Source organism: Streptomyces sp. NPDC006544 (assembly GCF_040611715.1).
GTDB lineage: Bacteria > Actinomycetota > Actinomycetes > Streptomycetales > Streptomycetaceae > Streptomyces.
This window is the reverse complement of the sequence record NZ_JBEXOV010000033.1, coordinates 1-57671: the sequence shown is the minus strand read 5'-3', so window position 1 is coordinate 57671 and position 57671 is coordinate 1. Positions and strand designations below refer to the sequence as shown.

The following is a 57671-nucleotide window of genomic DNA, read 5'->3' as shown; positions in this document are numbered from 1 at the left end:
CGATCGCGCCGAAGACATCGGGCGGCAGCGACGGGTCCATCATCAGCTGGGAGACGTTCTCGGACAGCACGCAGGGCAGACCTTCGTCGTACGGATCAGTCAACGGGCAATCCTGCCGCCCGGCGCCGCGCAAGAAGGTCGTCCAGCGAGACGGTGGGCACCGTGCCGGCCAGCACCGCGTCGGCCCGCGCGTCGGCTTCCGGATCGGTGTCGAGCATCGCCTCGCCCCACCAGCGCAGAAGCACACCCTTGGCCTGCTCCGGAGCGGCAGCTAGGAGTTCGCGGTAGAACTCCATCCGCTGCGCGCCGGACAGAGCGGCCGCGATCCCGTCCGCATTGCGCGGCACACGCTCGGGCTTGTGCTCGTGTATCGGTTGCGCGGTCATCGCCCGCCCCTTTCCGTCTGCCCCGAGTCTGCCTTGTCGGCATGGCTGCGGTCGACCGTCTGCCTGGGAATGTCTGTCTGACGCTCGGTCGCGAAGTACGTGCTGGCTGCGGCGTCGGTGTGCGCGTTGGTGTCCGCGAGCACTCCGGCGAGCCGGTAAATGGCTCCCTTGTCCGGGTCACCCGAGTAAGTCACCTTCAAGACTTCGTCGACGTGACGGAGTGCGTGATAGACGCTGAAGTACCCGGGGCTGCGGGTGCAGCCCTTGAAGGTGCCGCGGTCGAGCTGTCCGAGCGCGCGGCGGACCAGTTCGAGTTTCGCCACGTCCACGGTCGGACGCTCGGCGGCGCGCTGTGCCTTGATGACGGTGTCCAGAGTGCGGCGCATCACGGGGTAGACGGGGTTCCAGTGGTCGGCGATGCGCTGGGCCAGGTCCTCGCCGATGAATCGCGTACGCACGCTGTCGGTGGTGATCACGACGATCTCCTTCTTCGCAGGTGTGGGATCTGCTGGATGGTCCCGGCCATGGCCACAGCCACGGCCGGGACCGAACTCCTCAGCTGGCGTCGGCAGCCCAGCTGTCGATGCGCATGTAGTGCTTCCTCACGGACATGGGCAAAACCCGGCCGGACATTCCCTGCCTGTTCTTGGCGATGATGAGGTCCACCTCGCCCGGCTTCACCGGCTGGTCGTTCTCGTCACGCTCTTCGTGGAGCAGGAGCACGACGTTGGAGTCCTGCTCGATCGCGCTGCTCTCCTTGAAGTCCGAGAGCAGCGGGCGGCGGCCGACGGCGCCGCGGTTGAACTGGGACAGGGCCACGACCGGCGTATCGAACTCCATCGCGATCACCTTCAGGCCCCGGGACAGCGCGGCGACTTCCTGCGCCCGCACAGAGCTGGGGGTGTCCGGTGTGAGGAGCTGGAGGTAGTCCACGAGGATGAGAGCCGGTCCGTTGCCCTGTGCCCACATGGTGCGGATACGGGCCCGCAGTCGGGAAAGGGTCAGGCCCGCCGTGTCGTCCAGAACGAAGTTCTTCGCGTTCTCCATGCGGTCGGAGACATTGGCCAGCTTCAGCCAGTCGCCTTCTTCGAGCTGGCGCTTGTTCAGCCGGTCCATCGGGATCAGGGCCTCGGAGGAAGTGAGCCGGGCCAGGATCTCGTTGCCGCCCATCTCCATGCTCGCCACCAGGACAGGCTTGCCGAGGCGCAGGGCCACGTGAGCACCCCAGTTGAGCATCAGGAGCGTCTTGCCGCCGCCGGTGGTGGCGCCGACAGTGATGAGCATCGGGCCGGAGACCGTGACGAATTCGTCCAGGTCGGGCCACGGGGTCGAGAGGGCCTTCGGGTCGGCTCCGGCTTCGAGCTGATCGATGAAGCTCTCCCAGCGGTCCGAGACGGAGAGCTTCGCGGCCTCAGGCGCGCCGCTGATCAGGCTCTGGAGCGAGGCCGTGGTCGCTGCGACGGCCTCCCCCGTGGTTACGGTCTCGGAGTAACCCATCTGCATGAGGCGCATGCCCTCGGAGACCAGTCGCCTACTCTCGAACTTCTCCTTGACGATCTCGGCGTAGTGCCACCCGTTGGCGGCCGTGGGCACCGACTGAACGAGGATGTGGAGGTACGGAGCCCCGCCGATCTTGGTGATCTCTCCCCGGCTTGCGAGCTCTCGGCCGAGGACGATCGGGTCGATCGTGATGCCCTTGCCGTAAAGGTCGTAGATGGCTCGGAAGACAGTTTCGTGGGTAGGGCGGAAGAACTCGTGGCCTTTGAGGATCGCGATGACCTCGACGATGGCGTCCTTCGAGACGATCATGGCGCCCAGCACGCACTGCTCGGCCTCCACATCGTGCGGAAGTTCCCGTTCGAGCGGGCTGGCGCTCCGGAAGGTGTCGGGTACGGACGCCTTGTCGTCAGCGGCAACGGCGGGTGAGATCATGGGCTTGCTCTCTTCCTATCTGGGTTGAGCAACGACGCGGCGGCCGGGTTCTTAGCGGGAATCGGCCGCCGCTCGCGTTTGTCGGTGGTCAGCTGGCGACGGAGACCTTGGTGCAGGGACACCGCTCGCCCACGTTGTCGGTCCAGCCAGACCCGTAGCAGGTCTTGCAGTCCGTGGCGGGAAGACCAGCAGGTCCCTCGTGCCTCTGACCCGGTACTCCACGCACGCGCTTCTTCGTCCGGTATCGAGGCAGATCCTTGATCCGCGTCGAGAGCACCGACGGATAGCTGCGGATCGACGGACCGCTCTCATCCGTCAGCAACTCGATGAGCTCCTCGTCAAGCGTCCATCCCTGAGCCTCGATCGCCTCAGCAAGCAGCGGCGCGAGCTTACGAGCGGTAGGACGGCCCGCGCTCCAGGGACGCGGAAGGTCCTGCAAGAACTCATACGCGTCCGCGATTACCTCAGCCGACGACTTCCCGTCGACGGAGTCGACACCCGCCTCCGCCTCCTGCGCCGCAGGCGCCTGCTGGGGTACCTGGGACACGAGGGGGTAGGGGGAGGGGGTTACCACCCCCTCCGGGGGGTGTGGGGGGTGGCCTACCCATCCGTTGGAATCCGCAGTGTCGCTCTGACCTGCACATCCGTTGGAATCCGACGGAGCGGAATCCAACGGATGTCCGTTCGATCCGTTGGATTCCGCAGTGTCGCTCTGACCTGCACATCCGTTGGAAAGCCACGGAGGAGTAATCGAACGAACCGAGGCATCCGTTGGAAATCCACTAGTCGGCCTGACCTGCGGAGATGCGCCACCGATGGTGCGGGCGTGATCAGGGTTGTTGGCGGGATTCCGGTAGACCATGAACGCCCAGCGCGGACGCTTGCTCTTCGGGTCGTAGCCCACTTGGTCGTGACGGACGTGGCCGGCCTTCTTCAGCCGTCCCATGACGCCGCGCAGGCGACTGTCACCCATCTTCCAACCAGTCGCCTGGAACTCCTTAGACAGGGCTTCCATGCTCGACGGCTGGTTCGGGTCACGGAGCAGCAGGCGGATCAGGACGCCGTAGTCCTCCGGCTGTAGACCAGGAGCGTGTGCGAGACGGTGGGAGACGACGACTTCCTCGGGTGGTTCCCAGGCGGTCTGGACCGTCGTCGCGGCGAATTCCCCGGACGTCATCCCCTTCATTGAGCCCCTGCCAAGGTGGCGGTGGGGTGGTTCATGCGGTGCAACGTAGGTTCCTTGTCCGCTGTGTGGCGATGACCACCCGCGCGGACTGTCGATTGCTCTACTGCACCCTTGACGGATCTTTGTAGAGTAGACAGCGGCGCGTGGGGCTGCTCGGCTGGAACCGGGCGGCGTGCCTCACAGCTCTTGGTAGGGCCCCACTCGGTGTCTGGCGAGACCGTAGCGAGTGGGAGGCGGTGGCCCGGGGCGTTCATGTCCCGGGCTGCTGGCTTTTAAGCGACGAGAACGCCGTTTCGTGCGGGGAGACCCTTGGTGGAGCGGATCGTCTCTACACGCTCCCGATTCAGCCTGGCCAGCGCCTCAGTCGGGCCAGTGAGCAAGCTGGATGGGGCGATTCGCCAGTGGTCGGCGAGGCGGCCGAGGTCAGCGACTGTCCAGGCGCTTGTGCCCTTCTGCCGCCTGCTGACCGTGTCGGTCGTCAGGCCTACCGCGGCTCCAAGCTCTGTCCAGGTCTCTCCGGTGACGTTGAGGATTGCGGCGACGCTTCCACGGACCAGCCCCTCGACCTGGTGTGCGGAGTTCTTTCGCACTGCCCCTCCTTCCGTTCGAACTGCGGTCCAACACGACGTTTCGTCGTGTTGGACTGAAATCTAGCGGATCATGGAGTGGTTAGCGCAACACCCTGATCGGCGTGTCGTGTTGTCACCAGTGCCGAAGGCGGGCAGCTTCACCCGTTTGGCTGCTCCAAGTGGCGAACGTCGAAGCCGTGCTCGGCGTGACGGGACGGCCGCTGAGCAGCCCAACCGGAAACGACCTGCGCGTCGGTGTTCGTGCGGACGTGGGTGAACCCATGGGCCATGTAGTACGCCTGCAACCTGGAGTTTGTCGTCCAAGCGTCGAGGCGCAGCCATCGAAAGCCCCGGCGGGCGGCTTCGTCTCCGGCCCAGTCGAGGAGCTGCGTTCCCAGGCCTGTCCCGGCGTACGCGCGGTCGACCGCAAGCTTGTGGACGTACATGGCGTTTTCTGCTGCCTCGGTGGGTGTCCACACGCTCAGATCGGCGTCCCGGTCCAAGGTGATGGTTGCCGCGGCGTCCTTCTCCAGGTGCTCCTTGGCGAGGTACACCTCACCGCGTCGAACGCTGGCCAGGATGTGGGAGGCCGGGAAGGGCTTGGCCCACTGGTCGGTGCCGAGTTCGGACAGCCAGGCCGAGGCGTCCGTACGGAACTTCAGGAGTCGGGGCAGGTCCGCCTCTTCGGCGCGCACGAGGATCACGGGGCACCCCAGGGGATACGAGGCAGAGCCTGGTTCTCGGTCTCGCGGTGGGTCTCGAACACAATGACGTGCCGGTCACCGGGGACGATGTTGACTGTGCACTGGATCGGGTTCCGGTCACTGTCAAACGAGGTGGAGATGTGTTCGGCGACCGGAACGCCGGCGCCGAGGTTGAGCCTGTGCACCTCAGCCGGCGTGGGCATGCGGAGATACAGCTCGTGGAAGCCGTAGACCAGGTCGCTTCCGATCAACTCGCTGAGAACGGTGTCCGTGCCGCGCTGGACATCGCCAGGGTGCATCCACTCGCTGCCTTGGACAAGGTCAAGCGCGACGTGGGAATCGTTGATGTTGTAGGCCACGCCGTCGAGTCGACGGACTCGCCGTCGGGCGGCAGCGAGCTGGCCGTCCTTCAGCTTGAGGCGGTCACGGATCAGACCGGTCGGCTCGATGATCGAGACCTCAATGTCCTGACTGGGGATCCGGCCGTCTTCCTCGGCCACCAGGTTGGTGAAGATGTCGACCTGAGGCGGCTTCTTGCGAAACTCGGCCTGCGGTCGATAGACCAACCGTTTGTGCTCGATGACGAAGTAGCCCTTCGGTCGGCGGGCCTCGATCAAGCCCTCGTGCACGAGCATCGCGAGGCCCTGCCGGACAGTGGCGCGCGACTTCACGCCGTACCGCTCTAGAAGGTCTGCCTCGGTAGGGATCTGAGCACCGGGCGGGAACGTGCCGTCGGTGATCCCTCTGCGGAGATCGTCCGCGATCCGCTGGTACACGGGTGAGCTTGTCATGGGCCTATGTGTACCCCCCGCGGGGGGCATTGTCTAGTCAATGTAAATCGTTCTGCATGGCGCCTCGTTGATGTCGTGTGGGGTCTGACCAGGGGCGATGCCGATCTTGAGGTGCTGCGCATCGAGAGACACCAACCGCAGCCCTGCTGGCCAGGCTTGACGTGACGTCACCTGGGTGTCATCTTCATCACGGCGAAGCCATTGTCTAGTCAATGCATAGCGACTGGATGAAGTGCATCGTTCTGACCCGTATTACCGCAGCAGATCGCCACTTCGGTGGCCGGAGTCCGAGGCACTTCTAACTCCTCCGCCAGGTCTGCCGCGTGCAACGTCGCAGCGCTGATGCGCTGTCCGTGTTGCAGGTGCGCCGGTTCGCCGCGCGGCCTGGAGGGCGGAGAGGGCACCCGCGACGCACCCGTCACCTGTACTTGAGGAGCTTTCAATGTCTGAACGGACCCCCGAACTCGTTGCTCAGAAGCGGCTGCGCCGGACCCGAACCCGCGCCGTCAGCTCGCTCTCCGTCCTGTTGGTTTCCACGCTCCGGCCGCACCAGTACGACTTGCGGCCATCCTGCATCTCGCTGATCTGCCCGAACTGCGGCACTTGGGTTCCTATCAACAAGCCCAGCACGCTGCGTCCGAAGCTTGCTCCGCACCACATGGACAAGGCCGGTACCCAGAACCCGAACCGCTGCCTCGGAAGCCACCGTCTGGTCGTCCTCGACGTCGACCCCGAGCGCTGGTGGAAGCACCTTACTGAAGGTGTTGCTGAGACCGACGGCCGTCGGTCGAATCGCGTCACGAAGAAGCCGGAGGTCGTTGTCGCTCCGGCTGTCACCCAGATCGCCGCCCAGAAGAGGCGCTTGACGCACTAACGAGATGCACGAGCGCCCACAGCCCCGGCTGCCCCTTCTACGGGCGGCGGCCGGGGCCGTGGCTGCTCGTACAGCGGCCCATTCCCGGTAGGGAGTGAACGACGGCAGCCCCAAGGACTAGGGATCCCCGAGGCTGCCACAGCAGGTCACCTTCCTGAGAGGACGACCCACATGCAGATCATGGCATGCGCCACGACCCCGCCCGCGCCCCAGGCCGGGATCTACGACGACATGGAGCGCGACGACAACCGGCGTGGCTTCGAGCGGGATGAGACCGACGCCAACAAGGCGCTCGGTCAGCTCCTGCACCGCATGGCCGGTGAGCACGACCTGCGGATTCCGGCACACCGACGGGTCCGACGGACCCTCGCCGACATGGCCCCGGGCTACAAGCGCCAGCCGATCCTGCGCTTCCACCAGGCCCCCGGTACGGAGGCGGCCCGATGACCGCCCTGGAACAGGCCAAGGCCACAGTCAAGGACGCGGCCGACGCTGCCGACCGCGCGGTCGCAGCGCGCCGTACGGCCGAGGCGAAGCTCCGCCGTCACGGCAAGGCGAAGGCGGTCGGCTCCCGTGGCTGACGACCTCTATCAGCGGTACATGGAGGCCGCCGCCGTGTACCGCCACCACGCGAGCGGTTGCGACTCCTGCTCGCAGTCCGACCGGTGCTTTCACGGGGAGCGCCTGCACAAGGCGTTCGCGAAGCGCCAGGACGACTACAGCACGCGGCTCTCCGCGAAGCGGCGCTGACCGGGCCGCTACCAGTCCAGCACCCTCCAGCCCGTCGGGCTGGAGGGTGCTGCGGCTGTGGCCCCCCGGCCCAGGCATCCCGGCAAACCCGTGCCGGCCGCCTGCGAACGCAGCACCTGGAGAACTTGATGACCACGACGACTACGTACCTCGCCTCCGCCGCTTCCGCGACTCGCACCGCAGCCCTGCTCATCACCAATGGCGCCCACGAGGACATCCACTACCGAGCGTCCCGTCTGGCGGGCCTGCGCCGCCAGGTTGCCGAACTGGCGCCCCGCCCCGACGGCACGGAAGAGGTCCACCGCGACCTGGACGACGTGAACGACCTGCTCGACAAGGCGGCCGACCTTCTGGGCGGGGACGTCTCCCGCAAGGAGCTGGCTGAGATCACCCAGTTCCTGGACGCCGCCACCGAGCTGCTGTCCTGTGCCCGGATGCTCGTCAGCGCCGCGCTGAACGAGCGCTTCGACCGTCAGGCGGCCGAACGCGGCACGCCCGTCGCGCGCCCCGTCCGTACCCCGGAGGAGATGGCCGCCGAGGAGGGCGAGGAGATCAGGCAGTTGGTGCGCATCGCCATCGGCGAACTCCTCAAGGCGCTGCCCGGCCTTCGCCGCTTCAAGCGGGACCGCGCCGACAGCTGACGGCCGAAGGCACGGGTTGTGAGAAGGCCTCCGGACCCCGGCATTCGACCTGCCGGGGCCCGGAGACCGTCACGACTCTACCGACCGACACCAGCGTCGAGGCCGACGCGACGCCGTCACCGAGGCTCGCCGCGCCGAGCAGCCTGCGCTGGCCGCCATCCGACCTGACAGGAGAAGACCCCCGTGAGCCCGCTTGAGTACTCGATCGGACTGTTCCTCGTCAGCATCTCCTTCGTGCTGATGATCGCGACCCTGATCCTCCTGGCCGCGTACCGGCCCCGCCGGATTCGCCTGCCTCGCCACGACCGTCACGCCCGCTGACCCAGACAGACCTACCGCGGCCCGGTACCCGCCTTCGGACGGGTACCGGCCCCTTCCGCTGCCCAAGGAGAACCACGTGCTTCGCATCCTTCGTAGCCGCACGCTGCGCGCCCTCCGCGCCGAACTCGCCCAGACCCGCACCGAACTCGACCAAGCGCGTACCGACGTGCTCCGCGCCGGTATCGACGCCGCCATCGTCACGGACTCCGCGATCCGGGCGGAGACCACCGTGGAGGAGCTCCGCGAGGCCCTCGCCCGTGCCACGGCCGACATCGCCCGCGCCGAAGGCGAGCTGCTCGGCCTGCGCTCCCATGCCCTCCTCGACACCGAGGACCGGGCCGTTCTGCGGACACTGCTGCGCACCGCACGAAAGCAGGCCGCCGCCCTGGACCGGGTCTACGCCCTGTTTCACCACGGCCGCCTGCACAGCGTCCACGCGACGAGCGCCGACGCCGAGGCTGCGGCGGAGTCCGAAGGGGCACCCCGAGACGGTTGGACGTCGCTCGCGCCCGGCTCGGCCTTCCCGCCGGCCGCCGAGGTCACGTGGCGCATCCAGCCGCTGTCCTTCGGCGTGAACAAGTCCGCCCGCCGCGCTGCCGACACCCCGACCGCGGCCTGACCTCCCCTGAAGGAGCACAGAATGGAAGACATCGCAGAGAAGTCCCTGACCCGCGCTCAGGGGATCATCCTGGGCGCCGCCGCGCTGCCGATGCTGGTCGTAGGCGGCGTCGGGGGGTGGGGCACGTTCACCAACATCCGAACCCAGTTCCCCAAGGACGCGACCGCCCTTGGCGTGGTCGCGGCGGGCGAGGGTGCCACCCTCGTCCTCGCGCTCGTCATGGTCGGTTTGACCTTGCTGGGGCAGTCCTCCCCCGCCGCCGTCCGTCTCGGGCTGTGGCTGCTGCCCGCCGTCGCGTCGGGCACTGGAGCGGTCGTCGCGGAGGGCACGAAGCAGGCCGTCGTGTACGCCATCACCCCGATGGCGATGTGCGCCTCGGCCGAGGGCATCGGCCTGCTGTCCCGCCGGATCGTGGTCTACCGGACCGGCGTCGACAAAGAGGCGCAGCGCCGCAACGCCGCCGTCATGCAGCGCATGGCGGTCCTGCGGGCCCTGGCCGCCAACCACCCCTGGAGGATCTCGCGCAAGTGGGCGGAACTCGCCTCGTGGCGACTCGCCCGCAAGGTCGGCGTCGGCGACGACGAGCTCGGCGTCGGCCTGGTGACGGTGCAGCGGGAACGGCTGACGCAGGGAGCCGACACCGCGCTCGCCGCCATGCTCGCACCGGCCCCCGTCACACCCGCGCTGCCCGGATCCGTCACGCTCGCCCTCGAACCGGGGGCAGGGCATGACGGTTCCGTCACGCCCGCTATGCCGGACACGGGAACCCGTCACGGTGGCGGTGCGGCCGTGACGAAGACTGTCACGCAGGTCAGCGCCGGTACGGGCGGGATTCCGTCACAGGGCACCAACACCGTGACGGACTCGACCCACGACGGCGTCACGGTCACCGGCACGGAGCCCGTGACGGAATCCGTCACGGGGACGGAGCCGTCACGGACAGCCGAGACGACCATGACGCTCCACGAGCTCGCGACCGTCGCGGGCGTGCCCACCCCCCAGCTCGGCGAGCGCCTCACCAACGCGCAACTCGTCGTGGTCCTGCGACACCTGCGCTACCGCGAGGATCCCCCGCTCTCCTACCGCCAGGCCGTGACGACCTTCCGCGAGGAGGGTTTCGTCGGCGGCGAGGAGCGAATCCGGACCACCTGGGCCCAGCTGTTGTCCGACGAGGAGACCAGCAACACCGAGGCCGACGAGACGGCCGAAGAGCCGGGCACCACGGCGGCCGACGAGGACGAGGAAGAGGCCGGCCCCCGGACCTGACCTCCCTTCAGCAGCCCGCGCAGAGCTGATCTGCGCACCCTCCAGCACCACCAGTGGACCTCAGTCCGGCACCGGCCCGGTGCCGGACTGAGACCCGCTGCGACTGCTGGAACCCGCAGTCGAGGACGGCAGCAGACCCGGTCGAGCAGACCCGGTGAGCGCAGCGGTGAGCGGCCCAAGCCGCAGACCCGCCCGCAGACCCGGCGAGCCACCACCGGCTAGCCCGTCACCGGCCCCCTTCGGCGGCCGAGCCCCCTCCCCTGACCGCTCAAGGAGCGATCGCATGTCCTTGATCCGCCCTGTACCCCAGGGCATTTCCCGCGCCGACCCCGACCGCGCCACCTGGTCTGCGGGCACCCGCACGGCTCCGCCTGTATCCCCGCCGGCACCCCCCGCGGTCATCCCCCCGGCCCTGGTGATGTGGGCGCCCGACCCTCCGACCTGGGGCCAGCGCCTTATCCCCAAAGGGCTCCGGTCCGCGATGGCCGACCTGGGGCTCTGGCAAGAGCCGCGCCCCTTGAAGCCCTCGTTCCACCTGGTCCAGGTCATCGAGGTCCTCGCCCGCTACGGCTGGTGCCAGTCCTTCGATTTCTCCCCTACCGGCCGCATGTGCGTCAGGGGTGCCCAGACTTTTCTGGAATCCACTGGACATGTCACCGCAACCGACCGTGGTAAGGCCGTGCATTACCTACAGAACCAACTGGCCCGCCAGGGTGTGAGTGTGCGGTTCTGGGAATGGAACGACCTTCCCTATAACACTTTCCGCAGCGTAGAGGCGGCGATCTCTGCGGCCTCTGATCTGGCGCGAAAGAATGGAGAATGAAATGACACCGGAAGAAGAGAGGCTTTTCGAGGGTATTCGATCCGGAATGGCCACGGGAATGACCTTCGGAAATAGCGAGCCGGAGCCTTCTCCATACGCCGACGAAGGACCGTACGGAACGGTCGCAACGTACAAGAAGGCCGGTCTGACGCGTCGTGGAAAGGTTGCCATCGCGATGGCGGGGATGGCGCTCGTCGGCAGTGGAACTATCTGGTTCCAGGTCCATTCGGCAGCCGTCGCGAAGGAAGAGAAAGAGGCCGCGGCCCTCCAACTCCAAATGAAGAGGCTGGAACTGGAGGAGATCAAGATGCGGAACGACAAGCTGGCCGCCGACATGAAGGCCGCCTCCGCTTCCGCCGACAAGCTCCAGGCGGCCGTCGACCAGTGCGTGAAGGACTCCTCCGACCTGATCGGCAAGGGGTACGGAGCGCCGTCCAAGAGTGCCGTTGTGGCGGACTGCAGGCAGCAGTACGAAGCCCCCGCCGGATCCGACATGGCCGTCGCCGGCTCCACTCAGGACGTCAGAAACGCCGGGGGCGCCGAAGGGGGCGGGGTCAACTCACCCACCCTGCTGGGTCTCGTCGCCGGCGGCGGCCTGGTCATCGCGCTGTTCGCACGCAAGGGCAAGAAGGCCGACGTGTAGTCACGCACGGTGATTAATTACTCCCTCCCTCCTGGCGGAGAGCGCCGCAATCAGACCCCCATGGTCCGGCTGATCGGCTGCTCTCCGCTGGGGAGGTAAGGAGTAAGGAACCACCGGCGACACGGAGAGTGAGGAAGTCATGGCGACCGATACGGCGCCCCCGGTCCCCGTGGGACCCCCCGATCCGCCTGCTGCGCCAGCCGCAAGCACCGCGCCGGCCCCCGCCGCGGACACCGGCATCATGGCTGCCCTGATGGCCGCGGTGGAGCCCGCCCGACCGGTCACCGCGACCGGCGCCGGGGCCCGGCCAGACGGGGACGATCCGACCGCGAAGGCGGACCCCGACGGAGTGGTGGACCGCTCTTCCCCGGGCGTCACCAGTGAGTCGTTCAAGGCCCCGCAGGACCTGACCGGGGCCGGATCCGACGCTGCGGGAGCCCAGCACAAGGAGGGCGTTTTCAAAACTCTGATCCGGGCGGGCGCGACCCGCTGGGCGAAGGGCGGCGGGACCGCGAACAAGCGACTGGACCTGGAGAAAGCCAGGGCCAGTGCGCACCAGGTGAAAGAGGCCCGCACCACCACGGTTATGAAGTCGCCCGGACTTCCCACCCGAAACGGCTCCGGAGGGGCCGGTGGAGGGGGTCGCAATTCCGGCGGAAGCAGTGGCGGCAATTCGGGCCGCAATTCCGCCGGGAACGGCTCCACGGGTAACGGACGCGGCGGAAGCGGCGGCGCCACTGGAGGCGGCGGGCGCGGCTCGTCCGGCTCGAATGGGAGCGGTGGATCCGGCGGCGGGCGCGGTACCAGCGGAAACGGTGGCGGAGGTTCATCGACGGACACCAACCCCAAGGTGCCGAAGGACTCCGGGGGCAAAGGGAAGGACGGCTCCTCGGGAAACTCGGGATCCGGCGGAAAGGCTGGCAAGGACGGAAAGGCCGGTGCTTCCGGAAACGGCGGCGGATCGATGTCGGGCGGCTCGTCTAGCGGTAATTCCGGCAGCGCGAAGGACAGGGCCGACAAGGGCAAGGGCGAGAAGGTCGACCTGAAGAAGGGCGGCAGCCAGGGCTCGGGCGGCTCCTCCGGGAGCAGCGGCGGCTCCGGCTCGCCGGGCTCTTCCGGGCGCGGCGGAGGATCTGGTTCGAGTGGCGGCTCCGGCAAGAACGGTGGCTCCGGCAAGAGTGGGGCCGGCCGCAGCTCGAACGGGACCGACTCCCGGACCCCGCTCCAGCGTTCGCGGGAGGTCGGTCACGGCGACGGCTCCGCGGTCCGCAACGCGGTCGACCACGTGAAGTCGTACGCGCAGGGCACGAAGGACGGCTACCAGGACAAGAAGGAGGAGAACGCCAAGGAGCACACCCGGCTGGACAAGGCGCGCACCAACCACAAGGCGAAGACGCAGGACCCGAAGCAGGACGACCCGAAGCAGCAGGGGACGGCGGTGACCGGGCCCGGCGGCCAGACGCTCGTCATCGCCCCGCCGGAGAAAGGAGACGACGGAGTGAGTACGGACGTGAAGCCCCTCCTGGTCAAGGAGATCGACGCCAACACTCTGACCCTCGGCACGGACGGTGCCCGGGGTTCGATCAGCCGCAAGGAGCTGCGCAACTTCAAGCAGTACGAGCGGAAGCTGGAGGCCAAGGAGAACCACCTGATCAAGGTGGCCGACGCGTGCAAGTCGCTGAAGGCCGCGGCGGAGGACGAGGCGAAGGACTGCCAGGACCTGGCCGAGCAGGCCAAGGCCGTCGAAGGCGGGGAGAAGCTGGCCGCGAAGCTGACGAAGCTGGCCGACGCGGCGAAGGCCCAGGCGACGGAGGCCGCCGAGCTCCACAAGCGCGCGAAGCGGGCGGCGGAGATGTGCAAGGTCGTCCTGACCAACATCGGGACCCGGTACGCGCCGCTGTACAAGGCGGTCGTCGACAGCGACGAGACGAAGCCCGCGGAGTTGCGCTTCTACAACGACAAGGGCTCCTACGCGCCCGCCGCGTAGCACCAGGAGGGAAAGAAGATCATGGCGGAGCTGACGTACAAGGCCCTCGTCCGAAGGACCCAGGCCAAGGAGAAGGCCTTGGCCCGCAATGCGGAGGGCGTCAAGAAGGCCGCGGACACCATCAAGGAACTGGCCGACGATACCGCCACCGACGCGGACGCGCTGGGCGCGAAGACCGTGGACCGCGACTCCCTGGCGGAGTGCCAGGAGCTCGCGAAGATCATCCGGGGCGTGTCGGAGGGCGCGCTCACCTACGCGTCGAAGACGTCCGATACGGCGAAGGCCGCGAAGGCGGCAGGCGACCAGGCCCGCACCACCCACGCCGGGTTCCAGGAGGCTTTCGACCGCTCCGACGTGACCGACCTGGAGAAGGTCAGCCGCGACTGGTTCGAGCAGGAATAGCACCATCCACCACTGGCGCGGCCGGCCCGGGGATCGCATCCCTTCGGGCCGGCCGCGCCCTTGCGGATCCGCCAGTACCCAGACAGGAGCAGCCCCCGATGTCCACCATCACCAAGACCATGCCGAACGCGGAGCCGGCGGAGCGCGCCGCCGCGGCGCTCCAGATCGCCCTCCCCGTCGGGGTGGGCATCCTGGCCCCCTACCTGGACCCGAACGCGGCGGCCTACGTGGGCGCCGGCTTCCTGGCCGGTGCCACGTTCGCCGGGGCCAACTACATGAACCGCCTGGGCCGCTGGGCGAACCAGCTCCCCGGTATCGACATCGCGCGGGCGCACCGAGACACCATGGGGATCGCCACGATCACCACCGGCATGGGCCTGGCCCTGGGCCAGCTGGGCGGAGCCGAGGCGTCCGAGGCGCTGATCGCCGGCGCCTTCGAGCCGACGACCGTGCCCGGGATCCTGTCACTGGGCTGGTGGGCTGCGGTCGGCTTCACCGGCTGGCGCCTGCGCCGAGTCTTCGGCAGGCAGAAGATCAAGGAGGGGCAGACGCAGCCGACCGGGCAGGCCGCCCCGGCCAATACCGGCGGCCCGGCCGCGGTGTCCCTAGCCGACAAGATGATCGAGGCCTGGGGGCGCGTGATCAGCGACCCGAAGACCGGACGCCACCGCAACCAGGTCCTCTCCGACGTCGTGATCTACGCCGACCGTTGGGAGGGACGGATCACCGCCGCCCTGGGCGACTCCGTGAACGTGTCGAAGGAAGCCGTGAGCAGCCTCTTCGGCCGCTCCGTCGACGACATCACCCTGAGGTACGGCGCGCACTCCGGGGAGGCGTTCATCACCGTCTGGTACACCCAGCGCGCGGAGCTGGACCCCTCCACGCTCCAGGGAGCCTGGAAGCGCGTCCGGGCGGGGGTCCTGCCGAAGACCCATCTGGAGGAGGTAGGCAAGGACGAGAACACCGGCGGCCAGGTGGCGCGCGTCGTGGCCGACGACGACCTGGACGCACTCCCCCGGGTCGTCAACCTCGGTGAGCTGGCCGGAGCGCTGCGCCGCTCCATCGACCTCGTCTCCTACGAGCCGGGACGGCGCGATCCCAGGCGCGCGATTATCCGCGTCATGGACCACAACCCGCTGGAGGCCGGCCACGACTTCCAGGGCCTGGACTCCCTGAAGGCCACCCCGGGCGGCTGGGTCAACATCGGGAAGATCGTCTCCGGTTTCCCCGCACGACTCCAGATTTTCGACCCGAAGCTGGGCGCCCTTCACGTCGTGATCGCCGGTACCACCGGCTCCGGCAAGGGCGGCACGGGCCAGATGATCAGCCTGGCGTACCACGCCAACAAGATGGCCCAGATCTACGGCGACCCCAAGGGCGCCAGCAACCCCGCGATCCCGAAGATGGCCGCCTACAGCGGCCTGACGAACTTCGGAGCCCTGGGCGCCATGCGACTGTCCTGGTGGGTCCTCCAGCACCGGATCGAAGAGGCCGCGGCCATGGATCTGAAGAACTTCGAGCAGTCCTCAATGCGGCCGTACTGCGCCACGATCCTGGACGAGGCCGCCCAGATGCTGGCCCCCGGCGCACCGAACCGCAAGGAAGCCATCAAGATCGTCAAGGATGGCGCCTCGCTGACCCGCTCCCTGGGCATGCCCTGGGTCCTGATCAACCAGACCGTCAACTTGGACCAGCTGGGCGGAGAGCAGGCGATCCGCGCCAACCTCCTGGCCGGCGGAACCTGGATCATCCTGCGCACCGACAGCGACCAGGTGAACTTGGGCGACCTGCCCCCCGGCTTCGAGGGCTTGGACCCGTCCCTGATCCCGCCGGTGTGGGTGGAGGAAGACGACGCGCTGGTGTACGACCCGACCATGGCGGAGTCGGACCCGCGCCGAACCTTCGGCCTGGGCTACGTCGCGGCGCCGGGCGGGCGCGCGGGCATGATGCGGATCGACACCCTCGAGGACGCCACCCCCCACATCCGGCCGGAGAACATCATGGCTCCGGTCGACGTGCCCTGGTGGGGCGATCAGTCGCACATGGAGATGCTGGCCCAGACTCCTATCCCCGGCTTCGAAGAGAAGGACGGCGAAGGCGGTACCGGCGAGGCGGGCACCTCTTTCGCAGGCGTCGACCTCCCGAAGGCCAAGGAGCTGACGTCGGAGGAGAAGGTCCTAGCCGCCCTCCGCGATGAGTCCGACCCCATGTACGTCGACATGCTCGACCAGGGCGACGAGATCGACCCCGACGACATCGACTACGTGGAGCGGGGCCAGCTGCAGGCAGCCTGCGGGGTCGCGGAGTCGACCTTCGCGAACGTGCTGAACAAGCTGGAAAAGGCAGGAAAGATCCACCGGGTCAAGGAAGGCAAGACCTCGAAGGTGGCCCTGGGCCCCCGGCTAGAAGCCGACGAAGAGGCCGCCTGACCGCTGTCCCACCACGGCGCGCTTCCCCCACGGGAGGCGCGCCGTCCCCATCCCCGCTGAACCCCACCCCATCCCCCGGCGCTGGCACGCTCCCGCATTCCCGCCGGCGGGGGCGCAGTGCTGACCACCGCCGACGGCAAGAGGAGGACGCGATGTACGAGCTCGACCAGCACACGCCCTACCGGAACGCGCGCAACCAGTCCACCCCGCTCCCGCTGATCCAGCGCGGGCTCGCCTTCCACGAGGCCGGCCACACCGTGCTCGGCCAACTGGCCGGCTTCACCTGCGAGCGCGTCCGGGTCCACACCGTCACCCGTGACGGCGTCACCGGCTGGACCGGCGCCACCACCTGGGCCCAGTCGTTCGGGACTTACCTGGACGTCGCCGTGGTGTGCGGAGCCGCCGGCCAGGCCGCCGACCTCCACCAGCTCGCCCAGGCCGGCCGCCTCACCCCGGAGACGGCCAGCCTCTGCACGGCTGACCACGACAAGGAGATGGCGCTGAGCATCCTCACGGCCGCGGGCGTCCCGGTCAGCGAGACCGGGCCCGCCCCGGACGGCGGCCTGGCCTGGGACCAAGTCATGGCCACCGCCCAGCAGCGGGTCGACCGCGAGTGGGACCGCATCACCGCCGTCGCCGAAGCGCTCCTCGCCGCCCCCGACTTCACCCTCACCGGCGTCCAGGCGGCGCAGATCGCCCGCATCACCGCCTGATCTGAGCACCGCTCCACCGACACGACTGGAGGAACAGCCCGTGCTCATTCCCCGCCCGCGCCGCCGCATCGGCCGGCCCCGCCCGCAGCGTCCCGGACCCCGCTACCCCTACCGCCCCGCCCGGCTGCCCGGCTCTTGGAGCCGGTGATGCCGCGCCGGAGGAAGAGGCGCCGCCGTGAGGTGACCCGGGTGCCGCGCGAGGAGGCGGCGCTGCCCGAGTTCGACCGCAACACGGTACCCGAAGGGCTCGTGACCCGGAGACGGTTACGGGAGATGCAGTTGAGCCCCGGCAGTAACCAGGGGCCGGTTGCGATTCTGCGGTGCAGGCTGTGCGCGACCCGCCCGCAGTGGTCCTGCCGTCACCCCACCCGCGGCTTCCTGCTCCGCGTCGACCTGGCGAAGCCCAAGCGCACCCCGTCGCTCGCGCAGGAATGGGCCCTGGACCGGGCGATGGCCTCCAGGTCCACCTGCCCGAGGTGTTCCCGCCGCTACTACTTCTGCCTGCCGCTGCGCACCCAGGGCTGCTGTGACCCCTGCGCCCGCGGCTACGAGCCCAGCCCCGACACCTACCTCGCGTCCACGGCCCCAGTGGCTCACCGGCTGGCTGCCTGATCAACGAACCTCATCGAGGAGCGTCACCGTGTCCCTGTTCACCCGCACCGCCCCCGCCCCCGCCCCCGCGCCTGCGCCCGAGACCTGGACGCCGGAGGGCACGCTCGTCTCCCAGCGCTACCGCGCGCTGGAGGGCGCAACCGTCCTCGTCTACACCGCCGATGCCGAGCGGAGCACCGCGCACTACGCCGCGGCCTGCCTGGGCTGCACCTTTCGCGCGGACCAGAAGACCGGCCACAACCCGATGTCGGAGGCGGAGGCCGCCACGGCCGCCAACGCGCACGCCACGGCCTGCCGGGCGATGCCGCGCGGCGTGCCCGCCCGGCCCGAAGACCCCGAGGCCGCCAACCTGATCCGTACCCGCCTGTGGCGCCATCGCTACGGCACGGCACCCCGGCAGGTGAACATCTCGGACTTCGCCGCGCTGCGCGTCGATGTCCAGCGCTCCACCGACTGGATCACGGCGTTGCTGGCGTCCCTCGCGAAGGACGAACCCGGCTTCCTCACCGCGGCGCCCACCAGCAGTGGCCAGGGCACCCGCTTCACCGTTCAGCCTTTCGGCCAGCCCTGAGCGTGCGCGTCCGAACCGCCGTGCTGATCGTGGCCGCCGTGCCCGTCACGGTCGCCGCGGCGGCCGCAGCCCACAAGGCCGGTCACTGGGACCTGTACGCCGCCCGGCACCGCATACACCTCACGCCCGTCGCCCGCCGCTCCTGCGCCGACTGCCGGGGCGAGGGCGGCTGGTGGGTGGGCGGCGCGAACCCCGAGATGGAGGTGTGCAGCTGCTGGTCTGGAGGGCGCGAGCTTCGCATCCGGCTCCTGCCCGCCTCCGCCTGGCCGGACGAACCACCGTTCTGAACGGCCTCCGCCCCGGCCACACAGGCCGGGGCGGAGGCGCACAACGCTCGGCCGCAACATCGGCAAGAGGCCGGCTGCCCCGCTCCCCTCCACCCGAATTTTCGAGATCAGGAGAACCCCAGCATGCTCCGTCTGTCCCTCACCACCGAACGCCTGGCCCTCTTCGGCACCCTGCTGGCGACCTTCGGCGAACTTCACCCCGCCTGTGATCACTGGGTTCAGGGCTCGAAAACGGCCTCCCGGAAGCGGCTGTACGGCAGGGACCTGGTCCACGCCGACGGCTCCCCCGCCACCGAGGACTCCACCCACCCGACCATGACCACCACCACCCTCGGCAGGCGCGCCGTCGCCTCCCACGTCGCCTCGTACACCGCCGTACAGCTCGGGGCGGCCATCGCGATCACCCGGATGTTCGGCTACCGCGTCACCCCGGCCGCGCTGCTCGCCGGAGCGGCCATCAATGCCGGAACGCACGCGGCCATCGACCGCGGGGCCTTACTGCTGTGGCTGGCGAAGAAGACCAAGAAGACCGGCTACATCGAGCACTGCCAGGCGGTCCGCCTCGACGACAACGGCACGGTCACCAAGGAGCTCACCGGACCGGGCAGCTCGTGGATGGAGTTGGACGCGGCACTCCACCGCGCCATCGGGATCGGCGCCGCCGCCGTCACCGTTTGGCTCACCACCCGCCCCGGATCCGCCCTTCACGGAGACAGCTGAGATGGCGCCCACCACGGCGGAGAGCCCGCCCCGGGGGCAGTGCACGCAGTGCTGGCACCACGCGTACGCCAGCCGCCAGGTGCACGCCGGGCTCGGGCCGCGTGAGGACTGCCCGCAGTGCGTGGACCACATGAACAACGGCCACCCCGACCACATGATCGTCCGCTGACGGCGCGAAGCCGCCGCTTTGCTCACCGACCACGCCGGGCAGCGCCCCAGCCCCGACTTGGGGAGCGGGAAGGTCGACGCCCCTGACAGAGCGCCGCATCTGTGCGTCACCAATAAGAAGGCCCGTACCCCACGATCGGTCGTGGGGTACCAGCCTTCTTGCGTTTCAGGCCTGCCTACGGCGCCGCTGGCCTAGGTAGCGGCTAGGGCGTCACCGGACTTGATCTCCACTGAGATGCCGACCGACGATGACAGGGATTCGATCAGTTCCGTGACCATCGCCCGAGTGGCGTCCGGACTGGTCTCCATCGCCGCTCTCAGCGCGCTCTCGTTGAGCTTCGAGGTGACCTTCTTTAGAGCCTTCAGTGCGTCCTGTGACGGGAGCGCCTTAGGGCTTTCAAGTTCGGACAGGTAGGCGGCCACGGAGGCTTCCGTCTTTACCTTGTCGCCGACGGCGCCCGCAGGCAGCGATGCGGCGGCTCCGGCGACGAGCTTCGCCGACACCTTCACGCCGACGGCCTTCGCGACCGTCAGGTAGAGCAGGGCGGCTGCGTCCGTCCCGTGTTCCTCGGCCAGCTCTACCAGCTCCTCGCACTGGGCCTGGTTGAGCTTGCGAGAAACAATAGTTTCCAAATCGTTCGATTTTTTGTCGAACACGGCCTCGGCGATCTTCCACGTCTTGATCAGCCGGTTCGCGTACTGCGGGGTGAAGTCCCACCGCGCTTCCACGTACTCCTCGAACGTCGCGAACGACGCCCGGAACAGCTTCGTGTCACGGACGACCTGCAACGCCTTACCCGCAGCCCAGAAGGCGAACTTGAGGTTCTCGATCGCCGCCTCGCAGCGGACCATCAGTTCCTGCTCGTCGCCGATCAGCGTCGGCGACGTCGCCAACTGCACGGCCGGCGGCCGGGCCCCAAACGAGCGAGCCAGCGCTACGGCCGTTCCAGGCGTGCGCGGCCCACCGACGCCACCCGGGGGGTTGACCTGCCTACCCATCAGCGACCACCTGCCACGAGTTCCATCCAGCCCCGGTTCACAGCTGCTGCTCCACGCACAGCGCCAGCTTCATGAAGTCCTCGCGGCCGTTGAGGGCCGTCCCAGACATCTTGTACTCGGTGACAACGAGGCCGTTCTCCGCAGCGTTCTCGTGCAGCGTGTACTTGCGGATGGGGTCCGCCATGCGCGGGTACCCGCGGTCGTCCAGGAACTTCTTCGCCTTGTCGAGCTGGAGAGTCCCCTTGGACGGGTCGTGCATGTTGATCACGGTCACGAACTTGATGCCCCGCGGCTTGAGGATGCGCTCGATCGTGTACTCGGCCGGGTCATGAGTCAGCCAGCTCGGGGTGATCGGTACCACGGCGAGGTCCAGGTCTTCGAGTACCTCACGCATGGAGTCCGCCGCACGGCCCTCGCCGAGAGGGTCGGCGCCCCACTCGGCGTCGGGGTCGACGTCCATGAAGCCCGGAGTGTCGTAGATGACCCGCTGGCGGCCCGGCTCGTTGACGTACTGCTGAATGACGCCGGTGCGGCTCTGAGTCGTCAGGTAGTCGAACGGGAGCGCATCCTCACGCACGCGTCCTGCCCACTTCTCCAGGGTCGCCTGAACGTCGATGCCGGCCGCGAGGACCGGTGAGACGTCGGGGAAGTCGGGGTGGGGGACTGATGAGCGTCCCATGACCGCCGCCAGGTTGATGGCGATCGTCGACTTTCCGCTGCCGCCCTTCTGCTGGACGACGGCGATCTTCTTCGACCTAGTTGCCTTTGCGGCAGTGTCGATCGCTGTTTGCAACGCCGATGTCATGGCGTGCGCCTTTCGTTTACCCGTTGGTTTCACCGCGGTACGCGGCTACTCGGATCGCTGCATAGCCTGCCAGATGCAGTCAGCTGTCCGGAAAGGGCCCGCCGGAACTGTCATACAAACGCCCGGCCGGAGTCCCACCCTGGTGCCCTCATGCGGCGGTTTCTCGGAAACGCTTCTGCTAGTGACGAGCACTCAGGAAAAGTCGAGGGGCGATGAATTCGGGTCGCGAGGCGGTGTCACCCCTGACGGTGATGACGCTCCGCTGGTCCGGCGAAAACGATCACCGACCCGTTACCTCCCCGTTGCTGCTTCCGATGGACATCAATCACGTCTCCTGCGGCGCTCGCGTCGCGCGGCGGCGTGAGTTGACCGGACAGCCGTCGGGGAGGATCTGTGAGTACCGAGGACGTGGAGCGGTCGCTCCGTACGGACGAAGAGGGGAAGCGAGATGGCGATGCAGTTGAGCAGGCACGGCCGGCTGGCGCGGGAGTACTGGGAGACGTACCGGCCGCAGGCTCTGGAGGGCCTGGGCAGTCCGGAGGAGCAGGAGGCGCACTTCGTGCGCCTGGATCTGCGGGTGGGGGAGAAGATCGGGGCAGTGGCGCAGGAGCTGATCATGGAGGTTCCGGTGGGGGAGCGGGCGGCGGTGCGGAACGCGGTGCGGTTGCAGGCGCAGGAGATCGTGTACGCCGAGGAGGTGTTCCTGCCCAAGGAGCCGGGGACCGAGCACCGCGAGATGTAGTTGGGCCGCCGAGGTTCCGTCCGGCTGGTCAGCAGGATTTGGCGCCGTCGCATCTTGGTGAGCGCGCGTACGCGAACATCGAGGCTCTGAAGCTGATTCAGCAGCTGGAGCGCGAGGGGCGTACGGCGACGGCCGAGGAACAAGTTGCCCTGGCCCGCTGGTCCGGCTGGGGGGCGCTGAAGCTGGTGTTCGCGGCGCGACCGCCGGAGCCGGGACCAGAGACGGCCCGGGAGACGCGTCGGGCATGGGCCCGGTGGCTCGCACTCGAACCGGTTCGCACCCAGGTCCGCGCTCTGCTGTCTGACACGGAGTGGGCTGATGCCCGCCGCAACTTGCTGAACGCCCACTACACCGACGCCGGCCTGGTCGAGGCGGTGTGGGATGGAGTCCGGCGGATGGGCTTCGACGGCGGGCACGTGCTGGAGCCGACGTCCGGCAGCGGTAATTACATCGGCCTGGCCCCCCAGGACACCGCCGTGCCCGTCCGGATGACGGGCGTCGAGGTCGAGGCCAACACCGCGGCGATGTCGCGGCACCTGTACCCGGACGCCGACATCATCACCGCCCCGTTCGAGGACGTGCACCTTCCCGACGGCGCCTTCGACGCCGTGGTCGGCAACATTCCCTTCGGCCGCTACAGCAGGTACGACAAGGTCCACAATGCCGATCTGGCATTGTCGATCCATGACCACTTCGTGCTGAAGTCGCTGGCGGCCACGCGGCCGGGTGGCATCGTCGCCCTGATCACCTCGCGATTCACCTTGGACGGGAAGGACACCAGCCCCCGGGAGCGGCTGTACGAACTCGGGGATCTGGTCGGCGCGGTCCGCCTCCCTCTGGGGGCTCACCGTGAGGCGGCCGGAACGGATGTGGTCACCGATGTCCTTTTCCTGCGGCGCCGCATGCCGGGGGAGGAGCGCGGCGCTGACGGATGGCTGGGGACGCGGGAGCTGGTCCTCGACGGCCACGAGGAGCCGGTACGCGTCAACCCGTACTTCCTGGACCACCCGGAGCATGTGGTGGGCGAGCTGCGGGCGCGGCTGGGCAAGTACGGTCCCGAGCCCACCGTCGTCGGCGAGCGCGACGCTGCCGCAGGCCTCGCCGCGGCTGCCGAGTCGATCGCGGCCCACGCCCGCACCGTGGGCCTGACCGCGACTCCCTCCACCGCCAGGCCGACAGCCGCCGGGGACGGGGCTGTGGTGTCGCTGAAGCAGGCGCTGACCGAGGGCTCGCTCGGGCTGGACGAGCTGGGCAACCCGACGATCGTGGAAGACGGCAGGATCGTCCCCCTCGACGTCCACCCCGAGCAGCAGGGCCGCCTGGTCCAGCTCATCAGCCTCAAGGCCCGCGCCCTGGCCCTCTACAAGGCGGAGAGCGCCACCACCGAGCCGGGGGAGACGGCGGAACTCGCCGAGCTTCGGACCGCACTGCGCGAGGCCTACCAGGCTTACCGGAGGAAGAGCCCGCCCCTGACGAAGCCGGGCCAGTTCCGGATCTTCACGCCGAAGGAGGCCAAGGAGCGCGCAGTCCTGCTGGGGCTGGCGAAGGTGCCGGACGAATGGAAGTCCCGCACCGCCTACGGGCTCATTGATGATGACCCCGACGCCGATGTGTTGTTCGGCCTGGAGGAGTGGGACGAGCGCACCGCCTCCGGCGTTGAGCAGGCGGTGCTGCACACCCGGGTCCTGGAGCCGAGGGCGCTGCCCACGACGGCGGCCACACCCGAGGACGCCTTCGCCCTGGCCCTGGAGTGGGACGGCGGCCGGCTCGACATGCTGCGGGTCGCGAGCCTGCTCGGTGTCAGCGAGGACGAGGCCGCCGTCCAGATCAGCCACCTCGCGTTCCGGGACCCGGCGCAGGCCGGTTTCTGGGAGCCTCGCCACCGCTACCTGTCCGGGAACGTCCGCGAGAAGCTGGAGCAGGCCCGCGAGGTGGCGACGGAGGATCCCTCCTACATCGGCAACGTCGCGGCGCTGGAGAAGGTCCAGCCCGAGGACCTCACCCCGGCTGAGATCAAGGCGAAGTGCGGCGCCCCGTGGATTCCGGTCCAGGACTACGAGGCCTTCCTACGTCATCTGGGCTTCGAGCACGCTGAGGTGCGGCATGCGGGCGGTACTACCTGGGAGGTCCGTGGGGCGCATATCGGCGACCTGGCTCGCTCGGAGTGGGGCACTACCGAGCGCAGCGCCCAGGACCTGATGCTGGCGATCCTGCGGCAGGCCGACTCGACCATCCAGGTCACCTACAAGGACCAGGACGGCAAGATCCAGGTCCACCAGGCCGCCACGGACGCCGCGCGGGAGAAGGCCCGGCTGATCGTCCAGGCTTTCGACGACTGGATCTGGGCGGACCCGGGGCGGGCCGAGCGCCTTGCGGGCATCTACAACACCACGTTCAACAGCCTGGTCCTCCCGGAGTACGACAAGGCGCCGCTGACGCTGCCGGGCATGAGCACGCTGTGGCAGCGGCGTCTGCGTGATCACCAGAACGCTGCGGTGCGCCGGATCGTGTCCGAGCCGACCGCCCTGTTGGCCCACGTGGTCGGCGCGGGCAAGACGGCCACGATGGTGGCCGGCGCGATGGAGCTGCGCCGCACAGGGCTGGCGAAGAAGCCGATGATCGTGGTCCCCAACCACATGCTCAAGCAGGTCACCCGGGAGTTCCGCGAGATCTACCCGGACCGCGAGCGGGTCAAGTTGCTGGCGATCAGCGCGAGCGACCTGAACAAGAAGCGGCGGGCGAAGTTCCTCGCACGGATCGCGGGCGGCGACTGGGACGCGGTGATCTTCACGCACGAGGCGTTCAATGTGGCCCCGCTGCGGCCGGAGACCATGCAGGCCTACCTCGACCGCGAGATGGCGAGCCTGCGCGCGCAGCTCGATGCCGCCCGTGAGGCGGGCATGCACGACAAGACGATCACGGACATCGAGACGAGCCTGGCCAACGCCGAGGCCCGCCTGCAGAAGCAGATTGACGAGTCGTCCGACGGGGCCGGGATGTGCCTGGAGGACACCGGCATCGACTACGTGATGGTCGACGAAGCGCACCAGTACAAAAATTTGCGGACGATCTCGGCCATCCCCGGGGCCGGTATCCAGGGTTCCGCCAAGGCGACCAAGCTCCACATGCTGTTGGACTACCTCCGCGAGCACAACGGCCACAACCGTGTCGCGACGCTCGCCACCGGCACCCCGATCGCGAACAGTGTGACCGAGGCCTACGTCCTGAAGCGCTACCTGGGCCCCGACCTCCTGGAGCGGATGGGCCTGGAGAACTTCGACAGCTGGGCCGCGACCTTCGGCGAGGTCGTCTCCTCCCTGGAACCCGACGCGAAGGGCGACGGCTACAAGTACAAGGCGCGTTTCGCCCGCTTCTTCAACGTGCCCGAGCTGATGACCGCGTACAGGGCCTTCGCCGACGTGCAGATGGCCGAGGACCTCAATCTCCCGGTTCCTCCGGTCCTGGCCGGCCCCGACGGCCAGCGCGGCGAGCCCATCCACTTCGCCGTCACGGGCTCACAGCGCCAGTTCATCAAGGAACTGCCCCGCCAGGAGTGGGTGAGGAAGCCCGGAGGCGTCCTCAAGGCCTTGGGGCTCGGGCTGCGGGCCAGCCTCGATATGCGCCTGGTGGGAGGTGAGGAAGGCGAGGGTAGCAAGCTGGAGTACGCCGCCGAGCAGATCATGCAGGTCTGGGAGCAGACCAAGGACGTCGTCTACCCCACCTCGAAGACCGACCCCACACCGCAGCCGGTACCCGGCGGACTCCAGCTCGTCTTCTGCGACGAGGGCACCCCCGGCTCCAGCGCTGAGCACCCCGTCGACCTGTATGACTCCCTGCGCGAGCACCTCATCACCGCGGGCATGCCCCGCGAGGAGATCCGCTTCATCCACGAGGCGTCCACGGACAAGAAGAAGGAGCGCCTCTTCGCGGACTGCCGGGCCGGCCGCGTCTCGGTGTTGGTCGGCAGCACCGAGAAGATGGGCACCGGCACCAACATCCAGGACCGGGCGACCGCGCTGCACCACCTGTCCTACCCGTGGCGGCCCGCCGACATGGCCCAGCGCGACGGTCGCATCGAGCGGCAGGGCAACCTTAACGACCCGACCGTCCCGGACACCCCCGACCACGTCCGCCTCTTCTACTACGTCACCAGCGGCTCTTTCGATGAGTTCCGTCTCAACGCCTTGGCCCGCAAGGCGCGCTTCATCTCCCAGATCCAGCGCCGCGACTTCAATCTGCGCGAGATCGAGGACATCGGCGAGGAGGCACTCAACCTCGGGATGCTCTCCGCACTCGCCTCCGGCGACCCTGCGATCCTCCAGCTCGCCGAAGCCACCGCCGAACGCGCCCGCATGCAGGGCCTCGCCCGCACCTGGGACCGCCAGCAAGACGGCCGCCTCCAGCTGGCCAAGGACCTGGACGATTACCTCCAGCGCGCAGCCCCCTGCCTGGAAGGGATGCGCGCGGCCATGCCCAACCGCCGCCCGACCGGCGGCGACGCCTTCGCCATCACCATCGACGGCCGCACCCTGCGCAGCCGGGACACAGCGGCCGCCACCCTCGGAGCCCGCATGGTCGGCCTCGCCCGCGACCCCAGCCTCAGCCCCGGCGAGCGCGTCCCCGTGGGCACCCTGGGCGGACAGGACTTCCACGGCGAAATCTCCTACGACGCCGGAGGCCGCCGCCAGCTCAAGCTCCGCTTCGCCTGGGGCCACGTCGTCCCGGTCGGCCACCGCGACGACCGCGCGCAGTGGCAGTGCTCGGCCGTCAACGAGTCCAACGGCCGCGGCGCGATCGTCTCCCTGGAGAACTTCCTCACCAAGCTCCCGGACGACGCGGAGAAACTCGAACGGGAGATCCGTAATCAGCAGGGGCACCGGGCGGACGCTGCGGCGAACTTCCGTTCGTACGAGGACAACCCCTACCGGATCGCGGCGCGCTCCAAGGAGATGGAGGAGAAGCTCCTCAGCAAGCTCGTCATCGTCAACGAGAAGAAGGCCAACCTGGAGGAGGAGTCCGGACCCACCCCCACAGGGGACGCCGCCGAGAAGCTCGCCGAGTACCGCGCGGAAGCCGACCGGCTGCGGGCTCTCATCGCCGACGAGCACGCCATCCAGCAACAGGCCACGGACTCGACCACCCTGGAACCGTCGACGGCCCCCGTACGGACCACCGCCGCCCCCGGTGAACTGCCGCTCGGCGACGCGACGGACAACTCGGTGACCGAGACCTCGACCGCCACCGCCGGACCTGCGGCGCAGGAACCCGCCGCCTCACGGGAGACAGCCGAGGAGCCGCAGCCCCCCGCGCCGGCCGCGAGCAGCTCGCCCGACGCACCGCGACCCGCTGCGCCGTCCCCAGCCGGCGACCTGCTCCCGGACGGGGAGGCCCTGGCCGAACAGGCCGGGCCGGGATCAGAGACTGCGGTGGATCCTTGGGAGAGTGCCGTACGTGAGCTGACGGCGGGCGGACTCCTGGACGAGCGCGTCCTTACCTGGGCGCGGGCCAACGACGTCAGCAACCTGGCGATTCCCCTGCTCAAGTGGGCGGGCAACCACCTCAGCGACCGGTGGGACGACCTGGACACGGACGACTGGCCCGAGTGGGTCACCCAGTACTTCCAGGTCTCCTCAGAGACCCGTCGGGCGGTCGTAGCGCGAGTCGCGGAGGCGGTCCACACTGCCGTCCACCAGCCCGAGGCCGAGCCGACACCTACACCCGCCGCCCCGGATGCCCCCGAGCAGGGCCGGGAAATGACCGTCGAGGAGATGGTCCGCCACGACGCCCAGGCGATGGCTGGCCTGCTGGGCGGCAACGCGCAGGTCGTCACCAGCGACGAATTCGCCCGACTGCTCGGCGGCCTCTCCTCTGCGGTCCCGGTCGGCGCCCAGCCGACGCTCGTCCCCGGCAGGGACCTGTGGCAGGACGCTGTCACCGCCTTCACCGACGCCGCGCTCGCCGACGAAGCCCTCGCCATCGAGGCACGCGCTAACGCCGCCCTGGAGACCTTCCAGCTGACATTTCGCGAATGGGCCGAGGACTGGATCACCGAACGCTGGCGCTGGGAGGACGACGACGTCCGCCCGGACTGGGTCGAGGCCTACCTCCACCCGGAGTCCCCGGAGTCCTGGGAGACCGGACGCCAACTCGCGGACCAGGTCGCCGCCGACATCTACACGCGCGCCCGCCAAAGGGCGGCACTCCCCAGCGAGGCGGCCGCCCGAAACCGGGGCATCCAGCGCCCCGAGCCCTCCATGGCCTCCTTCATGCAGGAGGTGCTCCAAGAAGCGGCCGACAGTGCTACTGCCTTGCTTGCCTCTGCGGGCTTGGCCGACAGCGTCGTCACCAGGTGGGCCCGCGACGCGGGACCCGACTTGTTCGCCGAGAAGTTCGCGGAATGGACCGAGGAATGGCTCCTGGACCTCGCAGGGCAGCCCGACGCGGACGATCTGCCGGTCCCGGTCCGGTTCCTCATGCACCGGGCAACCCGGGAACAGGGCGAGCGGATCGCCGCCGCGGCCGCCGCGTCCGTGCACGCGATCGCCCGCGAGGCCACCACCGATGACCCAGCTCCGGGCGCTGACGACGCTGCACCCGGAGCAGCCGTCGACACCGCGCTGGCTGACCCTGAGGTCGAGGCGGTCAGGCGCGTGTGGCTGCAGTCGAAAGACTGGTGGGTCAAGACCGCTGCTGAAGGGCGTAGCGGCCAGCGGCTGCACCTGGCATCGACGCCCGGCTACGTCCTGGTCGAGCGCACCTCGAAGATCGCCGAGGGCTGGGAGGTCGTCCCTGCCGGTGGCCAGCGTCTCAAGATCGGCCCCTACACCGGCATCGCGGAGTGGGGGCCCGCCGAGCGGGAGCACGCCGAGGCCTTCGCCGCGAAGCTCGACCAGGCACTGCGCGGCCCGGACGGCGCCCCCTTCTCCTGGCCCGTGCGGGGGAAGTGGCGCTCGGCCGAGGGCTACAAGCTGGACCGGACCATCGCTGAGGTGCGGGCCGCATGCGATCGCGAGCGCGGTATCGAAAGCAGTCCGGGCATCCACCAGGCCGCGGCCCTCGCAGACCGCGACGCCCAGGCCCAGGCCGCCGTCGAGGAGAAGAAGGCCGCCGCCGCGGCAAAACGAGCCGAGGCCAAGGCCGCGAGGGCCGCAGCCGGCCGACCCTCCAGCCCAGATCCCGGCCCGGCAACACCTGCTCCTAAGGCCAGCCCCGACAGTCCGGCCGACGCAGCACTACCGCAGGCCGAAGGAGCCGCATCGGAGGCACCGGCAGACGCCGCGAGCCAGGCTCCTGCGGCGTCGGCGCCGGAGGGACAGGCCCCCACCGCCGACGCAGACCCGACTCCGCCAGCAGAGCCTGCGTCCGAGCAGGCACCTTCCCCGGCCGGTGACCCTGAGGCACCCGAAGCCGCAGGACAGGCCGGGCAAGACGCCGAGGCCGAACTGGAAGAGGGACACCGCGTCATTACCCCGGACGGCCCGGGAACGGTCACCACCCTGTACGGCGACCTGGCCCTGGTCTCTGCGGACAACGCCGGAAGCCGGGTCTGGCACACCGCGCAGCTGCAACGCGAGGACCAGCCCGGCGTCCCCATCCTGCGCACCGCCGAGATCCAAAAGCGCCAGCAGAACGCCGCAGACATCGACAGGGCCGCGACGCCCAGCGGCATCCCCCTGCGCCATGAGCCCTACCGCCGGCTGCGCGACCTGGACATCGAGGGCGGCCACGGCACCATCGCCGAAGGCATGACCGTGGACTGGGACAACAACGTCCACGAAGCCGGGAAGGTCGTCGGCTGGGTCCGGGCACGAATGGGCGACAACGGAAAGCGGTACTGGTGGGCGCAAGATGCCCGCGGCGGACCCCCGGACGACATGCCCTTCCACGAGAGCCTGCCAGCTAAGGCCGGGGTGCCCGCCATCCGAGCAGCCGGCATGTTGGACACCGACAGGAAGCCCAGCTCCAAGAACGGGCACTCCCAGGTCATCACCCCGCCGTACGCGGTGCGCGAGATCAAGCTCACCACCGCACAGGTCGCGCTCCTGCGCACCTTGCCGATGGTCGGGACCTACCCCGACGGGTCCGACCTGCCCACGCCGCCCTGGGTCGGTGAACATCGGCGGTACGTCATGAGCGTGGCCCAGATGCAAGCCCTGCGCGTGGCTGCCGAAGCCGCCGCCGACACCTGCGACAGGACCACCACCATCGGACGCCGCTCCCGCAAGGTGCTCCTGACCGCAGCCGACAAGCTGCACTTCGAGGAGTACGAGACCGCCCGACGCGGAGCGTCGATCCCCCCGATCGGGGAGCCGGACCCATACGCCGGTCCCTACACCCCGCGCCCGCCACGCCCAGAGCCCGACGCCGCCGAACGCACTGCGTCCCCGGCAGAGGCGAAGGAAGCCGTGCTCGACAACGAGCAGGCGGACGCCAGCCCCGTACAACCGGCAGCCCCTGCCCCAGAGCAGGCAGCCGCACAGAGGCCGACCGCCCAGGCCGAGGAGACACCCGTGGAGGATCAGGACCAAGCCGAACTCCCCGGCATGGCCGACGCGCTCGACGCCCGCGGCGACAGCGTGCCTGTCGACGTACCGGCACCGAAGCGCCCGGAGCCCGCAGCAGCGGAAGATGCACCGTCGGCGGAACCCGTCGTACCTACGGCTGGAGCCGTCGGGTCCACGGCTGCTGATGCTCCTGACGATGCCGCACATGGGTTCGCGCCGCAGGACCGCGTCTTCCACGACGCCATGCGGTACGTGGTGGAAAGCGTCTCGCCGGACGGCACCGTCATCCGCACCATTGACGGCCAAGACCTCCCGGTCGCCGAGGTCGTGGCTGAGGCTGACATGCCTCCCGTCATCACCGAAGACCTGGCAGAAGGATGGTGGCGCTTCACCTACGAGGGCCGGTCCTACACCGCGACCACGTTGCCGCCCGACCTCGCACGGGCACATCCGACGGCCGTGCTCAATACGGTCATCGTCGACGAGGCAGGGGCCCTGGTCGGCCGAGCCTTCGGTCGGCCCCACGAGTCGGCGATCATCTGGGCCCACGCTCACCCCGGGGTCCCCCACCCGCATGTGGCCGAGTGGCTCGGCACCACGCCGACGCCGTGGCCGGACCACACGCCGGCAGAGATCGAGCACGTTACGGCAGGCCCGCCACCGGCCGAGCCCGACGGCGACGACGAGGAGACGGACCGTCCGGACACCCCCGCGGCGTCGGGAGAAGCCCCGATCTCCGAGGACCGCCCGATTGCCACGGACGCACCGGCGCCGGAGGCCCCGGCCCCCGACTCCGAGGAGTTGGTGCCGCAGGGCGCCAGCCCTGTTGAAGGGGAAACGGCAGCCGAGACCCGAGCGGAAGCCCCGCCCAGCCCCGACCCGGCGGTCGCGCCTGCCGATGATCTGGAGGAGCAGGACATGACGGTGACGCCTGACACCGAGCCGGTCGCCCCGGACGTGGAGGATCCTCCGGAGCCCGAGCGGTACACCGAGACCACCGCCCTCCCCATGGATCCGGAGTTCGCGCTGCGGCTGTACGGCTGGGACGGCCAGCCGCCGGAGTCCGGCGAGCTGGTGTACCGGGACACCGTCATCGCCGCCGTGCGGCCGAGTCAAGGCGGGGGATGGTTCGCCCGCCTATCCGCCGAAGGCCTGCCCGCCGACGTCACCTCCCTGGTCGCGACGCCCTTCCAGGCCGCGCACGAAGGAGCCGTCTACTTCTCGGCGCTCACCGCGGTTCCGTACGGGGAGCCGATCCCCGACGCGCAGAACGTGGGCCGGCTGTCACGAGCCGACGTCGTACGCACGGCCCTGCGCGATGCCGCCAGCATGAACCGCGACCTGATTACCGCAGCGGCGGCGCGGGCCTGGCCCACGACCTACGGCAGCAACCCGCACCTCCAGCACCTGGTCGAGCGACTCTTCGAGATGCAGAACGCCCTGATCAACACGGCGGGCGCACGCCAGATGGCAGCAGACCTGGAAGCGGTCGAGCAGGCTGCGACCGCGCTTCGCGGCACCCTGTCCGAGGATCCCGCTGCTCCGGAGCGCCAGCACGTGGGCTTCCGCCTTGCCCACCTCCTCTACGACACCACCCGACTGAAGGACCACATGCGCGCGGCCCTGGAGGCCACGCGCGCGGAACGCGAAGAGCGGACCGAGGCCGACCACCGCGACGCGGCTGACGAGCCGGCCGTCGCGTTCCCCGACCCGCCCGAACCGCAGCTGGAGCCGGACCTCCCGCCGGACCCGGAAATGGAGCTGGAAGCGGAGGTACCCAACTCCGCGCCGGAGCAGTACGTCCGCACGACGGCTCTGGACGAGGACGCGCGGTTCAGCCTGCGCATGTCGGGCGAGATCGGCCAGGAACCGGACTACGGCGAGGTGCTCGAAGGACGAGCCGAGTTCGCCGTCGTGCGCTACTCGGCAGCCGGAGGAGGCTGGTACGGGCAGATCACGGATCCCGCAACCGAATTCGACCTCACACCGCCGGTCGCCACACCCCAGGAGGCAGCGCACCACAGCGCGATCCTCTACTCGATCGGCTACGGCGCCGAATACGGAGAGGCGCCCGCCCCGGCCCAGGACACCGAGACAGCCACCCGCGCGGACGTCGTGCGCGTCGAGATGGCCGCAGTGGCGGCCCGGCACCGGGACGCGATCACCGAGGCGGCAGCGCGAGCCTGGCCGACCACGTACGAGGACGACCGCCACCTGCAGGCCGTCACCGGTGCGCTTGACGGCCTTGCTGCCGCGCCCCAGGAGGCGCTGTACGTGAACCAGATGGAAGAGCGGCTGAATGCCGTGGACGCGGCGGCCATGACCTGGGCCTCCTACTTGCCCGCCGTTCCCGGGCCCGAGCGACAGCACATGATCTTTCCGCTGTACCACCTCGCACGTGATGCCCGGCGCCTGGAAGCGCGCCTGCAGGCCACGGCCGCAGCAGTTCGAGAAGAGCGGGAGACGCTTCGGCAGACCGCCGTCCCGGTGGTCGAGGTCGCCGCCGTCCCGGACGTCGAGCCGGCCGTGGAACCGGTGGTCGAGGTCGCCGCTGTCCCGGACGTCGAGCCGACCGTGGAGCCGGAGGCCGAGCCCCCCACCGAGCCGGTGGTCGCGGTCGACCAAGCGCAACAGCCGCCGCTCACCACCGTCGCCACCGACCAGGAGCAGCGCGCCGATGCGGGCGAGCCGGTGCTTGCGACACCGGAACAGGACCTGGACGCCAGCGCAACATCTGGACCCACTCCACCGCGGCCGATCCCGGACGCCCCCGAAGCCGGACCGGCACTGGCACCAGACCTGGCGGTCCCCGCCGACGATCGTCCCGAAGCCGATGCGGACCCGGCACCGACTCCGCACCCCGAGGAGTTGGCGGAATCGGCCGCTTCATCGAACGCTCTGGAGGACATCGCCACCACTCCCGTGCCAGCAGGCGATGAGCAGGGCGCGGTGGTAACGGAGCAGCCCGAGGCCGACCCGCCGAGCGTCCCGGAGCCTGCGCCGGTGGAGCCCGCAGGGGAAGCCACCCCGCAGGCGGACCTGCCCCTGTGGACCGGGCCCGATCCCGACGACCTCACCTCCTACGAGTCCGATGTCGCCGACACGGATCTCCTCAGCGACATCAGCGCACTCCAGGACGCATGGGAGGCCGCGGTCCTGGCCAACGGAGGTGTCGCTCACGACCTCCGGGAAGCGCTCCACGACGAGCTGACCGCTCTGGAACAGGCGCTTGCCGGCCCCACGGCTATCCAGCCCGTGGCTCCTGCCGCTGAGGGGAACGCGGCAGGGAGCGGATCGCTTGACGATGCTCCTGGAGCGGCTCCTGGTCGGGACGCCGCCGCTGTTAATAGGGCCCTCGCCGCTGCGGACCAGCACCAGGCCGCACTGCACGCGACACCCGAGTGGCAGGACATCCAGACCGTGCGCGGTGCGGCCCGGAACCTGCGGCAGGCCATCGCGCGGCAGACCGGCGCCTGTTTCGAGAAGATCATGGGCGACGGCCGTGTGCAGGCCTGGTGGAAGAAGACCTCCATCCGGATCTGCGAGCGAATCGCCAACCTGGCGACGCGCGCGGCCGACCGTCTACGCGGTCACGAACCGGAGCCGGCCGCCTGCATGGACCGACTCCACGAGGCAGCCGACCGCTACGGGCGTCCTGCCGGTCCTCCGCGCGGCGACGAATCCGAGCTCCAGAAGCGCATGCGCAAGCTGGGCGACGGCCTGGCCGCCGCCGAGGTGAAGGTCAACGCTGCAAGGTCCCGCTCGACCACGGTCCGAAAGCCGCCGAAGCCCAGGGGTGCCCCGGCCGACCAGCCGGGACACCTGCGACGGACAGCGGCCGATCCCAAGCGCGGCCCCCGGCCGGGACGCTGAACGCGTGGGCCCGGCCGCGGTACCGCAGCCGGGCCCACGCGTTGGTGGGCGCGTGCTACTCCGGGAACGCTTCCCACTCCTCCAGGTCGGCCAGCACGTCGGCGCAGGCCTCCCGGATCACGGCGACGGGATCCTCCGTATCGCGGAAGTCGAACCATTCCCCTGACATCCGGCGGCCGCTGAACACCTTGTGGAGGCCCTCTTCCAAGGGGACGCCGCGGTTGCAGTCGCTGAGGGTCCCGTTCTCAGTCCAGCGGCGCGGGCCGTGGGGCCCGCCCGTGGTCCAGCGCACCACGAGCTTGGAGCTGGAAGCGGTCTGCAGGTTGTTGAGCCGGGCGGCGACATCTCCGGCCACGCCGATCTTGATGATCTTCGGCTCGTGCTCGGAGGAAATCGCGTACACCGCTCGGCGGTCGACCGGCCGGCGCCCGGTGCCGCGAGGGCGGGGCTCCTCCATCAACCAGAGCATCTCGTCATGCTCAGCGTTGAGCTGTTTCCTTATCTGGGTCACACAGCGGCTGAGCGTGGCACGGGCCTCGTCGGCGGTGCACGCGCCGGAGGAGACGGCGCGCAGGATCTCCATGACGGCTGGGACGTCGAGGCTCATGTGGTGGCCATGGGCGTCGCTGCGCGCATCGCTGCCCATGATCATCCCCGTCGTGAGCGAGATGTCGCGTATATGGGTGCTGCCCATGTTGACGTTGAGTTTGAAGGTCTGCGCCATCTCGGTCCCGTCTGCCTGAAGAGAGTCAACGCCGAGTGTCGCAAGCCGCGCTGACAGACCGTGCGCCGCGACGGTTCGGGTTCAGGCAGCGGGGGCTCCGCCCCCACACCCCCGGCCACCCTGCTGAGGGGGGGACTACAGCGCGCGCCGAGTGGGGGAGCAGGGGGTGGTGCGCGGGGTGGGTCCCTCGTTGGACGCCCCTCCGCACCATGCCCTACGACCGGGCGGGGCCGGCTCCGCAAGCTCCGCCACCCCCACCCGCCCGCAGGGCCCCCGAGAGCGCCGCCCAACGAGGGACCCACCCCGCTCGGCCCGGCACATCGGCGAGCCGCCGCCGGGTCTTACCGGCCTCTTCCGGATGCGTGAATCACCCGTTTGAGCTGCGAAAACACCGCCCCGATGTCCGCTATTGCTGTAAAGTTGTCCATGTCGCCAAGGGTGGTCGGTACCCACCCTGGCAGCCCGTCAGAAACCCATCACCACGGAATGAGAGCTGTCATGTCCCTGACTGCAACGGACATCTTCTGCGGCGCCGGAGGCTCTAGTACGGGTCTCGTGGCCGCTGGCTACGAGCTCAAGCTCGCCGCCAACCACTCCAAGGTCGCCATCGAGACCCACAGCGCCAACCACCGCGACGCGGACCACATCTGCGCCGACATCAACAACTACGACATGCGCCGCCTGCCCACCACGGACATCCTGTGGGCCTCCCCCATCTGTACGGAGATCAGCCCCGCCGGAGGCACCCGCCGCAGCGTGCAAGACGGGCAGATCGGCATCGGCGACGACGACTACGAGCCCGCCGATCCGCAGGCGTTCACGCGCACGCGCGCGACCGCCTACGACGTGATGCGGGCCGCCGAGGTCCACTACTACAAGGCGATCCTGTGTGAAAACGTGACCGAATTCGCCACCGACTGGCGGCTTTTCCGCTGGTGGGTCCAGGGCATCGAGCTCCTCGGCTACAACAGTCAGGTGGTCTCAGTCAGCTCCGCCCACGTCGGCGGACCCGACAACCTCCACGCCCCGCAGTGGCGCGACCGCATCTACATCGTGTTCACGCGGACCGGCATCCCCATGCCGGACCTGCGCCCCCGGCCGCTCGCCTGGTGCGCTGGATGCGGCGAGGACGTCGAAGGCGTCCAGGCCTGGCGCAAGGGCCGCACCATCGGGAAGTACGCCCGCCAGTACGACTACCAGTGCCCCAACACCCGGTGCCGCAACTCCCTGGTCGAGCCCTACACCCGACCGGCCGCCGCAGCGATCGACTGGACCAACCTCGGCACGAGGATCGGCGACCGGACCCGCCCCCTGGCAGCCAAGACCATGGAACGCATCGAGAAGGGCCTCCAGCAGTACCCGCAGCGCGCCAGCCTCCTCACCCTCAATCACTCCGGCCATGACGGCCGCGCGATGCTTCCCGAGCAGGGCCCCCTTCCGTCGCGGACCCGCAAGGTCGGCGAAGGCCTCCTCGTCCCCAGCCGCCACGGCATGCTCGTTCCTGCTGGCGGCAGCTGGAACGACACCCCCACCGGCCTCGCGGAGCCGATGAGGACCCGCACCACCCGCGACTCCGAGGCCTTGGTCACCATGCCGTACGTCGTCACCATGCGCCGCAACGGCCGCGTCGACACCGTGGAACGCCCGCTCGCCACGTTCGCCGCCCGGGGCCGACACCACGGACTCGTCATCCCCTACCGCAAGGGCACCGCCAAGCCCACCAGCGAGCCGATGCTCACCCTCGCCACCCGAGACTCCGCCGGAGTCCTCACCCCTGCCGACACGGCCATCGAGCAGGCCCTCAGCGTCGAGGACTGCAATTTTCGGATGCTTCAGCCGCGCGAGCAGTTGGCGGCCCAGCGGTTCCCCGGCGACTACATCATGCGCGGCAACAAGACGGAGCAGACCCAGCAGGCGGGCAACGCCGTGAGCTGCAACGTCGCCCAGTGGCTCGGCGCCCGAGTCGCCGCCGTCCTCTGACCTGTCACCTACCGCTGTAAATCAACTTCGTCGGGTGGGGCGGCCGGTCCGCCCCACCCACCCCCCACACCGCACGGAGGAACACCATGACAGACACCCAGGTCACCAGGACCTACGCCGACCCGGACACGGACGCGGACGCAGCCGTCACCGCAGCCCGGGACGCACTCCGGGACACCTACGCCCTCACCGGGCTGGCGACCGTCCACACCTACATGGATCTCTACGACCACGTAGACAACCCGACGGACATCGACCGAGGCGTGGCATTGGTGGCGGAGACCGCCTGGTCCCGAGGCCACGTGGAGCCCACACGGACACAGACCGCGTTCACCGGAGCCGTCCGCGAAGTCATGCACGCCGCGACCGCCGACCACCACGACGCCGTCGACATCCTCCACCGCGCCTTGATCTACGCACGCACCACGGAACGGCCCGCCCCCGTAGACGGGCTGGACGACAAGGCCTTCGCCGGTGCCATGGCCGACCTGCTCGCCGCTTCTGCGCACCACATCCCGGGCTGGTGCGCGCTGACCACCGCCTGCGCCGCGCTCGCCCAGTTCACCGCCGAGGCCGAGCCCCGGCCGCTCACCATCCCCCAGCAGCACGGCGACAGCCCCTCCTGATGGACCCTGCCCGGCCGGAGCCACGAACCCGGCCGGGCACCGCCATGACCCAAAACAAAGGGGCGATGCGACGGCCGCCCCGGGGGCCCGACCCTGGCCGCGCACGCCGGAACCCGGCTTGGGACGCCCAGCGACACCCGGTCCGCCGGCCATCCCCTGTGCGCACCCCGGTGGTCCACCGCACCGGACCGCACCCAACGGGGGAGCGCGACGGCAGACCGGGGGCCCGCCCCTGGCCGCGCACGCAGCAGCAGGGCCAGGCCGCCGGGCGACACCCGGTCCGCTGGCCACCGCCCGGTGCGCACCGCCGCGGCGCCTCTGTTCAAGCCCGTCGTGGCACCGACGCCCATACCCCGTACGGCAAGACGAGCCGTGCCCATCGGCCCCGAACCATCTGTATCCGCCCGGGTCCGGCGTACGGCACGCTGGACCCGCATACCGAAGGAGAGCCACGGATGATCCCCCAGGGACGCCGCACCATGACCGAGGACGACATCGCTACCGCGAGCGGCCTGCCCGTGTACACCTGGCGGCGACGCCACGGCGCCGACTTCCGCGCCCGCGTCCCCGTCCTCAACCCCGGTGAGAGGCTGCGCCTCTACGACGCCGCCCAGGCCACCGCCTACGTCAAGGGCGCACCCATCCCCCCGCGCCCAGCCAAGGACGCCGTCCACCCCGACGACCTCCTCAGCGACAAGGAGGCCGCGTCGGTCCTCGGCATCGACGCCACCACCGTCCGCGCATATGCCGCCACCGGCTACCTCCCCGCAGGCACCGAGCGCCACGGCCGAACGTGGTGGGTGCGCCGGAGCCTTGATGCCCGTCGCGACTCCGCAGACCAGCGTCACCACAACCCCGGCCGACAGCCCGGCGTTCTCCGCGACCGAGGCCAGCGCCACCGACACGATCCCCGCGTAACGGAGGCCGCCGCCCTTCTCCTCCTGGGACAGGTGACCACCGCCGAGATCGCCGAGCGCTACCAGGTCGGCCAACGGACGGCGCAGAGGCTGCTCGCCGCATCCCGAACCTGTCCCGAGGGTTAGAAGCCGCTGTGGGGACGCCGAACCAGCGGGGTCCCCATGGCCTGTGCACCCGAGGCCGGCTTCCAAGTGTGCTCAGGGGCCGCCGCGCGAGGCAGCAGCCGACGGGGGATCCTCACCGGAACGCGCAGTTTGGCGCTGTACAGATCCGGGTCGTGCTCGGCGAAGAAGTGAGGGCTGATCCGGCGGGGGAAGCGGAGCTCCAGTTCACCGGGAGCGCCGGACGGGCTGACCATCGTGACGACGCACATCTCCGCCGGGCAGCGGCACCAGCAGTCCACCACTTCCAGGGGCAAGCCCCAGCCCGGGCCGGCCAGCAACCGGACGAACGTGCCGTGACGCGCTGTTGTGGCTGTGGGCTCATGGATGTGGTCGATGATCCACTGTTCCCCGGAGCGGGCGGGATTCACCCACGACGTGGTGGACAGCGGGACGCCCGGAGTACGCCACAGCCCGACCCGCCGGAGCAGGCCGCTGGCCAGCCATGCCGTGGACGCGGTTCGGGTGGCCCGGGGCGTCAAGAGCGCCCCGTCGCCTTCGACGTAGTCCCGCTCGTGCTCTGTCCAGGAGGTCGGCGACGAGCGGTAGCACGACACCAGCTCGCACTCCCTCGCTTCCCGCTCCTCGGCGGCGAGCGCGGACTTCCAGGCCGCAGGGGTGATCCCGGTCAGCAGAATGCGGGCCGAGGTCCCCAGCCAGATCATGGTGATGCCCTTAGCTGACGGCGGCGAGAACCGCGCCCCGGGAATGCCGTGCAGCTCGCCGGCCGCGTCGGCCCGCGGTGGCAGCACACGGGCCAGCTCCCTGGCCATGCTGTCCCCTTCGAACCGTACGGTCAGGCCGTCCGCCGTGGGATGCACCCACTTGATCCCCCACGGATACACGGGGTCGCACGAAGGCCAGGCCAGACGTCGCAGAAGCCACCGTTCGAGGCGCTCTTGCTGAGGTCCCGGGGTGGGGATCAGGCCTTGACGCCGAGGCACAGCCCCGGCGACGCCGAGCGCACGCTGGTAGGGGAGTCCGGTGTAGAGGGACAGCAGCTCGGCGTCGCGCCGGAGTGCGGTGATACCCATGCCAACCTCAGCCGCAGGGCCGTCCCGACACCGGCGCGCGGCAGGGTCGCGGGCTGGATGATGCTGTCGGTGTGGACGGAGCCCGCTTCTGCCCCCGGCAAGGGCACTCGCAAGGTCGGGTGAGCGCCAGGGCACGGCCTCCTGAAGACCGGTGACCGCCATTCCACACAACACCCGACGCCCTGACAACGCGCCACGCCCGTTTTGCTGATCAGGCTGCGGCAGGAAGCTCGGTGCGCGTGCGGTGGATGAGTTCAGCTACCTCGGGCTGTGCCTTCCACGGTGCGAGGGCACGGGTCACGTCATGGAGATAGCTGTGGGCGCGCGAGGAGTGGACATTGCTGAGGATGCGCAGCGAGGTGTTCGCGGAGGTGAGGCCGCGTTCGAGTTCGCGGTTCTGGAGGTGGCTGGTGGCCAGGACGGCCATACGGATGCCGGTGGCGCGGGTGAAGCGGTCCGCCGGCATGGGCTCGGCCAGCTCGTTCCAGGCGAAGGCTCCCTTGGGGTCGTCGAGGTCGCGGTGTACCTCGGTGGCGTCGGCGGCTAGCCGTGCGTGGGTCATGTAGGCGAGCTGCTCCGGGTCGTGGCTGCCCGGCCGGATGGAGTCGAGCAGTTCCTCCGTGCGGCCGAGCGCGGCCTTGGCCGCCTTGGCGTTCCCGGTGCGTCCGTGGGCGCGGGCCTCGGCCAGCTTCGCGAAGGCCAGCACCCGCGGCGCGGCGTGGCCGAGGCCGCGCTCGTAGGCGCCTTCGGCCATGTCGGCGGCTTCTTCCGGATGGCCGCGCAGGAAGGCCTGGAGCGCCATGGTGGCCAGCACGTAGCAGCCGCTCTCCACATTCCCCGCGGCCCGTGCCAGGCGCAGGGCCTGGACGAAGTGGCGCTGGGCCACGTCGTGGTGGCCGGTGTCGACCGCTGACCAGCCCACGACCCGCGACAGCTCGGCGGTCGCCGCGAACAGCTCGCGCCCGATGGTCTCGGTGTAGGTGCCGGTCAGCAGCGGTGCGGCGCTCAGGCGCAGGCATTCGGTGACGGAGCTGGCCTTCCAGTTCCCGCCGCCGAACCGGGAGTCCCACAGGCGGGCTTCGTCGGCGGCCTTCCACAGTTCGTCGAGGTCGCTGCGGCCGACTTGCCGTCCGCCTTCGTGTGCGGTGGGGGCGTCGGTCGGTTTGGCCAGCCAGCGGGTGACGGGGGTGGCGAAGGCGGCGATGGCGAAGCCGTTGCTGATGAGCTGGCGGCGGGAGCGGTCCACGGTTCTCCAGTAGGTGGCGGCGACGCGGATCGCGTCGACGGGGTCGCGGGCGAAATCCAACCCCATGTCAGGGTTTCCGCCCGACCTGCTGTACATGCCGATCTCGGTCACGCTCACCGCTCTGCCGAGGCGTTCGCCCAGCGCAGCGGCCAGGAACTCCGGTGTCCGGCCGCGCGGGATCATTCCGAGATTCACCCATCTGGCGACACTGGTGTGCTCGTACCGGAGCGGAACCCCGGCCGCGGCCCCGAGCTTGTTGATCTGCGCGGCCAGGGACTTGTGGCTCGCGCCGGCCTGCTTGACGAGCCGGGCCAGATCCTCGTTGGGATCGCCCTGGCGGTCCTTCGTGGGCGCCACCGAGCCCCCTTATGCCAGCCGGTGTCCTGCGACGTGGATGCCGCGGGTGCGGGATCCGAGCCTAGGACGCGAGGACGACGCAGGGGAACCGCATGTGCGTTGTTCGCCCCCCTAGTTCGCCTCCCGCCCGCACCAGCTCCGGCGGTTCTCTGGATGCAGACGGCGCCCCACCGCAAAGCTCGCACTCCCGAACTCCAAGGGGGGGGGTCCGTCGTCGCTTCCCGGTCCACGACCAAGGTGGGTGTCAGATGTACGAAGTCCTCGTCACCGGCGGTGCCGGATTCATCGGTTCGCACTTCGTCCGGCGGATCCTGCGCCGGGACGACGTGTCTAGGGTGACCGTCCTGGACGCGCTCACCTACGCCGGCCACCCCGAGAACCTGGGGGAGGCCTTCCTCGACCCACGGCTCACGTTCGTCCACGGCAACATCCTCGACGGCCCCCTCGTGGACGAGCTCATGGCCCGGCACACCGCCGTCGTCCACTTCGCCGCCGAGTCCCACGTCGACCGCTCCCTCACCACGGCCGACAACTTCCTCACGACCAACGTCCTGGGCACCCAGACCCTCGCCGCCTCCGCCGGCCGCCACGGGATCGACAAGTTCGTACACGTCTCGACGGACGAGGTCTACGGATCGCTCGCCGAAGGCTCCGCGAGCGAGGAAGACCCCGTACAACCCGGCGTCCCTTACGCCGCGTCAAAGGCCGCCAGCGACCTCGTCGCGCTCAGCCACTTCCAGACCTACGGCCTGCCCGCCTGCGTGACCCGCAGCTCGAACAACTACGGGCCCCACCAATTCCCCGAGAAGGTCATCCCCCTCTTCACCACCCGCCTCCTCCAAGGGGAGAAGGTGACCCTGCACGGCCACGGACAGCACGTTCGGAACTGGCTGCACGTCGAAGACAACTGCGCCGGAATCGAACTCGTGCTGCGCGAAGGGAAGCCCGGCGAGATCTACAACCTGGGCGGCGGCACCGACCTCACCGTCCGCGACCTGACCGCCAAACTCCTGGCCCTGTGCGGCAAGGACGGGGACTCGGTCACCTACATTCCCGACCGGCAGGCCAACGACCTGCGGTACTCGATGCACTGGGACAAGATCGCCGCTCTCGGCTTCCGGCCGACCCGCGACCTCGACGAGGGCCTGGCCGAAACCGTCGACTGGTACCGGCGCAACCCCGACCGCTGGGCGCCGCTGACGCGCACCCCGCACACGGCCCGCGCCACGGACGCGATCACACCCGCCCGAGAGGAAGCCCATGCCCACTGACCAGCCCACCCCGCGCAGGATCCTGGTGACCGGTGTCGGCGCCAATCCAGGCTTCGGGCTGACCCGCAGGCTCCTCCGCCTCGGCCACACAGTCATCGCCGCCGACGCGAACCGACTCGCCCCCGGGTTCCTGCTGCCCTCCGTAGTGCCCCAGGTCATCCCCCTCGCCAGCGACCCCGACTACCCCCGTGTCATGGCCAGCCTGTGCCGGGATCTGGCAGTGGAGGCCGTGGTGGCCGGCATCGAGCCGGACCTGGAACCCTTGACGCAGATGGTGCCCCAACTGGATGCCAACGGCGTGCGCCTCTGGCTGCCGGACGCCTGGACGGTGCGCGCCTGCACCGACAAGGCCCGCTTCCACACGGTGCTGACCGAGCACGGCATCGCGACCCCACGCACCTGGCAGCCGCAGGACATCGACCAGGTTCCCGACGGTGCCGAGCTGGTCGTCAAGCCCCGGCGCGGTCACGGCGCGCAGAACGTCCACTTCGTCCGACGCCGGGAGCACGCGCGCGTGCTGTGCCAGCTCGTCCCGGAGCCGATCGTGCAGGAGCGGATCTACGGCTCCGAGTTCACCGCGGACTGCCTGGTGGACCGGACCGGACACGCCTCGGTCATCCTGCGCCGCCGCGATCTCGTCAAGGCGGGCCTCGCCGCCGTGTCCACCACCTTCAACGACCCGGACGTACGCGACCTCGTGGAACAGACGCTGAGCGCCGTCGGCGCCCGCGGCCTCTGCTGCGTGCAGGGATTCGTCTCCGGCGACAGCACGATCACGATCACCGAGCTGAACCTGCGGGTCGCCGGCGGCTTCCCCCTGACTGAGGCGGCCGGCGCGGACCTGGTCGGCCAGATGGTCAACGGCCTGTTCGGCCTGCCGGTTGACCACGGCCGCCTCACCTACCGGACCGGCGTGTTCTTGACCAACTACATCGAGACCCTGGCCGTCGGCGACGTCGCCGAGCTTGAGCGCACGGCCGCAGGAGAAGGAGAAGCACCGTGAGCGCATCAGCGAGGCCCGATGCCCGGCGCAACGCCAGCCCCTACCTGTATGGGCGGGAGACCGAGGCGATCGTCCGGGTCCTGGAGAGCGGGCAGTACGGACACTCCGACGTCACCGAGGAGTTCGAGCATCGGATCGCCGACTTCCTCGGCGTCCCCGACGCCGTGGCTGTCGCCTCCGGCACCGCGGCCCTCCACACCGCCCTGCTCGCCGCAGGGATCGGACCCGGCCACGAGGTGATCGTGCCGTCTATGACGTTCTGCGCGACCGTGCAGGCCGTCCTGGCCGTCGGCGCCACCCCGCACTTCGTCGACATCGACTCCGCCACCCTGTGCGTCAGCGACCAGCTCGTCATGGACGCCGTCACCGACACGACGGCCGCCGTCGTACCGGTCCTGTTCGGCGGCCGGACCGTCGATCTCTCCACCGTCCAGGAGGAACTCGACGAACGAGGCGTCACCGTCATCGAGGATGCGGCACACGCGTTCGGCTCCCGACACGGCACCCGCCGTGTCGGGGCGAACGAGGCGGTACTGACCTGCTTCTCGTTCGGGCCGATCAAGAACCTCACCTGCGGCCAGGGCGGCATGGTCATCCCCCGCACGCCGGCGGAAGCCGACACGATCCGAAGGATCCGACTCCTTGGCGTGGTCCAGTCCCAGGGCGAACGAGCGAACACCACCAGCTACCGCGTGGACGGCTTCGGCCTGCGCTACCAGCTCTCAGCCATCAACGCCGCCATCGGCCTGGTCCAGCTCGACGGCTTCCAGGCCGCCGAGGACACCCGCCGCCACCTGTGGCGCACCTACCGCGACGCCCTCGCCCCACTGAACGGCGTGACGCTCATCGACGTCGACGTGGAGCACGCCGTGCCGCACCTGTGCCAGGTCCGGATCCCCCACCGCGACGAGGTGTTCGCCAACCTCCGGGGTCAGGACATCGGTGTCGGCGTCCACTACCCGCCCAACCACACTCAGCCCGCGTTCGCCGCCTGGCACCGCTCCCTGCCAGCCACCGAACAGGCAGGCAGCGAGATCCTCAGCCTGCCCTTCCACCAGCACCTCACCGAGACGGACATCAACCTCGTGGTGACCGCGCTCGAACAGGCCCTCAAGTCCGCCGGAGGAGCGTGATGCGCAAGCTCCTGACCGTATGCCTGGGGAACTACTGCCGCAGCCCGTTCGCCCAGGTCGCGCTCACCCGCAGGGGCGGGACGGCGGTAACGGTCCGCTCCGCCGGACTGATCGGCAAATGGCAGGACCAGCCCGCCAACCCGTCCATGATCAACGCGGCCCGGCGGCTCGGACTCGACCTCACCCACCACCGCGGCCGCCAGATCACCATGGAGGACCTGGAGTGGGCGGATGACGTCCTCGCGATGGATGCCGCCGTCCTCGACACGCTCCGCGCGATCGACGACGGCCACAACGCTCACAAGCTGAGCCTCTACCTGCCGGGCCGCGACGTTCCCGACCCGATGGGCCAGGACGAGAGCACGTTCAATGCCTGCTCCGTGGTGATCGAGGCGGGCACAGCCCTGTATACCGGACGCCGACGCCAGCAGTCCGGCTGATTCAGGCGGATGCGGCGGACAGCACCACGTCCACGAGCCTGTCCGCCGCATCCGGCCGCCCGTACGTCCGGGCCCGCTCAGCCATCGCCGCCCGCAGGGCGGGGTCGGTCAGGAGCGGGCCCACCGCGTTCTGCAGAGCGGGGCCGGTGACCTCGCCGAGCAGCGCGAGCGCCGCCCCCGCGTCAGCCAGGTGCTGGGCGTTGTGGGCCTGCTCGTTCCCGGCCGACGTGGCGAGCGGGATGAACACCGCGGGCTTGCCGAGCGCGGTCAGCTCCGCCAGCGTCCCGGCCCCGCTCCGCGACACCACGACGTCGGCCAGCGCCAGCACGTCCGGCAGCTCCGCCCCGAGGAACCCCGTCAGGTGGTAGCGGCCGGCCAGGACCGGGTCCAGCCCGGCGGCGGCCGAACGGAGTTCGTCCACGTTCGCCGGACCGCACTGGTGAATCACGTTCGCGTGCCCCAGGAGCCAGGGCAGCACTTCACGAACGACACCGTTGATCTGCTGGGCACCCTGGGCTCCGCCGGTGACGTAGACCGTCGGCAGACGCCGGTCGAACCCGTACAGGGCCAGTGCCTCGACCGCCTTGTCCGCGTGGCCGCCCAGTACTTCCGGCCGCACTGGGTTCCCGGTGACGACCGCGCGCTCACGCAATTCGGCGGGCAGCAGAGGCAGCGAGGACTCCGAGGACACCGCGATCCGCGTCGCCGAACTCGCGAGCTTCCGGTTGGCCAGCCCGAGCCGCACGGTCTGCTCGTGCAGGACCAGCGGAACACGGCACAGACGCGCGGCCAGCCCGGCCGGGACCGCGACGTACCCGCCCGTCGCCAGGACCACGTCCGGCTGGAAGCCTGACACGATCGACCGGGCCTGAGCCACGCCGAGCGGCACCCGGGCCATGTCCTTCACGTTCGCGGCGGACAGCATTTTGAGCGGATTCGACGAACGTCGGATCTTCCCCGTGGCCACCGTCTGGAACGCGATGCCCTCCGCCGGGGCGACACGCGCTTCGAGACCGTCCGCCGTCCCGATCCACAGGACATCCAGCGTGCCGCCCGCAGCCGCGAGGCGGCCTTGCAGGGTACGGATCGCCGTCAGGGCGGGGTATGTGTGACCGCCGGTTCCTCCGCCCGTCACGAGCAGCCGGAAGGGACGTGAGAGCGAGGAAATGTCCACGCGCCAACCCTACTGTTAGCCGGCACACGAGCACGACGGGTGGCGCACCTTGGTGCGTCTCGGCGCACCCTGGGTGATCTTCCCGTCGCGTGCTCGGTTGAGTTGGCATGCGAAAGACGATCTACGCACTGACAGTGGCGGCCCTGGTGCTCGCCGCAAGGCCCGCGAACGCTAATGCGACAGCCCAGGACGGCAAGGTGGGCCTGAGTGTCACTGCCGGGCAGTCAGACCTCGAACTGAGGGTTCAGCCGGTCATGCCGAGCGCGTTCTCGGGACTGCAGAACGGACACGGCTCCACACCTTCAGTGATCAGCCTCCGGGCCTCATCACGGCTGATCGCCTTCCCGTAGTCGTCGAAGGTGCAGCTGCCAACGTGGACGTTCAGCGGCTTCGGGCCGTGAGCGCTCCGCATCGACGTCACCATCCACTCCGGGCGGGCCACCACCACGGCCGGCGGCGGGGGCCGACGGGACGCGGGCTGCCGCGGTCCGGCCTGGTGGAAGGAGGCAGCGGCCAGCTGCGCCTCCAGATCGCGGATGGCCTGATCGGCCTGGCGCTGCTGCCAGCCGAGCCAGGCCTGCACAGCGCGCCACTGCTGCAGACGGACTTCCAGCTCGCTCACGACGACCGTGCACCGCAGGCTGGCTCCCGCGCCGCATCCAGGCCGGCCTCCGCCGCCTGCTGCAGCTCCACCCGGCCCGCGGTACTCCAACCACGCTGCTCCCAGAACGGGTGGGCACTGATCAGACAGGAGAGACGGATCAGCTCGCGCCGCAGAACGGCGGTGTCGAGTGCGGGCTGGAGGGCGAGCCGGCGGTAGATCCGGATCTGGTCTTGCTTGAGGGCGACGAGATCGTCAGGGAAGTGGAAGTGCGGCATCTACTCATTGAACCAGCTGTTCGAATGTTTGTGCGAGTCACGCCGCGTTCTCCCGTGTGACCAGCCCCGCCGATTCCCTGAACCCGTCGGAGAGCGCCCGCCCACGGGCGGACTACCGGTATGTGCCGTGGCAGAGCTGGCTGATCGCCGGACTCGTGACCCCCTGCGAGGAACGGCAGAGCTCGGTCATGGACACGCGGCCCGGCACCGGTGCCGCACCTGGGCGCGAGCGCTGGGGAACCACCGGCTTCGACGTCCCCACTCTGCGCAGCTTGGCCTTCGGCTTCGGGGCGTGCTGCTGGGGGCTGGACCGCTTCGCCTTCGCTGGCAGCCGCTCAGGCTTTCGTACGGTACGGATTCCCGAGCCCGATCTGTCGGCCTTCGCGGTGCGGGGTTGCTCCCGGCGGGTGCGCGGCGCCGACGGGGTGTCCTCGGGCGCGACTACCACGGCGGGAGCGGGTGGCCGGCTGTCGGGCAGCGGCGTCAGCGGCAGCGCCGCCTCAGCCGCCTCTCGCGCAGGGGCGGGGGCCGGGACCGAGAACTGCGTGCGGTCCTGCGGGGATTTGTTATCGACGGGGGCGACGGAGACGCACCCCGCCGTGGCCAGGAGGACGGCGAGGAGCAGGGGGAGAGTCCGGCGGTTCACATGATCACTGTCGCGCACACCGGACGCGGTACCGCCGAAGGCACGCCCGTCCCTGCCGCCTACGACGGACCCCAACAGCGGCACAGGGTCAATACGCCCGTGAGCCGTCTGCCCGCTCAGGCGGTGGCCCGGGTGGGCAGGGCGATGACGGCGGCGGCGGACGCCCGGTCGAGGGCGGTGGAGAAGGTCTTCGCGACGATGGCGGCCTCCTTGGCCATGGCCTCGATCTCCGCGACGGCCAGAGCGTCGGCTGCGGTGCGGGCCAGGAGGTCGAGCGCTTCGTCGTTGCCTTCGACCAGGCGCTGGATCTGCTGCAGCTCCTGGTAGCGCAGGTCGGCCTCGCGGACCTGCGCGGCGTACTCCTCCAGGGCCGCGATGCGCTGCTCGACGCCGTCCCGGCTGACGCGCAGAGCTTGTCGGCGGGCCGCCTGCAGAGCGACGACTTCCGCGCTGGAGCTGTCTCCCGCCGTGTTGTCGGACAGCCGGCTGTAGTCGCGCAGGGCGCTCGCGATCTCCCAGACCTGTACCGGGAGGACGACTTCGTTGCGCTGGCGGTCGATCAGGTCGAGCCGGTGGACCTGCGAGGCGAGGATTGCGCTCTGGGCCCGCTGTGCGCGGGCGAGGAGATGGCGGGTGTCCTTGGTGAGGTCCCGGTCCTGCACGTAGTGCTCTGCTGCCGCGTTCAGGGCGCGGAGCTTGCGGCTGTACATGACGGAGCGGAAGGCCTGTACGCCGGCGAGCAGAAGGGTGGCGGCCCCGGCGTACGGCCACAGGTCTGCGATCCAGTGCAGGGTCGCGGCAGCGTGCACCGTTCCGGCGAAGACAGTGCCGGGGACAGGCTCCACGTCAGACGGTGTGGTCACTACCCACAGCGGCCCCATCGCGACGAGCACGAGGCCACCCTTGAGGACGATCGGACCCGCCGCGACCACGGGGTGAACTGCCGGACCCGCGGCGAGGATCGCGTTGCGGTTACCCAACAGGGTCCGGACGGGGGCGGGCGCATCCGGATTGATCACGGGGGCGATGGGAGTGGGGGCGTCGGGCACGGGATTCCTCTTCTCCGCTGACGAACACGGCCACCCTGGAGCGAGGCCCGCCTGCACCGTAGCGCCCCAGCCAGCGTCTACGGGCCGTCGTCACCCGCGCGAGTGACGACCGTGCACACACGGCAGAGGGCCGGCTTCCCATAGGGGAAGCCGGCCCTCTGCCGTCGTCTGTCTCTGGAAGGGTGGTCTATCGGGTGGAGCGGTTGGTGTGGTGGGTGGCTCCGTTGTGCTCACCGGTGCCAGGGTCGGGGGCGGTGACGGTCAGGGTGACCTTGTACTCCGAGGTGTCCTCGCGGGGGCCGTCGGTGCGGGCCCAGGCGAGGGAGTGGATCTCCAGGCCGGGGGCTCGGCGGGCGACGGCGGCGGCGGCTTCCAGGGCGTCGGCGGGGGTGTCGCCCGTGCAGACGATGGCGGCGAACGCGGAGACCTCGACGTCGCTGGCGGCGTCCGGGTTCTCGCCGAGCGCGAGGGTGCCGACCGCGGTGGTGGCCGCGTGGAGGGTACGGACGAGGTCCTGGCCGAACGACGGCCCGGCGGTCTGCGGCTGCAGTGCCGTCTCGGATGCGGGGACGGTGAGGGCGGGGAGGGTGTGCGCGGTGTCGGTCATGTCCGGACCGTATGGCCGCGCCTTGCGGGGATGGGCACGCAGTGTGCGTGCCTCGTTGTAACAGTACGAGGCCCCCGTGCGCTGCCGGTGAGGCAGTGGTCGGGGGCCTGGAAACGGTAGGGGAGGGCGGAGCCTGTCACTCGGCGAAGGCGTGCTCGATCGTCTCCGCCTCGGCGAGGTGCCGGGTATCGACGGCCAGGAGCGCGGCCTTCAGCCGGGCGGGGTCGATGAGCTGTTCATCCTCGGCTTCGGTGTCGTGGGGGCCACTGAGCCAGGCCGCGACGAAGGTGCCGTAGCCGCCGGCCGGGACCAGCAGGTCGGTGCCCTGTCCCAGGACACGTACACCCTGGACGCCATCGAGGACGGCCCCGGTGCCGCAGGGGATGTAGACGATGAGCTCATGACGGGCATGGTCGGCGATCACGGTGTGCCCGCCGTCGAGATCCAGCGGGAGGACGTCGAGGGCTTCGAGCCCTCGCTGCAGGGGCGCGATGACGACGGCGTCCCAGGACCATCCGCACGCGGCCCACACACATCTGCCGTGGCGCAGGCCGCTGAGGACTTCGGGGGCGGGGTCGAGGAGGGCGGCCCATGTCCGGGCGCCGTTGGAGGAGTTGGCCATGGACGGACCGTAAGGGGAGTACAACAGAATGTAGGCACGCAGTGTGCGTGCCACATTCCCCGGCCGGGAGCCGCGCTCATGGACAGCCGACACATCGGAGAGAACATCGCGTGCTGGCGCGGGAGGCGCCGCCTGACCCAGAGCGCGTTCGGCGCGCTGATGGGCAAGAGCAAACGCTGGGTCCAGGACCTCGAAGCCGGATCCCGCCAGGCCGACCCCCGCCTGTCCGTCCTGGAAGCCGCCGCCCGCGTCCTGGCCATCCCGCTCGCCGTCCTCCTGACCGACACCGTCGACGACCCCGGCGACCAGGCGGACGAGATGGAAGCGATCCGGGACGTCCTCAACCGCCACGACATCGTCACCGGCACCGCCCCCGACGCGGACCCGCTCGACGTCGAGACCCTGCGCCGCTCCGTCCACCACGCCTGGCGCCTCTTCCAGTCGTCCGCCGCGTTCACCAGCCTCGGCGGCCGCATGCCGGGCCTGCTCACCGACGCGACCCAGGCCGCCGCCCTCCACGAGGGCGACGACCAGCTCGCCGCCTACCGGGCCCTGTCGATGTCCCTCCAGCTGACCGAAGCCCTCGCCATCAAGGCGGGTGCACCCGACGTTGCCGCCCTGGCCGGCCACCGCGCCGTCCTGGCCGCCGAACGCTCCGGCGACCCCGTCATCCAAGCCAGCGCTGCCCGCCACCTCGCCGACGCCCTGACCGCCGACGGACAACCCCACGCCGCAGCCGCCTTCGCCCAGGCCGCCGCCACCCGCCTTGCCGACGACCTCATCCCCCGCGGCCCCGCCGGACTGTCCACCCTCGGCATGCTCTACCTCAAAGCCGCCATCGCCCAGGCCACCGCCGCCACCCTCACCGACCGCCGCGCACCCGCCGCCGCCCGCGCGGTCCCCGGTCTCCTCGACCAGGCCGACGAGCACGCCGCACAGCTCCCGCCCGACGCCGACGGCAACGCCCTGTTCACCGCGTTCAGCAGCACCAACGTCGCCCTCTACCGCGTCGCCACCCACGTCAAGCTGTACGAAGGCGCCGCCGGAGCCGCCGTCGCCCAAGCCATCACCACCGACCAGCGCGCCACCCTGCCCCGCGAGCGCCGAGCCCACCTGCTCACCGATCTCGCCCACGCCTACACCCAGGCCGGACAGCGCGAGAAGGCGGTCGACACCCTCCTGGACGCGGAGCGCGAGGCCCCCGAGGAAGTCCTCGGCCGCCCCCGCACCCACCAACTCGTCCAAGACCTTCGGCTCCTGGGCGCCGGATCGGGGGAGGGGCGCTTGCGCGCGCTCGCCGAGCGTTGTGGACTACCCGCGTGACCAAGACCTTGTACGTCATCTCGTGCGCCGCGCCGCCGGCCCGCCACGTCACCACCGGCATCAAGGCCGCCCAGGCCCGCGGGTGGGACGTCGCGCTCGTCCTGACCCCCGCCGCCCACCGCTGGTCCGTCGAAGAAGCCGCAGGCGAGCGCGAACTCGACGCCTGGTGGGAGCTGACCGGACACCCGGTCCGGCACACCTACAAACTGCCCTCCCAGAGCGACGTCCTGCCCGACCCCGACGCGCTCCTCGTCGCCCCCGTCACGCTGAACACGACGACGAAGTGGGCCGCCGGCCACGCCGACACCCTCGCCCTCGGCCTCATCACCGAAGCCCTCGGCATGCCCGACCGGCCCGTCGTCGCCCTCCCCTACATCAACGCCGCCCAAGCCCAGCACCCCGCTCTCGCCCCCGCCATCGCCACCCTGCGCGGCGCGGGGGTCCACTACCTCCTCGATGACGGCACCGGAGCTGGCTTCCGCCCCCACCAGCCCAAGCACGGCAACGTCGACGCATACCCCTGGGCCTTGGCACTCGACACCCTGGACAAACTCCAGGTGTCCTGACGGCCGACGTGCTTGCCGGGATGCGGGCGCATGGCGACCGCCCTTGCATTACGGCGTGCCCGGACAGCCGCGCGCGGAGTTAGTCCGGGTATGAAGATCCAGTTCCTGACGGTGGCTGCTCTCGCTGCGGCCCTGCTGCCCATCGCCCTGGCCGGCCCCGCCGGTGCCGCCACACCCCACATCAAGGTCAAGTCCGGCCAGGGCGTCAGGGCCTGCCCCGCCGAGACCCTGTGCGTGTACGAGCACGAGCAGTACAACGCCGCCAAGCCCGCACGAATCTGGCTGCTCGCCCGCAACGCCCGCGACGCCGAGCAGCCGCAGTGGAACCTCAAGGGCCACAAGGCCGAGAAGAACGGCCGCTCCGCCTTCAACAACCAAGGGGAGTGGATTGCCACATTGCGCGAGGGCCACACGCTCGCCGAGTCCAGTGCGGTCGTCATGATGCCCCGGGGCGCGAAGCTTCCCAGCCTCAACAACGTGGACGCCGCGCACGGCGGCCGCAAGGTGACGCAGAAGAGGGCCCGCTCCGGAGGGGTCCACTACGACTTCAGGGACGCGACCGTCAACTTGAACGGCCGGCTCGGGTCTGTCGAGATGGTTCCCTCAGTGGCGACGTCGGGCGGCTCCCGCTGAGAAGCCGAGCACGTCCTAGAGCGGGGAGTCAGCCCGTCGTGGTCGGCCCATCCTCATAGGCGAAGACGGTTTCGGAAACAGGTGAGCACCCCGGATCCCAGTCCGGGGTGCTCACCTGCGTGGCGCCCGGATCGAGGTATCCGCCTTCTCCGGGGTCCCGGTGAACATCCGCGTAGACGAGAACCTCTACGTCCTGCTCGCCGGGGGTTCGACGGAACCGGCAGGGGCCGCTGGACAGGAACAGGTCTGAGATGCGGCGGGACGCTTCGAGTGCAGCCTTCTCGTGGCCTCGGATCTCGATCGTGACCATGCTCTCGTCGCTCATGGTCGGGGAACCCTTGCGCAGGCCGATCGGTTCCGGGCATAGAGCAACTCCACCCCATCGAGTGCCGCACCCGCTGCGAGCCCAGGAGCCCCTGCTAGCACTGCTCCGGGGCAGGCACGAGTCCGGAGCACCGGAGTGCATCGGCCATCGTCTACGGTCCTGCCTCCCGGCGTGGATCAGAATCTTCGTGGACTCGTATGGCCATGCATCGGCCGCTTACGGGGCGGCGTACACCCGCGGCATGGGGATCATCCGGATGGCTTTCGCGTCTGCCTTCGGCGGGTGTGCCTGGGTGCTGATGACTTGAGTGCCGGTGTCGCGAGCGGCCTGCGCGAGCTTGTGCAGCACGCGGCGCACGACATTCTCGTCGATCCCCTGCTGGTAGGGGTTGTCGAGAAGGAGCAGGCCCGGAAAGGCGCATTCCTCGTCCAGGTCGCGGTCAAGGAAGAGCGTCGCGTAGCTGTAGGCGAGGAAGAACAGCACCTTCGCTTCGGCACCCAGAGCTTGGTCCCACGGACGCGTACCGACGTAGAAGGTCAGGTCGGAGTGTCGGATGGACACGTCGCGGTCCAACCACGCGTCTCCCCGGAATTCCTCCAAGAACTCGTTCATCCGATCTGCGAACGCCGAGCACCGCACCACCGGCGACGCGCCCGCGTGCGGCGGTTGTGCAGGCTCGCTGTCGAGTTCGCTGACAACCTGCTGCGCGGCCATCAGAGCCTCGCGCGCCTGGTCGCGGCGCTGAAAGATGGCTTCGATGGCCGGGAACGCCGTCAGCTTGTGCTCTAGCCGTGCGATCTGGGCGGCGAGTTCTTCCAGGGCGGCAACGAAGGGAGCGAGCTGCGCTGCCCGCTCGTCGTTGAGCTGCTGGGCAAGCTCGGCCTGGTTGCCCTGGAACTCCTCTTGCAGGGTTCGGGCTGCGCCGAGGTCGGCCAGGGTACGCGTGACGACATCGTCGAGGTCGGTCAGCTCCGACTTCAGCGACCTGATCTCAACCCGTGCCCGGCGCTGCCGCTGGTCTTCATCGACGGACTGGTAGCAGACGTAGCAGGAATCATGGGCGTGATATCGGGCTGGATCGATGTCCTGCTCGCATGCGGGGCACAACCGGACCGGCAGACTTCCGAAGATCCCGACGGACGCGCTCAGCCGCTCCATCCGGCCGATCTCGCCGCGCACGGTCTCAGCTGACCGGCTGTGTTCCTCGTGAAGCTGCTCCAGCGCGGCGAGATTGTCTGTGGCTAGCTTCAGGTCTCGGGTGATGCTGGCGTAGCGGGTGGTCAGGGAGGCGTCGTAGCCCGCGGGAGCGTCTGTGTCCGCTCTTTCTTCGTGTGCGGTGTTCTGGATCTGCATGGTCAGCTCTTGCCTGCGGCGGCGCACGGCTTCGAGTGACGCCGTGACTGTGCGCCGTGCCTCGGCAACCTGTGCCATGGAGCGGGTCGGGGGCAGCTGCATGCTGTCGCAGATCGCTGAGACGGCCTGGCCGGTGCTCTGCTGCACCTCTCGGTCGACTGCTTCGGCCTCGTTCAGGCTGCGTTTGGCTTGGGCGAGATCGAACTGGCCCTTCGCATCGGCAGCACGGGGCCGGATGAAGCCCAGGAGCTGGCTGGTGACCGCGCGCCGGACGTACTCGTGTTCCTTATCCGCGAAACCGATCCAGGATTCTTCGGTGCGGTGGATGTGTCGCAGGGTGTTGCGGAACGAAAGAGGCGTCAGCCCGGGGGCAGTCGCTGGGTTGGTCCCGAGCGGGATGTGAACGTTCGGCCATCCCAGGACGCCGAGGATCCAGTCCGAGAAGTCGGTGGCCGCAACCGGCTCGTTGTTGATGGTGACCTTGCCCATGGATCCGTAGCCCCAGGACCGGGAGAGCTCGTAGGGCTGGCCGTCGATCCTCAGCTCCGTCGTGACAGCGACGTAGCCGTCGGCGACGGCAGCCCCCAGGGCCTTCGTCACGTTGTCGCGATCGCCCAAGCAGTAGTCGATGACCCGCAAGGTCGTGGACTTGGAGCTGTTGCGAACGCCGTGGAGGATGTTGAGCATGCCGGAGGTGAATTCGTACTCGTCGAATTCGCCGCTCTCGCGGATGAGCCGCACCTTGGAGATGCGCAAGCCGCGCTCAAGGCTCGTGCCGTGGGTCATGGGCGAATCTCCCGGTGGAATGGTGCGTCGCCGACCTCGTCTGGGAACAGGTCGTAGATGAGGTTCTTCAGGTCGGTCCCCGACATCGCAGCGAGGTTGCCCTGCATGGCCTCGCACCGACGGACCAGGGGCTGGAACTGCTCCATCTCAGCCAGGCGAACCGCGGCTGCCTTTCCGGAGGGACGCAGCTTCACCCGCTCCGGGTTGTGGCTGACCGTGATGGTGACCAGGTCGCGGGCAGTGAGGAAGAACAGGAACTGCCGATAGCGGTGATCCCAGGGGCCGTACCGGTACCGGACCATCGGCGCCTCAACCTCATGGGAGTCCGTTGCGACGAAGGCATGATTCTGCCCTGCCGTCTGCGGGAGGAACGCGTGTGCGCGCTCAAGAAACCCTGGGTACCGCAGGAAGAAGTCGAGCTTGGCGAACTTCGTTCGCCCCTCGATGTACGGGCCCGGGTTCTTGCCACACAGGTGGATGAGCAGCAGGAGGCGGGAGGCGTGAAAGTCCACGGAGTCGTCCGGGTCCCACGCCCTGTGCGGCGGCGGCACGACCCGGCTGCCGATCTTATGAGGCATCTTCGTACCTGTTCTGGCAGCGCGCAGTGATGTCGCTCAGAACAGCGAGCGCCTGATGTAGCGGCACCTCGTTCGACGCGACTTCGGGCAGGCGGCAGACGGCGAGGAAAGTCTCCCGGTAGGCCGGCTCTCCTGCTCCGATCAGCCCGCCGCGTCTCTGCACGGCGGTGAGCTGGCAGATGGCGTAGATCTTGTCCGACAGGTCGGCAAGACGCTGCTTCTCGATGCCCAGACTGCCGCGCTGGTGCCGGCGGAACGCGAGCATGGCCTCATGCTGTCGATCAGCTTCTTCTGCCAGAACACCTGCCGGCCGAAGCTTCTCCTGGAGCGTCAAGAGCCGCTCCATTCCACCGTCATGACGCTGCCCCGTGACCCGCTGAACTGCATCCTCGAACAGGCCCCGGAAGTCGTCAGCGCTGTGTCGAACGGGCCGCAGTTCCGCGGCCTTCCGGCCGATGTGAACCGAGACCAGCCACTTCAACACCTCATCCACCTCGGCGACCAAGGGTTCCTGGCCGAGGTAGCTCTTGACCATCGGGGTCAGGCGCCGTCGTGCTTCGTCTTCGACCTGGTCGCTCGTGCGAGCCTCGATCAGTACGTCCAGGCGGTCGACGCACCATCCGACGTCTCGCAGATCAGGAAGGTTCAGCCCGTCGAGTTTTTCGATGATCTTCTGTCGCACCGTAGCGCTGACGGGCCCCCTCGTCCCGCGACGCTCACAGGCGAACTCATACAGATCGGCTGCTGGCGTCTCGTTCACGATCAACGTGAACCGGGTGTCCTCAGGGAGCGGTTTTCCGATGAACAGCTTCCCGAGATAGCTCGTCTCAGGCGTCCGATTCTCACGGCTCTTGGCTGAGTCGGGCTGGCAGACCCGCGCGACACTATGGCTCTTGCCGGGTCCTTCGACCGTCTTGACCTGCCTGTAGACGGGCACGGTGCCGCGGTAGCAAAGGATGTCTTCCAGGTCTTCCCAGGAGACCTCAGTCCAATGGCCGTCAAACATGTCGAGGCAGTCAAGGAGCGTGACCGCATCCTGGTACAGAAAGCCGCGCCGGCTCCGACGCCCCCCGTCAGCAGGCGCAAGCGACACCGGCGCTCCTGCTCCGCAGCTGACCGGCCTCAACCGTTTCAACGGCACAGGTTTCTATTCGCACGGTGCCTCCCCCAACGACGCTGTGGAGAACGAAGTAGATCACCCAACGGATACGGATCGCAACGGTCCGTCTGAAGCCGAAAGGGTGGCCAGCGCTCGCCTTCCTCGCTTCCGCTCAGTCCGTCTGGGAGAGGTCGATGTTCAGGATGGTCTGGTCGTCCCGCAAGGTGCCTTCCCTTGTGCAGCGGAGTGCCTTCTCAAGCAGGGTGGCGACCTGTTCCCGGTCGTCGGCTTCACCAAGCAGGACGATTCGTGCGGTGCCCTGCTCGGGCCATGCGGGCGGGGCGCTGCCGCTTATGGCGGGCTGCTCTACATCGACGATGAAGCCGTGCTGCGTAGCCGAACCCGGTGGCTCGTACGAGGAGACACCGACACCGAACACCTCCGTGTAGGTGGAGGTGGTGACCGTCCTGACGGCGGTGTACGCGGCGGGATCGGGATTGTCCGCTCGCACACTCACGTAGCCGGTAGTGGGAATCGACATCACGGCCTCCTCGGCGCGGCTGGTGCATCCAAGCATCCGGCTCGTTGGCTGATCTGTCGCGCCAATGGGGTGTGGTCACGAGGGTGGTAGCGCGCAGTCGTTGCTTCTCGGAGCGCGGAGTCGAGATCGCGCAGCGATGTCGGGTGACAGGTCGTGTGGCGAGAGGGCTGCCGCCCTCTCGCGCTCTCCCGCACCTTCGCGCCGCCGTGACGTAGGCGCCTCGACCGCCGCGGAATGGTCAGGTGCGGTTGGGGTTCAAGCCAGGGGGTGGTCGTCGCTT

At 69.4% G+C, this 57671-nt stretch carries 56 protein-coding genes (1 of these 56 running past the window's edge); 32 read left to right on the top strand and 24 right to left on the bottom strand.

All coding sequences use genetic code 11. The features are described from left to right. The 8 genes from ABZY44_RS17725 to ABZY44_RS17690 all read right to left on the bottom strand — a co-directional run. Positions 1-103: the 5' end (the start) of a hypothetical protein gene (locus ABZY44_RS17725; RefSeq protein ID WP_356654724.1), read on the bottom strand. It extends 185 nt beyond the left edge of the window; the window shows 103 of its 288 coding nt (coding positions 1-103); its start codon is at positions 101-103; its stop codon lies off the left edge, out of view. Beyond that, positions 96-386, bottom strand: a complete 291-nt coding sequence (locus ABZY44_RS17720; RefSeq protein WP_356654722.1) for a hypothetical protein — start codon at positions 384-386, stop codon at positions 96-98. The genes ABZY44_RS17725 and ABZY44_RS17720 overlap by 8 nt, the downstream gene beginning before the upstream one ends. Next, positions 383-862, bottom strand: coding sequence for a hypothetical protein (locus ABZY44_RS17715; RefSeq protein WP_356654720.1), 480 nt, complete (start codon positions 860-862; stop codon positions 383-385). Before ABZY44_RS17715 ends, ABZY44_RS17720 begins: the two co-directional genes overlap by 4 nt. A 79-nt stretch (positions 863-941) precedes the next feature. Then, positions 942-2318, bottom strand: a complete 1377-nt coding sequence (locus ABZY44_RS17710) for a replicative DNA helicase (protein ID WP_356654718.1) — start codon at positions 2316-2318, stop codon at positions 942-944. Positions 2319-2406: 88 nt separating this feature from the next. After that, positions 2407-3495, bottom strand: a complete 1089-nt coding sequence (locus ABZY44_RS17705) for a hypothetical protein (RefSeq protein ID WP_356654716.1) — start codon at positions 3493-3495, stop codon at positions 2407-2409. 281 nt (positions 3496-3776) lie between these two features. After that, positions 3777-4094: a helix-turn-helix domain-containing protein gene (locus tag ABZY44_RS17700; RefSeq protein ID WP_356654714.1), complete on the bottom strand. Its 318-nt coding sequence runs from the start codon at positions 4092-4094 to the stop codon at positions 3777-3779. Between the two features lie 137 nt (positions 4095-4231). After that, the gene (locus tag ABZY44_RS17695; protein ID WP_356654712.1) at positions 4232-4777 is read right to left on the bottom strand and encodes a GNAT family N-acetyltransferase; all 546 of its coding nucleotides are present in this window, start codon (positions 4775-4777) and stop codon (positions 4232-4234) included. Next, on the bottom strand, positions 4774-5568 hold the full coding sequence (locus ABZY44_RS17690; protein WP_356654710.1) for a GntR family transcriptional regulator: 795 nt from the start codon (positions 5566-5568) through the stop codon (positions 4774-4776). The genes ABZY44_RS17695 and ABZY44_RS17690 overlap by 4 nt, the downstream gene beginning before the upstream one ends. 442 nt (positions 5569-6010) lie before the next feature. Here ABZY44_RS17690 and ABZY44_RS17685 point away from each other — a divergent pair, with 442 nt between their 5' ends. The 19 genes from ABZY44_RS17685 (at position 6011) to ABZY44_RS17595 (ending at position 19395) form a co-directional block, all read left to right on the top strand. Further along, entirely contained in the window at positions 6011-6442 is a 432-nt protein-coding gene (locus tag ABZY44_RS17685) for a hypothetical protein (RefSeq protein WP_356654708.1), read from the top strand. 171 nt (positions 6443-6613) lie between these two features. Beyond that, positions 6614-6889 (top strand): hypothetical protein, encoded by a 276-nt coding sequence (locus ABZY44_RS17680; protein WP_356654707.1) that lies wholly within the window; start codon positions 6614-6616, stop codon positions 6887-6889. Further along, on the top strand, positions 6886-7023 hold the full coding sequence (locus ABZY44_RS17675) for a hypothetical protein (RefSeq protein WP_356654705.1): 138 nt from the start codon (positions 6886-6888) through the stop codon (positions 7021-7023). The genes ABZY44_RS17680 and ABZY44_RS17675 overlap by 4 nt, the downstream gene beginning before the upstream one ends. Further along, positions 7016-7192, top strand: coding sequence for a hypothetical protein (locus ABZY44_RS17670; protein WP_356654703.1), 177 nt, complete (start codon positions 7016-7018; stop codon positions 7190-7192). Before ABZY44_RS17675 ends, ABZY44_RS17670 begins: the two co-directional genes overlap by 8 nt. 128 nt (positions 7193-7320) lie before the next feature. Beyond that, complete coding sequence (locus tag ABZY44_RS17665; protein ID WP_356654701.1) at positions 7321-7833, top strand: hypothetical protein; 513 nt, start codon at positions 7321-7323, stop codon at positions 7831-7833. A gap of 183 nt (positions 7834-8016) precedes the next feature. Continuing rightward, a complete protein-coding gene (locus ABZY44_RS17660) occupies positions 8017-8154 on the top strand; it encodes a hypothetical protein (protein WP_356654699.1) in 138 nt (45 codons plus the stop codon). A gap of 76 nt (positions 8155-8230) precedes the next feature. Beyond that, positions 8231-8773: a hypothetical protein gene (locus tag ABZY44_RS17655; protein ID WP_356654697.1), complete on the top strand. Its 543-nt coding sequence runs from the start codon at positions 8231-8233 to the stop codon at positions 8771-8773. Positions 8774-8794: 21 nt separating this feature from the next. Then, the gene (locus ABZY44_RS17650; protein WP_356654695.1) at positions 8795-10039 is read left to right on the top strand and encodes a hypothetical protein; all 1245 of its coding nucleotides are present in this window, start codon (positions 8795-8797) and stop codon (positions 10037-10039) included. A gap of 481 nt (positions 10040-10520) precedes the next feature. Next, positions 10521-10862 (top strand): hypothetical protein, encoded by a 342-nt coding sequence (locus ABZY44_RS17645; RefSeq protein WP_356654693.1) that lies wholly within the window; start codon positions 10521-10523, stop codon positions 10860-10862. A 1-nt stretch (position 10863) separates the two neighbouring features. After that, positions 10864-11505, top strand: coding sequence for a hypothetical protein (locus ABZY44_RS17640; RefSeq protein WP_356654691.1), 642 nt, complete (start codon positions 10864-10866; stop codon positions 11503-11505). A gap of 964 nt (positions 11506-12469) precedes the next feature. Next, positions 12470-13492, top strand: a complete 1023-nt coding sequence (locus ABZY44_RS17635; protein ID WP_356654689.1) for a hypothetical protein — start codon at positions 12470-12472, stop codon at positions 13490-13492. Between the two features lie 21 nt (positions 13493-13513). Further along, positions 13514-13894: a hypothetical protein gene (locus ABZY44_RS17630; RefSeq protein ID WP_356654687.1), complete on the top strand. Its 381-nt coding sequence runs from the start codon at positions 13514-13516 to the stop codon at positions 13892-13894. A 98-nt stretch (positions 13895-13992) separates the two neighbouring features. Further along, positions 13993-16323, top strand: a complete 2331-nt coding sequence (locus tag ABZY44_RS17625; protein WP_356654685.1) for a hypothetical protein — start codon at positions 13993-13995, stop codon at positions 16321-16323. A 152-nt stretch (positions 16324-16475) separates the two neighbouring features. Beyond that, positions 16476-17036, top strand: coding sequence for a hypothetical protein (locus ABZY44_RS17620; RefSeq protein ID WP_356654683.1), 561 nt, complete (start codon positions 16476-16478; stop codon positions 17034-17036). Positions 17037-17225: 189 nt separating this feature from the next. Beyond that, the gene (locus ABZY44_RS17615) at positions 17226-17648 is read left to right on the top strand and encodes an RRQRL motif-containing zinc-binding protein (RefSeq protein ID WP_356654681.1); all 423 of its coding nucleotides are present in this window, start codon (positions 17226-17228) and stop codon (positions 17646-17648) included. Between the two features lie 28 nt (positions 17649-17676). Then, a complete protein-coding gene (locus ABZY44_RS17610; RefSeq protein ID WP_356654679.1) occupies positions 17677-18219 on the top strand; it encodes a hypothetical protein in 543 nt (180 codons plus the stop codon). A 2-nt stretch (positions 18220-18221) separates the two neighbouring features. Next, on the top strand, positions 18222-18506 hold the full coding sequence (locus ABZY44_RS17605; RefSeq protein WP_356654677.1) for a hypothetical protein: 285 nt from the start codon (positions 18222-18224) through the stop codon (positions 18504-18506). A 123-nt stretch (positions 18507-18629) separates the two neighbouring features. Beyond that, complete coding sequence (locus ABZY44_RS17600) at positions 18630-19226, top strand: hypothetical protein (RefSeq protein WP_356654675.1); 597 nt, start codon at positions 18630-18632, stop codon at positions 19224-19226. Between the two features lies 1 nt (position 19227). Continuing rightward, entirely contained in the window at positions 19228-19395 is a 168-nt protein-coding gene (locus ABZY44_RS17595; RefSeq protein WP_356654673.1) for a pRL2-8, read from the top strand. Positions 19396-19586: 191 nt separating this feature from the next. Here ABZY44_RS17595 and ABZY44_RS17590 read toward each other — a convergent pair whose 3' ends face one another. Then, positions 19587-20393: a hypothetical protein gene (locus ABZY44_RS17590; RefSeq protein ID WP_356654671.1), complete on the bottom strand. Its 807-nt coding sequence runs from the start codon at positions 20391-20393 to the stop codon at positions 19587-19589. Positions 20394-20430: 37 nt separating this feature from the next. Further along, complete coding sequence (locus tag ABZY44_RS17585) at positions 20431-21198, bottom strand: ParA family protein (protein ID WP_356654669.1); 768 nt, start codon at positions 21196-21198, stop codon at positions 20431-20433. A gap of 448 nt (positions 21199-21646) precedes the next feature. On the opposite strand from ABZY44_RS17585, the gene ABZY44_RS17580 reads away from it, so the two are divergent. Next, the gene (locus ABZY44_RS17580; protein ID WP_356654667.1) at positions 21647-21940 is read left to right on the top strand and encodes a hypothetical protein; all 294 of its coding nucleotides are present in this window, start codon (positions 21647-21649) and stop codon (positions 21938-21940) included. Positions 21941-21978: 38 nt separating this feature from the next. Continuing rightward, positions 21979-34317: an SNF2-related protein gene (locus tag ABZY44_RS17575; RefSeq protein WP_356654665.1), complete on the top strand. Its 12339-nt coding sequence runs from the start codon at positions 21979-21981 to the stop codon at positions 34315-34317. A gap of 55 nt (positions 34318-34372) precedes the next feature. Here ABZY44_RS17575 and ABZY44_RS17570 read toward each other — a convergent pair whose 3' ends face one another. After that, positions 34373-35041, bottom strand: a complete 669-nt coding sequence (locus ABZY44_RS17570) for a GIY-YIG nuclease family protein (RefSeq protein ID WP_356654663.1) — start codon at positions 35039-35041, stop codon at positions 34373-34375. A 399-nt stretch (positions 35042-35440) separates the two neighbouring features. Here ABZY44_RS17570 and ABZY44_RS17565 point away from each other — a divergent pair, with 399 nt between their 5' ends. The 3 genes from ABZY44_RS17565 to ABZY44_RS17555 all read left to right on the top strand — a co-directional run bounded on the left by ABZY44_RS17565 (position 35441) and on the right by ABZY44_RS17555 (position 38690). Beyond that, positions 35441-37021 (top strand): DNA cytosine methyltransferase, encoded by a 1581-nt coding sequence (locus ABZY44_RS17565; RefSeq protein ID WP_356654661.1) that lies wholly within the window; start codon positions 35441-35443, stop codon positions 37019-37021. Positions 37022-37107: 86 nt separating this feature from the next. Then, positions 37108-37647 carry a hypothetical protein gene (locus tag ABZY44_RS17560; RefSeq protein WP_356654659.1) on the top strand — a complete coding sequence of 180 codons (540 nt, stop codon included), beginning with the start codon at positions 37108-37110 and terminating at the stop codon, positions 37645-37647. A 455-nt stretch (positions 37648-38102) separates the two neighbouring features. Then, a complete protein-coding gene (locus ABZY44_RS17555) occupies positions 38103-38690 on the top strand; it encodes a helix-turn-helix domain-containing protein (protein WP_356654657.1) in 588 nt (195 codons plus the stop codon). Here ABZY44_RS17555 and ABZY44_RS17550 read toward each other — a convergent pair. Beyond that, positions 38687-39547 carry a hypothetical protein gene (locus tag ABZY44_RS17550; RefSeq protein WP_356654655.1) on the bottom strand — a complete coding sequence of 287 codons (861 nt, stop codon included), beginning with the start codon at positions 39545-39547 and terminating at the stop codon, positions 38687-38689. The two genes, ABZY44_RS17555 and ABZY44_RS17550, sit on opposite strands and share 4 nt — an antisense overlap. 108 nt (positions 39548-39655) lie before the next feature. Here ABZY44_RS17550 and ABZY44_RS17545 point away from each other — a divergent pair, with 108 nt between their 5' ends. Beyond that, entirely contained in the window at positions 39656-39883 is a 228-nt protein-coding gene (locus ABZY44_RS17545; protein ID WP_356654653.1) for a hypothetical protein, read from the top strand. Positions 39884-39971: 88 nt separating this feature from the next. Here the strand turns inward: ABZY44_RS17545 and ABZY44_RS17540 are convergent, their stop codons facing one another. Then, positions 39972-41363: a sporulation protein gene (locus ABZY44_RS17540; protein WP_356654651.1), complete on the bottom strand. Its 1392-nt coding sequence runs from the start codon at positions 41361-41363 to the stop codon at positions 39972-39974. Between the two features lie 248 nt (positions 41364-41611). On the opposite strand from ABZY44_RS17540, the gene rfbB reads away from it, so the two are divergent. From rfbB to ABZY44_RS17520, 4 genes are read left to right on the top strand one after another with little or no spacing between them, the layout of a single operon-like run. Then, positions 41612-42634, top strand: coding sequence for a dTDP-glucose 4,6-dehydratase (rfbB, locus tag ABZY44_RS17535; protein ID WP_356654649.1), 1023 nt, complete (start codon positions 41612-41614; stop codon positions 42632-42634). Next, positions 42624-43637, top strand: a complete 1014-nt coding sequence (locus ABZY44_RS17530; protein WP_356654647.1) for an ATP-grasp domain-containing protein — start codon at positions 42624-42626, stop codon at positions 43635-43637. The genes rfbB and ABZY44_RS17530 overlap by 11 nt, the downstream gene beginning before the upstream one ends. Next, positions 43634-44770 (top strand): DegT/DnrJ/EryC1/StrS family aminotransferase, encoded by a 1137-nt coding sequence (locus tag ABZY44_RS17525; protein ID WP_356654645.1) that lies wholly within the window; start codon positions 43634-43636, stop codon positions 44768-44770. Before ABZY44_RS17530 ends, ABZY44_RS17525 begins: the two co-directional genes overlap by 4 nt. After that, complete coding sequence (locus ABZY44_RS17520; RefSeq protein ID WP_356654643.1) at positions 44770-45210, top strand: low molecular weight phosphotyrosine protein phosphatase; 441 nt, start codon at positions 44770-44772, stop codon at positions 45208-45210. Before ABZY44_RS17525 ends, ABZY44_RS17520 begins: the two co-directional genes overlap by 1 nt. A gap of 1 nt (position 45211) precedes the next feature. Here the strand turns inward: ABZY44_RS17520 and ABZY44_RS17515 are convergent, their stop codons facing one another. The 6 genes from ABZY44_RS17515 to ABZY44_RS17490 all read right to left on the bottom strand — a co-directional run bounded on the left by ABZY44_RS17515 (position 45212) and on the right by ABZY44_RS17490 (position 50187). Continuing rightward, complete coding sequence (locus ABZY44_RS17515) at positions 45212-46384, bottom strand: UDP-N-acetylglucosamine--N-acetylmuramyl-(pentapeptide) pyrophosphoryl-undecaprenol N-acetylglucosamine transferase (protein ID WP_356654641.1); 1173 nt, start codon at positions 46382-46384, stop codon at positions 45212-45214. 244 nt (positions 46385-46628) lie between these two features. After that, the gene (locus ABZY44_RS17510; RefSeq protein WP_356654639.1) at positions 46629-47006 is read right to left on the bottom strand and encodes a DUF6233 domain-containing protein; all 378 of its coding nucleotides are present in this window, start codon (positions 47004-47006) and stop codon (positions 46629-46631) included. Further along, positions 47003-47263, bottom strand: coding sequence for a hypothetical protein (locus tag ABZY44_RS17505; RefSeq protein WP_356654637.1), 261 nt, complete (start codon positions 47261-47263; stop codon positions 47003-47005). Before ABZY44_RS17505 ends, ABZY44_RS17510 begins: the two co-directional genes overlap by 4 nt. 762 nt (positions 47264-48025) lie before the next feature. Next, positions 48026-48958 (bottom strand): hypothetical protein, encoded by a 933-nt coding sequence (locus ABZY44_RS17500; protein WP_356654635.1) that lies wholly within the window; start codon positions 48956-48958, stop codon positions 48026-48028. Between the two features lie 187 nt (positions 48959-49145). After that, positions 49146-49565: a hypothetical protein gene (locus ABZY44_RS17495; protein ID WP_356654633.1), complete on the bottom strand. Its 420-nt coding sequence runs from the start codon at positions 49563-49565 to the stop codon at positions 49146-49148. Between the two features lie 136 nt (positions 49566-49701). After that, on the bottom strand, positions 49702-50187 hold the full coding sequence (locus tag ABZY44_RS17490) for a hypothetical protein (protein ID WP_356654631.1): 486 nt from the start codon (positions 50185-50187) through the stop codon (positions 49702-49704). A gap of 78 nt (positions 50188-50265) precedes the next feature. On the opposite strand from ABZY44_RS17490, the gene ABZY44_RS17485 reads away from it, so the two are divergent. From ABZY44_RS17485 to ABZY44_RS17475, 3 genes are all read left to right on the top strand, one after another. Continuing rightward, the gene (locus ABZY44_RS17485) at positions 50266-51510 is read left to right on the top strand and encodes a helix-turn-helix transcriptional regulator (RefSeq protein WP_356654629.1); all 1245 of its coding nucleotides are present in this window, start codon (positions 50266-50268) and stop codon (positions 51508-51510) included. Next, positions 51507-52076, top strand: a complete 570-nt coding sequence (locus ABZY44_RS17480) for a flavoprotein (RefSeq protein ID WP_356654627.1) — start codon at positions 51507-51509, stop codon at positions 52074-52076. Before ABZY44_RS17485 ends, ABZY44_RS17480 begins: the two co-directional genes overlap by 4 nt. 90 nt (positions 52077-52166) lie before the next feature. Continuing rightward, a complete protein-coding gene (locus ABZY44_RS17475) occupies positions 52167-52709 on the top strand; it encodes a hypothetical protein (protein WP_356654625.1) in 543 nt (180 codons plus the stop codon). Positions 52710-52737: 28 nt separating this feature from the next. On the opposite strand, the gene ABZY44_RS17470 is transcribed toward ABZY44_RS17475, so the two are convergent. The 5 genes from ABZY44_RS17470 to ABZY44_RS17450 form a co-directional block, all read right to left on the bottom strand. Then, complete coding sequence (locus ABZY44_RS17470) at positions 52738-53034, bottom strand: hypothetical protein (protein WP_356654623.1); 297 nt, start codon at positions 53032-53034, stop codon at positions 52738-52740. Between the two features lie 216 nt (positions 53035-53250). Further along, positions 53251-55173: a hypothetical protein gene (locus tag ABZY44_RS17465; protein WP_356654621.1), complete on the bottom strand. Its 1923-nt coding sequence runs from the start codon at positions 55171-55173 to the stop codon at positions 53251-53253. Continuing rightward, a complete protein-coding gene (locus ABZY44_RS17460) occupies positions 55170-55685 on the bottom strand; it encodes a hypothetical protein (protein ID WP_356654619.1) in 516 nt (171 codons plus the stop codon). Before ABZY44_RS17460 ends, ABZY44_RS17465 begins: the two co-directional genes overlap by 4 nt. A 55-nt stretch (positions 55686-55740) precedes the next feature. Continuing rightward, complete coding sequence (locus ABZY44_RS17455) at positions 55741-56844, bottom strand: dsDNA nuclease domain-containing protein (RefSeq protein ID WP_356654617.1); 1104 nt, start codon at positions 56842-56844, stop codon at positions 55741-55743. A 178-nt stretch (positions 56845-57022) separates the two neighbouring features. Continuing rightward, positions 57023-57391, bottom strand: a complete 369-nt coding sequence (locus tag ABZY44_RS17450; protein ID WP_356654615.1) for a hypothetical protein — start codon at positions 57389-57391, stop codon at positions 57023-57025. Positions 57392-57671: the final 280 nt, after the last annotated feature.

Bases quoted from the DNA above. Each gene is read 5' to 3' on its own strand.
- ABZY44_RS17490 (WP_356654631.1), bottom strand. From the start codon at position 50,187: ATGGCCAACTCCTCCAACGGCGCCCGGACATGGGCCGCCCTCCTCGAC.
- ABZY44_RS17470 (WP_356654623.1), bottom strand. From the start codon at position 53,034: ATGAGCGACGAGAGCATGGTCACGATCGAGATCCGAGGCCACGAGAAG.
- ABZY44_RS17580 (WP_356654667.1), top strand. From the start codon at position 21,647: ATGGCGATGCAGTTGAGCAGGCACGGCCGGCTGGCGCGGGAGTACTGG.
- ABZY44_RS17450 (WP_356654615.1), bottom strand. From the start codon at position 57,391: ATGTCGATTCCCACTACCGGCTACGTGAGTGTGCGAGCGGACAATCCC.
- ABZY44_RS17680 (WP_356654707.1), top strand. From the start codon at position 6,614: ATGCAGATCATGGCATGCGCCACGACCCCGCCCGCGCCCCAGGCCGGG.
- ABZY44_RS17565 (WP_356654661.1), top strand. From the start codon at position 35,441: ATGTCCGCTATTGCTGTAAAGTTGTCCATGTCGCCAAGGGTGGTCGGT.
- ABZY44_RS17710 (WP_356654718.1), bottom strand. From the start codon at position 2,318: ATGATCTCACCCGCCGTTGCCGCTGACGACAAGGCGTCCGTACCCGAC.
- ABZY44_RS17505 (WP_356654637.1), bottom strand. From the start codon at position 47,263: ATGCCGCACTTCCACTTCCCTGACGATCTCGTCGCCCTCAAGCAAGAC.
- ABZY44_RS17665 (WP_356654701.1), top strand. From the start codon at position 7,321: ATGACCACGACGACTACGTACCTCGCCTCCGCCGCTTCCGCGACTCGC.
- ABZY44_RS17690 (WP_356654710.1), bottom strand. From the start codon at position 5,568: ATGACAAGCTCACCCGTGTACCAGCGGATCGCGGACGATCTCCGCAGA.
- ABZY44_RS17530 (WP_356654647.1), top strand. From the start codon at position 42,624: ATGCCCACTGACCAGCCCACCCCGCGCAGGATCCTGGTGACCGGTGTC.
- ABZY44_RS17600 (WP_356654675.1), top strand. From the start codon at position 18,630: ATGCTCCGTCTGTCCCTCACCACCGAACGCCTGGCCCTCTTCGGCACC.
- ABZY44_RS17590 (WP_356654671.1), bottom strand. From the start codon at position 20,393: ATGGGTAGGCAGGTCAACCCCCCGGGTGGCGTCGGTGGGCCGCGCACG.
- ABZY44_RS17645 (WP_356654693.1), top strand. From the start codon at position 10,521: ATGGCCGACCTGGGGCTCTGGCAAGAGCCGCGCCCCTTGAAGCCCTCG.
- ABZY44_RS17640 (WP_356654691.1), top strand. From the start codon at position 10,864: ATGACACCGGAAGAAGAGAGGCTTTTCGAGGGTATTCGATCCGGAATG.
- ABZY44_RS17685 (WP_356654708.1), top strand. From the start codon at position 6,011: ATGTCTGAACGGACCCCCGAACTCGTTGCTCAGAAGCGGCTGCGCCGG.
- ABZY44_RS17570 (WP_356654663.1), bottom strand. From the start codon at position 35,041: ATGGCGCAGACCTTCAAACTCAACGTCAACATGGGCAGCACCCATATA.
- ABZY44_RS17675 (WP_356654705.1), top strand. From the start codon at position 6,886: ATGACCGCCCTGGAACAGGCCAAGGCCACAGTCAAGGACGCGGCCGAC.
- ABZY44_RS17585 (WP_356654669.1), bottom strand. From the start codon at position 21,198: ATGACATCGGCGTTGCAAACAGCGATCGACACTGCCGCAAAGGCAACT.
- ABZY44_RS17620 (WP_356654683.1), top strand. From the start codon at position 16,476: ATGTACGAGCTCGACCAGCACACGCCCTACCGGAACGCGCGCAACCAG.
- ABZY44_RS17630 (WP_356654687.1), top strand. From the start codon at position 13,514: ATGGCGGAGCTGACGTACAAGGCCCTCGTCCGAAGGACCCAGGCCAAG.
- ABZY44_RS17495 (WP_356654633.1), bottom strand. From the start codon at position 49,565: ATGACCGACACCGCGCACACCCTCCCCGCCCTCACCGTCCCCGCATCC.
- ABZY44_RS17485 (WP_356654629.1), top strand. From the start codon at position 50,266: ATGGACAGCCGACACATCGGAGAGAACATCGCGTGCTGGCGCGGGAGG.
- ABZY44_RS17650 (WP_356654695.1), top strand. From the start codon at position 8,795: ATGGAAGACATCGCAGAGAAGTCCCTGACCCGCGCTCAGGGGATCATC.
- ABZY44_RS17520 (WP_356654643.1), top strand. From the start codon at position 44,770: ATGCGCAAGCTCCTGACCGTATGCCTGGGGAACTACTGCCGCAGCCCG.
- ABZY44_RS17475 (WP_356654625.1), top strand. From the start codon at position 52,167: ATGAAGATCCAGTTCCTGACGGTGGCTGCTCTCGCTGCGGCCCTGCTG.
- rfbB (WP_356654649.1), top strand. From the start codon at position 41,612: ATGTACGAAGTCCTCGTCACCGGCGGTGCCGGATTCATCGGTTCGCAC.
- ABZY44_RS17595 (WP_356654673.1), top strand. From the start codon at position 19,228: ATGGCGCCCACCACGGCGGAGAGCCCGCCCCGGGGGCAGTGCACGCAG.
- ABZY44_RS17555 (WP_356654657.1), top strand. From the start codon at position 38,103: ATGATCCCCCAGGGACGCCGCACCATGACCGAGGACGACATCGCTACC.
- ABZY44_RS17720 (WP_356654722.1), bottom strand. From the start codon at position 386: ATGACCGCGCAACCGATACACGAGCACAAGCCCGAGCGTGTGCCGCGC.
- ABZY44_RS17635 (WP_356654689.1), top strand. From the start codon at position 12,470: ATGTCGGGCGGCTCGTCTAGCGGTAATTCCGGCAGCGCGAAGGACAGG.
- ABZY44_RS17560 (WP_356654659.1), top strand. From the start codon at position 37,108: ATGACAGACACCCAGGTCACCAGGACCTACGCCGACCCGGACACGGAC.
- ABZY44_RS17625 (WP_356654685.1), top strand. From the start codon at position 13,993: ATGTCCACCATCACCAAGACCATGCCGAACGCGGAGCCGGCGGAGCGC.
- ABZY44_RS17705 (WP_356654716.1), bottom strand. From the start codon at position 3,495: ATGACGTCCGGGGAATTCGCCGCGACGACGGTCCAGACCGCCTGGGAA.
- ABZY44_RS17465 (WP_356654621.1), bottom strand. From the start codon at position 55,173: ATGACCCACGGCACGAGCCTTGAGCGCGGCTTGCGCATCTCCAAGGTG.